This is a genomic window from Roseateles asaccharophilus (assembly GCF_004362405.1).
Taxonomy (GTDB): domain Bacteria; phylum Pseudomonadota; class Gammaproteobacteria; order Burkholderiales; family Burkholderiaceae_C; genus Kinneretia; species Kinneretia asaccharophila.
On the sequence record NZ_SNXE01000004.1, the window covers coordinates 311593 to 368584 of the forward strand.

A 56992-nucleotide genomic window follows, 5' to 3' on the forward strand; every position below is an offset into this window, starting at 1 on the left:
ACCAGCTCGTGGCGATCGGGGTCAAGCAGGCGAAGGTCTTGGAGGAATTGGGAAACGCGATCGGTGGGCATCATCCGAGTGACTCGTGTGGGCTGGGCTGGAAGCGGATACCGCGGTTCAACAGCGCTGTGGGGTCTGGCATCAGCATCGGCATGTCCGCCTAGGGCTGAGCGAAGGAGCGGGCCAGACCGCCCCGCTGCCCCTGGCCTGGGCTCTGTGACTCAGCCCCTCCTCTCCACCAACTCCCGCACCGCCCTCGGCAGCCAGCTCCGCAGCCGGGCGCTGAGGCGGGCCTCGTGGCGCTGCCAGAGGATGCCCAGGCCCACCAGGCCCAGGCCGATGAGGGTGAGCACAAAGGGGAACATCAGGCTGTCGCGGAATATCGCGTGGGCCAGATGGCCCAGATAGCCGGCGGCGCCCAGGGCGCCGAACACGGCGAACACGCGGCGCGAGAGCATGGCGCCCACGGCGATCATCGCGAGGTTGATGCACAGATAGAAGAACTTGCTCAGCTCGCTGTCGGACTGCTGCAGCGACAGACCGCCCCAGAATGCGATCACGCCGAACAGATAGAGCCAGAAGGCGTAGTCGCGCGTCTGGTGGCGGCTGCGCACATCCACCCAGAAGGCCAGCAAGACGATCAGCAGGCCGAACCACAGGGAGACGAGCTTGCGCAGCTCCCCGCTCTGGTCCTGCGCCTGGAAAACAAAGGGCGTGAGGTCCATGCTCAGGTACCAGAGCGTCACGGCCACCGGCATCAGCAGAAAGGGCAGACGGTAGCGCCACAGCAGCACGGCCCCGCTGGCCAGGGTGGCCAATTCCATGAGCACCCAGCGCCAGTCCACCCGGGTGTGGTAATCGCGATAAGCCTGGTGCCGCCCCTCATCGGCCCACCAGCCCAGGCCCACCTGCAGGCCGTAAACCAGCAAGGGCGTGAGCACCACCACAAAGGTGGCGGTGATGCCGGCCGGGATCTGCAGCTGGCGGCGAGCCAGCAAATACTCGGTCAGCGCCAGTCCCGCCACCCCGTAGGCCAGGGCGATGCCAAACAGGCCCCAGCCGCCAAAGCGCTCCCAGCCCAGATTCATGAACAGGCTCATCGCGCCAATCGCGATCATGCCGCCCAGGTAGTAGAGGATGTGCGTGGCGCGAAAGCCGGGTCGCTCATGGGCCTGGCGGCGCTCATGCTCGGCCAAGAAGTCCCACAGCGGCTGCACCTGCTGCGCGCTGATCAGGCCTTGCTCGCTCGCCTGCTGCAGCAGGCCGCGGTGGATACGCATGGTGGGCTGAGGTTCCTGGAGTGAGGCGTGAAGCGCAGTGAAACAAGCGTGGTACGGGCGGCCATGCGGAGCGTGTGCTGGGGCGATTGGAGTGGGCCAGCCCGGCCCGGTCAATCACACCGGCGGGGGTGGCGTGCCGGCAAGCGCTCGCGAATGCAGGCATGATGCGCCTGCCATCCCGGGGGCGGACAGCCGATCCGTCAGCCCCTTTTCCGCTTGACTCAGCGCCCCGCACACCGCCATGACAAGACCTGCCCCCGCCCCCATCGACTGGCACGCCCGTGCCGCCGCCCTCCAGCCCGATGGCCGCGCCTTCATTGCCGGCGAGCGGCGCGAGGCCGCGGACGGCCAGGGCTTTGACAAGCATTCCCCCATCGACGGGCGCTGGCTGGCCCGGGTGGCACGCGGGCAGGCGGCGGATATTGACGCGGCCGTGGCCAGCGCGCGCCAGGCCTTCGAGCAGGGGCGCTGGGCGGCCAAGCCGCCGGCCGTGCGCAAGAAGATCCTGCTGCGCTTTGCCGAGCTGATGCTGGCGGCCAAGGAGGAGTTGGCCCTGCTGGAAACCCTGGACATGGGCAAGCCCATCCAGTACGCCCTGGGGGTGGACGTGCCGGCGGCGGCGCGCTGCATCGCCTGGTATGCCGAGGCCATCGACAAGGTCTATGACGAGATCGCGCCCACCGCGGCCAATGCCCTGGCCCTGATCCAGCGCGAGCCCATGGGTGTGGTGGGCGTGATCGTGCCCTGGAACTACCCCATGATCATGGCCGCCTGGAAGCTGGGCCCGGCCCTGGCCTGCGGCAACTCGGTGGTGCTCAAGCCCAGCGAGAAGTCGCCGCTCACGGCCCTGCGCCTGGCCGAGCTGGCCCTGCAGGCCGGTCTGCCCGAGGGTGTGTTCAATGTGGTGCCGGGCTATGGCCACGAGGCCGGCGAGGCCCTGGCCCTGCATATGGAGGTGGACGCCATCGGCTTCACCGGCTCCACCCGCACCGGGCGGCGCATGCTGGAGTACGCGGGCCGCTCCAACCTCAAGCGGGTCTATAACGAGCTGGGCGGCAAGTCGGCCTTTGTGGTGTTCGACGATGTGGACGATCTGGAGCGCGCCGCCCGCGCCGCGGCGGGCAGCATGTTCTTCAACGCCGGCCAGAGCTGCAATGCGCCCTCGCGGGTGCTGGTGCACGAGAGCCAGGTCGAGCGCTTTGTGGAGCTGGTGGCGGCCCAGGCCGTGCGCCACCAGCCGGGCGACCCCTTGGACGCGCAAACCAGCCAGGGCGCCATCGTGGACCGCCAGCAGCTGGACACGGTGCTGGGCTATATCGAGGCGGGCCGTGCCGAGGGCGCCCAGGCCCGCGTGGGCGGCCGCCAGGTGCGCCAGGACAGCGGCGGCTTCTTCGTCGAGCCCACGGTGTTTGTGGGCGCGCGGCCGGAGATGAAGATCGTGCGCGAGGAGATCTTCGGCCCGGTGATGAGCGTGCTGAGCTTCAAGACCGAGGCCGAGGCCCTGGCCCTGGCCAATGCCAGCCCCTATGGCCTGGCCGCCAGCGTCTGGAGCCGGCATATCGACCGCGCCCACCGCGTGGCCCGCGCCCTGCGCGCCGGCACCGTGCATGTGAACCAGTACGACGAGGACGATCTCACCGTGCCCTTCGGCGGCTACAAGCAAAGCGGCAACGGACGCGACAAGTCCCTGCACGCGCTGGAGAAGTACACCGAGCTCAAGACCACCTGGATCCGCATCAATCCGGCGGCGGCCTGATCGATGGAGGCGCCCGCGTCTACGAGTTCGTCGGCCAGCGCCGGCCACGCCACCAGCCACGCCGCCGTGCCCTGGCTGGCCTATGGCAGCCTGGCCCTGAGCACCAGCCTGGTGGGCAGCTATGTGGGCCTGTCCAAGCTGCTGCTGGCGGTGTTTCCGGTGTTTTTGCTGGCCTGGCTGCGCTTTGGCATGGCGGCCGTGCTGATGCTGCCCTGGCTGCGCCGCGCACCGGGCGAGCCGCCGCTGGACGGCCGCACGCGCCGCCTGCTCTTTCTGGAATCCTTCATCGGCAACTTCCTCTTCTCCATCTGCCTGCTCTTCGGCCTGCAGCGCAGCTCGGCCCTGGTGGCCGGGGTCATCATGGCCGGCATCCCGGCCGCGGTGGCGGCCCTGAGCTGGCTGGTGCTGGGCGAGCGCATCGCGCGGCGCGTGCTGCTGGGCATTGCCTGCTCGGTGCTGGGCATTGCCCTGGTGGCCGTGGCGCGCGAGCCGGCGGGCGCAGCAAGCGCAGGCGGTGGTGCCTCCCTGCTGGGCGTGGCCCTGCTGCTGGCGGCCGTGCTCTGCGAGGCCTGCTATGTGGTGATCGGCAAGCAGCTCACCGCCCAGGTCTCGGCCAAGCGCATCAGCAGCCTGATCAATCTCTGGGGCCTGGCCCTGGTCACGCCCCTGGGCCTGTGGCAGGCCCTGAGCTATGACTTCAGCCGCCCGTCCGTGGGGGACTGGGGCCTGCTGCTCTTCTACGCCGCGGCGGCCAGCATGATCACGGTCTGGCTCTGGATGAGCGGCCTGGCCCGCGTGCCCGCCGCCCAGGCCGGGGTCTTCATGGTCTTCCTGCCGGTGGCCACGGGCCTGGTGGGCCTGGTCTTTCTGGGTGAGCGCCTGAGCCTGGTGCAGGCCCTGGCCTATGGCCTGGCCCTGCTGGGTGTGCTGCTGGCCACGCTGCCCACAGGCCGTCTGCATGCCCCCGACAGGCCGCCCGGGCATGAAGCCTTGAGATAAGACCCCGCTCAAAAGCTATGGCCCGCCGCACGGGTCGCCCCTTGGCCATGACCTACCATGGCCGCCGCATCTCCCCTGATCCATCACCATGAGCAGCCGCCCCGATACGCCCGCCCTCCCCGCCTTTTTGCGCATCCACCAATACGCCGGCCTCAAGCCCGGGCCGCGCCTGCTGGTCACGGCCGCCGTGCATGGCAACGAGGTCTGCGGCGTGGCCGCCATCCAGCGCGTGATGGCCGAGCTGGACAGCGGCGCCCTGCAGCTGCGCGGCGGCACGCTGAGCTTCATCCCCATCGTCAACCCCCTGGCCCACCAGCTGGGCCGGCGCGAGGGCGATCGCAACCTCAACCGCAATCTGCGCCCGCCCGTCGTGCCGCAGGACTTCGAGGACCGCATCGCCGGCCCGCTGTGCCGCTGGCTGGCAGACCACGAGGTGCTGCTGGACCTGCACAGCTTCCAGGGCCAGGGCAAGCCTTTCGCCATGCTGGGCCCGCGCAACAACCGCGGCGAGCTGGAGCCCTTTGCCCATGAGCAGGCCGAAGGGCTGCTGGCCGCCTGTGTGGGCACGGAACGCATCGTGGAGGGCTGGCTCTCCACCTATGCCCTGGGCCTGCAGCGCCGGGCCGAGCGAGCGGGCGACGGCAGTCGGCGCGCCACGCTGCAGCAAGACCCGCATTACGGCGTGGGCACCACCGAGTACATGCGCTCGCGCGGCGGCTACGGCATCACCCTGGAATGCGGCCAGCATGCCGATCCCGAGGCGCCGGAGTTCGCCTACAAGGCCATCCTGCGGGTTCTGGTGCTGCTGGGCATGGTGGACGCAGAGGTGGTGGCGCCCCGCCCCGCCAGCGCACCCGAGCTGCTGCAGCTCTACGAGGTGGTGGACCGCGAGCACGAAGGCGACCGCTTCGAGCGCGCCTGGGCCAGCTTCGATCCGGTGATCAAGGGCCAGCGCATCGGCACCCGCCACGATGGCACGCCCGTGCTGGCCCCGGCCGATGGACGCATCGTCTTCCCGGCCGTGAATGCCCAGCCCGGCAGTGAGTGGTTCTACCTGGCGCGGGCAAGCACGCGCCAGCTGGGCTAGATTGCAGGCCTTATGAAGATCGATTTCGTCTCCGACGTCTCCTGCCCCTGGTGCGCCATCGGCCTCAAGTCCCTGGAGCAGGCCCTGGCCCGCATGCCGGAGCTTCAGGTGCAGCTGCACTTCCAGCCCTTCGAGCTCAACCCCGGCATGGCACCCGAGGGCGAGGACATCGACGAACACCTGGCCCGCAAATACGGCCTGCCGCCGGCCCAGCTGGCCGCCAACCGCGAGCGCATCCGCGAGCGCGGTGCGGCCCTGGGCTTTGACTTTGTGCAGGGCGCGCGCAGCCGCATCTACAACACCTTCGACGCTCACCGCCTGCTGCACTGGGCCGGCGAGCAGAGCGCGCGCGCCCAGCGCGATCTCAAGCTCTCGCTGTTCACGGCCTATTTCACCGAGGGCCGCGACCCCAGCGACCATGCCCTGCTGCTGGAGCGCGCCGTGGCCGTGGGGCTGGACGCCGAGCAGGCCCGCGCCGTGCTGGCCTCCGAGCGCTATGCCGACGCCGTGCGCGAGGCCGAGGCCTTCTACCAGTCGCATGGCATCAGCTCGGTACCGGCCGTCATCATCAACGAGCGGCATCTGATCTCCGGCGGCCAGCCGCCCGAGGTCTTCGAGCAGGCCCTGCGCCAGATTGCGGCCGAATCCGGCCGCTGAGCCGGACTGCTGCCATTTCGGCAGGGCCCGCCGCGCGGGGCTGAGCGACAATGACGCTCAACCGTTTCGCACACACTCATCGCGCCCCGGTCCTGCCGGGGCGCTTGCATTTCCGACGACGCATCCGATGTTCAAGAACCTGACGATTTACCGCGTGGGCGCAAGCTGGCAGCCCAGCCGCCAAGAAGTCGAGGAGGCCCTGGCCAAGGGCCAGTTCCAGCCCTGCGGCGCCACCGAACCCCTGTCCCTGGGCTGGGTGCCGCCGCGCGGCATCGAGCACGGCCCCCTGGTCGAGGTGATCGACGGCCATCTGCACCTCAAGCTGCAAGTGGAGTCGCGCGTGCTGCCCGGCTCGGTGGTCAAGGAGCGGGTGGACGAGATTGCCGCCCAGATCGAGGAGCAGACCGGTCGCAAGCCCGGCAAGAAGGCGCTCAAGGACCTCAAGGAGCAGGCCACCCAGGAGCTGCTGCCCCTGTGCTTCAAGAAGCGCAGCAGCATCCGCATCTGGATCGCGCCCGAGCAGCGCCTCCTGATGATCGACGCCTCCAGCCCCGCGCGCTGCGAGGAGGTGGTGAGCCTCCTGATCAAGACGCTTGAAGGCCTGACCCTGCACCTGATTCAGAGCGCCGAGGCGCCCGCCACCTGCATGGCCGCCTGGCTGATGGACGGCGTGGCACCCGAGGGCTTCACCATCGACCGCGAGTGCGAGCTCAAGAGCGAGGACGAGATGAAGTCCGTGGTGCGCTATGCCCGCCACGCGCTGGACATCGACGAGGTGCGGCAGCACCTGGAAGCCGGCAAGCGCCCCACCCGCCTGGCCATGAGCTACAAGGACCGCGTGTCCTTCCTGCTCACCGACACGCTGCAGATCAAGAAGATCAGCTTTCTGGACCTGGTGTTCGAGGGCCATGACAAGCCCGAGAAGGACGAGCAGTTCGACGCCGACGCCACCATCGCCGCGGGCGAGCTGGGCGAGTTGATTCCGGCCCTGATCGAAGGCCTGGGCGGCGAGCACGACTTCCTGGGCTCGGCCCCCAGCGGCTTCGTGGCCGACAGCCAGTTGGTGGCGCCCGACAAGACCGTGCTGGACCTGGACCAGACACCTGCGGCCGTGACGGCCGCCGTAGCCGCCGCGGCCGCTGCCGCCGGCCCGGACGACAAGGCGCCCTGGGACTGATCAGCCCTTGGGCTTGGCCGCGGAGACCGCCGCGGCGGCGGCTGCCGCTGCCGCTGCTTCCCGCAGCTTGTCCTTCTTGCTCTTGCGGGTCAGGCTCTTAACACCGCCCGCGCCGGGTTCTTGCACCGGCTGCTCCTTAGGCTCGAAGCCCGCGATCTGCTCGCGCGGCACGCGCTGGCCTTGGCGCTTCTCGATCAGGCGGAAATGCGCCTCGGCCGCCGCCGTCACAAAGCTCAGCGCCACGCCGCGCGCGCCCGCCCGGCCGGTGCGGCCGATGCGGTGGGTGTAGTCGGCCGGGGAGCGCGGCAGGTCGTAGTTCAGCACCGCCGGCAGCTCCGGAATATCCAGGCCGCGGGCCGCCACATCGGTGGCCACCAGCACCTGCACCGTGCCGGCCTTCAGGGCCGCCAGCACCTCGCGCCGCGTGCCCTGGCTCAGCTCGCCATGCAGGGCCGCGGCCTTGATGCCGGCCTTCCAGAGCTTGTCCGAGACCAGCTCGGTGGCGTACTGCGTGGCCACGAAGACCAGCAGGCGCGACCAGCCCTCGGTCTGCAGCAGATGGCGCAGCAAGGGCGTGCGCTGAGCCTCGTCCACGCGGATGGCGCGCTGCAGGATGTCCGGCGGCGCCTCGGCCGGCGCCTCCACACGCAGGGGCTCGCGCAGCAGACCGTCTGCCAGACCCTGCACCGCCGCCGGGAAGGTGGCGGAGAAGAAGAGGTTCTGGCGCCGCGCCGGCAGCAGGGCCAGGATGCGCTGCAGCTCCTCGGCAAAGCCCATGTCCAGCAGGCGGTCGGCCTCGTCCAGCACCAGCAGCTCCAGGGCCTCGAAGCCGAGGGCATTGTGGGCATGCAGGTCCAGCAGGCGGCCCGGCGTGGCCACCATCACATCGCAGCCACCGCGCAGGCCCATGAGCTGCGGATTGATGGAGACGCCGCCAAAGGCCACCGCGATCTTCAGCCGCCCCGGCAGCAGGCGCGCGAGATCGCGCAGGGCCTCGGCGGTCTGCGCCGCCAGCTCGCGCGTGGGCGCCAGCACCAGGGCCTTGAGGCGCCGGCCCTCGCCCCCTTGCAGCACCCGCTGCAAGAGCGGCAGGCCGAAGGCCAGGGTCTTGCCCGAGCCGGTGGCGGCCTGGCCCAGCAGGTCGCGGCCGGCGAGTGCCGGGGAAATGGCTGCCGCCTGGATGGGGGTCGGGTCTTGATAGTCCAGCTCGGCCAGGGCCTTGAACAATGCGGGGTGTAGGCCCAGGGCGTCGAAAGACATGGGTGGCGGTGTTCCGGTCAGGTGAGGAAAGATGGATGAAGGGGCGGCGGCGCTCAGGCGCCGAAGAGACTGGCCTGCTCGCCGCCGAGCTGGCCGGTGGCACGTGCCTCGATCAGCAGCAGGCGCTGCTTGGTGGCCAGGCCGCCGTGGGCGGAGAAGCCGCCCCTGGCACGGCTGCCGCTGCTGGGCAGCACGCGGTGGCAGGGCACGATGGGGGCGAAAGGATTGTGGCCCTCGGCCTGGCCCACAGCGCGCGCCGCGCCGGGCTGGCCCAGGCGCGCGGCGATCTCGCCATAGCTGAGGGTCTGGCCCAGGGGAATGCGCCGGGTCAGGGCCAGCACCTGGCGGTGGAACTCGGGCAGCGCGCTGTCGTCCAGCTCCAGCTCCAGCAAGACCTCGGCATCGCGGCCCTGCCCCGCCAGCAAGGCACGCACACCGGCCATGGCCCGCTGGATCAGGGCCGGCAGCTCGGGCTCCAGCGGCAGCTCGCGTGCGGCGGGGAAGCGGGCACGCATGCGGTCGCGGGTGGCGCCGGCGTTCTCCTCGGGCAGCTGCGAGCCGATGAGCGCCAGACGTTCGTTCCAGGCGATGCCGCAGCAGCCCAGCGCGGTCTCGTAGCAGTGGAAGAACTGGCGCGGCGGCATGTGCTGCTGGGCCTCAGGCGTTCAGGGCCGCGGCATGGCGGGCCTGGTGCTCGTCCACATGGCGGGCCACGCCCGCACGGGCCTCGGTGGCCAGGGCCGCAACCTCGGTGGGGCTCAGGCTCTTGAGCTTGTGGTCGGACCAGATCTGGCGCCAGCGGCGCGAGCCGGCCGCGCCATTCCACAAGCCCAGGGCATGGCGCATGGCCGTGGCCCAGGAGCGCCCAATTGCTTGCTGGGCGCTCAGATACTCGACCCAGGCGGCTTCCACCGCCTCGCGGCCGGCCTGGGCGGTGGCCGGATCGGCCTGGCCGAAGAAGCGCGAGTCCCACTGCGCCATCTGCCAGGGCTCGTGATAGGCCTGGCGGCCCACCATCACGCCGTCCACATGCTGGAGCTGCTCGGCGATCTCGGCATCGGTCTTGAGGCCGCCATTGATCACGATGGTGAGCTGCGGAAACTCGCGCTTGAGCCGATGCACCAGCTCATAGCGCAGCGGCGGGATCTCGCGGTTGTCCTTGGGGGACAGGCCTTGCAGCCAGGCATTGCGGGCATGAACGATGAAGACCTCGCAGCCCGCCTCGGCGATGGTGCCCACGAAGTCGCGCACAAAGTCGTAGCTCTCGATCTTGTCGATGCCGATGCGGTGCTTCACCGTCACCGGGATGCTCACCGCATCGCGCATGGCCTTCACGCCATCGGCCACCAGCCGGGGCTCGGCCATCAGGCAGGCGCCAAAGGCGCCGCGCTGCACCCGCTCGCTGGGGCAGCCGCAGTTCAGATTGACCTCGTCATAGCCCCAGCGCTCGGCCAGCTTGGCGCAGGCGGCCAGATCCTCGGGCTCGCTGCCGCCCAGCTGCAGGGCCACGGGATGCTCTTCGGCATTGAAGTCCAGATGCCGGCCCTGGTCGCCATGCAGCAGGGCGCCGGTGGTCACCATCTCGGTGTACAGGCGCGTGTGCCGGGTCAGCAGGCGGTGGAAGTAGCGGCAATGGCGGTCGGTCCAGTCGAGCATGGGCGCGACGGACAGGCGCCAGGGACTGGGCGCCGCGGCCGGCGCATCGGGGATCAGGGGGCTGGAATTCATGGGGCGGGAACTGGCGGCGGGCGCTCACCACGAGCGCCCGCCAGCCCCGATTGTCCCAGTTCCGGCGGTCGCCGGCTCAGAACAGCTGCAGACCCCAGTCCCAGGCGCGCTGCGCGGCCTCGGTGATCACATGGCCCATGGTGGCGGTGAAGACCAGGGCCCCCGAACCGACCACGGCCGAGGCCAGCAGGGCCAGGCCGTCGCGGAACATCCAGCCCAGGCTGAGCAGCACCAGGCTCAGGCTGGGCAGCACATTGCCCAGCGGCAGGGGCAACATGATGATCAGGCCCATGGCCGCGATCCAGGCGCCCCAGCCCAGGCGGGTGCGGCGGTGGCTCAGGAAGAGCCAGCGCGCGCGCAGACAGCGGTCGGCCAGGCCATAGGTCCAGGCCAGCATGCGCAGGCAGCGCGCCGACCACACCGGTCCCAGGCGAAACTCGGCCAGACGCCGCGGCAGACGGGTCTGCACATGGTCGCGGTGCCAGCGCCAGCCCAGCAGCAGGATGACGAGGCTGAGCAAGGTGCCGATGCCGGCCACGGGCGTGACACTCAGCAAGGCCATCATCAGCAGCAGCACCGCGGCCGAGGCCTGGCCGTGCAGGGCCAGCAGATCGTCCAGGCTCAACACCGGAGGCGCCTCGGCCTCCCCGTGATCCAGCAGGGCTTGACGAAAGGCCTCGGCCAGACTGGCCGCGGCCCCCTCATCCGAGAAGGACATGACTCAGCGCGCGCTTGCGGTGGTGGACGGGATGGAGCGCAGCAGACGCAGGCCCAGCAGGGTGAGGAAGAACAGGGCCATCACGCCCATGAACCACAGCACCCACAGCAAGGGCGTCAACCAGCCCAGGGCCGTGCCCAGCCAAGGCAGGCCGGACTGCCCCAGATCCAGCATCCACTTCAGACTCTCCTGCAGCGCGCGCAGCGTGGCCTCGTCCACCCAGGGGGCCAGCCAGGGCGGCATCTGCCAGGCGGCCGCGGCCTCGCCCATGCGTGCCGCCTCACCGCTGGCCAGGGCATGGCTGGCCCAGTCCAGCAAGGCGCCCACCAGCCCCAGCCCGCCGCTCCACAGCAGGGCCAGCACAAGGAACAAACTCCAGGCGCCCCAGCGCCAGCTTGAGCTCAGGGCCATGATCAAGCCCTCCGCAGCGAGGATTGGGGAGCGGAGAAGCAGATGCTTCGGTGTGATGTCTTGTACATGTGCAGTGCCTGTGAGGTCTTGAAGATGGCCGCGCCAGCAGGGGCGCGTTCGCAGCCGTGAGCTTACGCGGGCCTTCAATCCCAAAAAACAAGACAAATCAAGCCATGGACTTCGGAAAAACCGATGAAACGCAAGCGCAGCGCGCGGGCCCGCAACAGGGCTGAAGCGCCCCGGCAGGCCCGACATGCGCTGCGGCCGTGATGCAGCTCAGACAAGCGCGCGCAGCGGGTGCTGGTCGGCGCTCCAGGGGCTCTCGAAGAAGGCCTGCACCATGGCGGGCGTCACGTCCTCGATGCGAGCCGGGTTCCAGCGCGGCGCGTGGTCCTTGTCCACGGCCAGGGCGCGTATGCCTTCCACCGTCTCGGAGGCGGCGCCGGGGCGCAGCGTGAAGCAGCGGTGCACCAGGTCGCGCTCCATGCGCAGGTCTTCGGCCAGGCTGAGCCGGCGCGCGCGGCGCAGCTGCTCCAGGGTCACGGCCATCATCAGGGGCGAGCGCTTCTTCAGCGCGGCCAGGGTCTCGCGGGCCCAGGCATCGTCGGCCTCGACCGCCGCCAGGGATGTCATGATCTCGGCCACGCTGGGCTTGGAGAAATGCTGGTCGATGCGGGCACGCAGATCCAGGTAGTCCGGCGCGGGCGCCAGGTCGGCGCGCTGCATCACCTCGGCCACCACATGCTCGGCACTGGGTTGATCGCCCTGGCGGAAGGCTGCAATGAGGGCCGGCAGCTCGCTGCTCTTGACGAAGACATCGCCCAGACCCAGGGCAATGGCATCGCCCGCGCCGATGGGCTGGCCGGTCAGGGCCAGCCATTCGCCGGCATGGCCGGGACATTGGCCCAGGAACCAGCCGCCGCCCACATCGGGGAAGAGGCCGATATGGGTCTCGGGCATGGCCAGCTTGCTGTGCTCGGTCAGCACCCGCAGCTTGGAGCCCTGGCTGATGCCCATGCCCCCACCCATCACCACGCCATCCATCAGGGCCACATAGGGCTTGGGATAGTTGTGGATGAGGTGGTTGAGCGCGTATTCCTCGGTAAAGAAAGCCTCCAGCGCGGCACTGGCCTCGGGCGTGCCCGCGGTGGCGCTTTGGTGGAAGAAGCGGATATCGCCGCCGGCGCAGAAGGCCGCCGGCTTGCCCTCGCGACCGGCACCCAGCACCACCACGGCCTGGATGGCCGGGCTGGCGGCCCAGTGCTTGAGCAGCGCGGTGATGTCGCGGATCATGGCCAGCGACAGGGCATTGAGCGCGTTGGCGCGATTCAGGGTGATCAGGCCCAGGCAGCCATTGACCTCGGCCAGGATCTGGCCGTCGGACTGCAGGGCGGGAATCAGGGCGGCGGAACTCATGCCAACTCCATCAGACTTCTTGTTGTGTTTACCGACCGGCCCGCAGGCCGAGCAATTCATTGCCCACCAGGGCGGCCAGCACCATAGCACCTCCGAGCAAGGCGGCGGAAGACGGGGCTTCCCCCGCACCGAGCCAGGCCCAGAGTACCCCGAAGATCACCTCCAGCAGGCCCAGCAGGGCGATCTCCGGCGCGGGCAGTACGCGGCTGAGCTGCACCACGATCAGGCAGGGCAAGGCGAGCTGGAACACGCCCAGCCCGGCCAGCAGGCCCAGATCGTGCCAGCCCGCTTGCAAGGGCCAGGCCAGGGGCAGGGTCAGCAGGGCCGAAATCAGGGCGCCCAGCAGCACGGCCAGCAACATATCTGGCCCGCCGCTGCCCTCGCCGGCTTCGCTGCGGCGGTGGCTGTGCTGCAAGAGGGTCCAGTTGGTGGCAGCGGCCAGCGGCACCGCAAAGGCGATGAGCATGCCGCCCAGGGCCTGGGCACCGCCTTGCATCTCGTGGCCGAACATCCAGGCAATGCCCGCACTGCCCAGGCCGATGGCGGCCCAGGTCCGCAGCGGCAGGCGGTGCTGCAGGAAGAGGCGTGCAAACAGAGCCGTGAGCAGCGGACCCAGGGACATGGTGACCAGCACATTGGCCACTGAGGTCTTGGTCAACGCCACCATGAAGGCCGTGAACATGATGGCCCAGCACAGGCCGGAGACCCAGACCGCACGCCCCGCGCCCAGCAGCTGGCGCCACAGGGCCGGCCCCCGCAAAAAGCCCAGGGCCAGCAAGAGGGCCAGGGCATTGAAGGCGCTGCGCCAGAAGGTCACCTCGAAGCTGCGGGCCGCCTCCAGATGGCGCGACACCACCCCGGCTGTGCTCCACAGCAGGGTGACCGCAATCATCAGCAAAACCGCGCGACTGTGCTTCATGGATGGCAGAGCGCCCCCGAGATCGGGGGCGCTGGAGAGTGGATTCAGACCAGCGGCGCGTCCTTGCGAAAGCGCGCGGGCCAGGGCTGCTCAGCCCGAACGTTCATCAGCCGCCGCGAGCCGCGCGCTTGCGCTCGTTCTCGGACAGATGACGCTTGCGCAGGCGCACGCTCTTGGGCGTGATCTCGACCAGCTCGTCGTCGTCGATGAAGTCCACACCGTACTCCAGCGTCAGCTCGATGGGCGGGGTGATCTTGATCGCGTCTTCCTTGCCGCTGACGCGGAAGTTGGTCAGCTGCTTGGTGCGGGTGGCGTTGACGACCAGGTCGTTGTCGCGGCTGTGGATGCCCACGATCATGCCCTCGTACACCGGGTCGTTCGGCTTGACGAACATGCGGCCGCGGTCGTCCAGCTTGCCCAGGGCGTAGGTGAAGATCTCGCCGTCGTCCATGGAGATCAGCACGCCGTTCTTGCGGCCGCCGATATCACCCTTGAAGGGCTCGTAGCCGTCGAAGATGGAGGAGATCAGGCCCGAACCGCGGGTCAGGTTCATGAACTCGTTGGAGAAACCGATCAGGCCACGGGCCGGAATGCGGTACTCCAGGCGCACGCGACCATGGCCGTCCGGCTCCATGTTCAGCATCTCGCCCTTGCGCAGACCCAGGGCCTGCATCACGCCGCCCTGGTGCTCTTCTTCCACGTCGGCGGTGACCAGCTCCATGGGCTCGCACTTGACGCCATCGATCTCCTGGAACATCACGCGCGGCTTGGACACGGCCAGCTCGTAGCCTTCACGGCGCATGTTCTCCAGCAGGATGGTCAGGTGCAGTTCGCCACGGCCGCAGACCTCGAAGACGCCGTCTTCATCGGTCTCCTTCACGCGCAGGGCCACGTTGTGCTGCAGTTCCTTCTGCAGGCGGTCCCAGATCTGGCGGCTGGTGACGAACTTGCCTTCGCGGCCGGCCAGGGGGCTGGTGTTGACGCAGAAGTTCATGGTCAGGGTGGGCTCGTCCACCTTGAGCATGGGCAGGGGCTGGGGATTGGCCGGGTCGGTCACGGTCACGCCGATGCCGATGTCCTCGATGCCGTTGATCAGCACGATGTCGCCGGGGCCGGCCTGGGTGGTCTGCATGCGATCCAGACCCTGGAAGGTCAGCACCTGGTTGATGCGGCCGTTGACGGCCTTGCCGCCCGGGCCTTCCATCACAACCACCTGCATGCCGGGCTTGATGGTGCCCTGGCTGATGCGGCCCACGCCGATGCGGCCCACGAAGGTGGAGAAGTCCAGGGCCGAGATCTGCAGCTGCAGCGGCGCGGCCGGGTCACCCTTTTGCGAAGGCACATGCTTCAGGATGGTGTTGAACAGGGCCGACATATCGGGGCCCCACTGCTCGCCCGGCGCACCCTCTTCCAGCGAGGTCCAGCCATTGATGCCCGAGGCGTAGACCACGGGGAAGTCCAGCTGCTCGTCGGTGGCGCCCAGCTTGTCGAACAGGTCGAAGGCGGCGTTGATCACGGCATCGGGCTTGGCACCCGGTTTGTCCACCTTGTTCACCACCACGATGGGGCGCAGGCCCAGGGCCAGGGCCTTCTTGGTGACGAAGCGGGTCTGGGGCATGGGGCCCTCTTGCGCATCGATCAGCAGCACCACGCCGTCCACCATGGACAGGGCACGCTCGACCTCGCCGCCGAAGTCCGCGTGGCCCGGGGTGTCGACGATATTGATGTGCGTGCCTTCCCAGCTGACCGCGCAGTTCTTGGCCAGGATGGTGATGCCGCGCTCGCGCTCGATGGCGTTGTTGTCCATCACGGTGTCGACGACCTTCTCGTGGTCGGCGAAGGTGCCGCTCTGACGCAGGAGCTGGTCCACCATGGTGGTCTTGCCATGGTCAACGTGGGCGATGATGGCGATGTTGCGAATCTGCTTACTCATGGGGGCTCTTCTCAAAAATCTTGGCGGTACATCAGGCGCTCAGCAGGGACTGCACTTCCTGCGGGCTGAGCAGGCGGCCGGGAATCAATTCGCCGGCTTGGATCGACGCGCTGCCCAGCAGGGCCCGGGCTTGGGGTCCGTAGACCCGCACATGCGGCGCGTCGGCGGCTGAAACGCGGCGCCGCATGCCGTTGAGGAACTTGGCGGTGTCGTCTGCGTCCAGACGCAGCGACGGCCATTCCTCCAGCAGGCAGTCCGGGGGGCGCAGCATGGACTCGCGCTCCGTCTCGCTCATGGCAGCCAGGGCGTCCAGGCTGATGGCATCGCGCAGCTGCACGGGGCCGCTGGCGGTGCGGCGCAGCGCCGAGAGATGCGCACCGCAGCCCAGATGCTCGCCCAGGTCCTCGGCCAGGGTGCGGATGTAAGTGCCCTTGGAGCAGCGCACGGCGATCTTCAAGACCTCATGCTGCCAATCCAGGATGTCGATCGCGTGAATCCTCACGCGACGTGCGGCCCGCTCGATCACCTGACCGGCGCGGGCATATTCGTACAGCGCCTTGCCCTCGTGCTTGAGCGCCGAGTGCATGGGCGGCACCTGCTCGATCTCGCCGGTGAAGGCGGTGCAAGCGGCTTCAATCTGCGCGCGCGTCAGCGACACCGGGCGTTCGCGCAGGATCTGCCCTTCGGCGTCGCCCGTGCTGCTGGTCTGGCCCAGGCGCAGGGTGGCCTCGTAGGCCTTGTCGGCGTCCAGGCTGACTTGGCTGAACTTGGTGGCTGCGCCAAAGCACAGGGGCAAGAGGCCCGTGGCCAGGGGGTCCAAGGTGCCGGTGTGGCCGGCCTTCTCGGCGCGCAGCAGCCACTTCACCTTCTGCAGCGCATCGTTGCTGGACAGGCCCAGGGGCTTGTCCAGCAGCAGCACGCCATGCACCGGCCGGCGCTGGATGCGCTGGCGCGGCGGGCGGGCCTCGGCGGTGGCAGGGGTGGCGGACGTGGCGTGCATGGCCGGGTGCTTTTCAGTCCTCGCGGCCTTCGTCCGAGGCCTCGTCGGCCGCGCGGTTGGCATTGGCCTTGCTGATCAACGCATTCATCTCGGCGGCACGCTCGGTGGTGCGGTCGAAGTGGAAATGCAAGGTCGGCACGGTGTGGATGGCCAGGCGCTTGAACAGGCCGTTGCGCAGAAAGCCGGCGGCCTCGTTCAGCGCTTCTTCCGTTTCCTGGGGCGAGCCCACCAGCACCGAGAAGAAGACCTTGGCATGCGCATAGTCGGGCGTGACCTCGACCGCACTGATCGTGGCCATGCCGATGCGCGGATCCTTGAGTTCGCGGATCAACTCGGCCAGATCGCGCTGGATCTGGTCGGCGACGCGGAAACCGCGGTTGGGGATTGCTCTCTTATGACGCATGGTGTTTCAAAGCTCCAAATGCAAACCCCGCCTGAACTGCTAGGCGGGGTTTTGACCAAGCAGCGCCCCGCCTGAGGACCGCCCCGATATTGCGGGCGGAGCCCCAGGGCCGCGAGGCGGACCTTGTCAGGTCCTGGGGCAGGAGCGAAGCGAGCGGGGGCCTTACAGGGTCCGAGCCACTTCCTTGATTTCGAAGAATTCCAGCTGATCGCCTTCCTTGATGTCGCTGTAGTTCTTCAGCTTGATACCGCACTCGAAGCCTTCCTTGACTTCCTTCACATCGTCCTTCTCGCGGCGGACCGATTCGACCTCGCCGGTGTAGACCACGATGTTGTCGCGCAGCAGACGGAACTTGGCGTTGCGACGCACCAGACCCGAGGTGACCATGGAACCGGCCACCGTGCCGATCTTGGAGGCCACGAAGACCACGCGGATCTCGGCCGTACCCAGGGCTTCCTCGCGCTGCTCGGGCGCCAGCATGCCGCCCATCGCCGCCTTCACCTCATCCACGGCGTCGTAGATGATGTTGTAGTAGCGCAGGTCCACACCATTGTGCTCGGCCAGCTTGCGCGCACCGGCATCGGCGCGGGTGTTGAAGCCGATGATGATGGCCTTGGAGGCGATCGCCAGGTTGACGTCCGACTCGCTGATGCCACCGACCGCGGCGTGCACGATCTGCACCTTGACTTCCTCGGTCGAGAGCTTGAGCAGCGAGGATGCCAGCGCTTCCTGCGAACCCTGCACGTCGGCCTTGATGATCAGCGGCAGGCTCTGCACATCGCCCGATCCCATGTTCTCGAACATGTTCTCCAGCTTGGCGGCCTGCTGCTTGGCCAGCTTGACGTCGCGGTACTTGCCCTGACGGAAGGTGGCCACTTCACGGGCGCGGCGCTCATCGGCCAAGACCATGAATTCGTCGCCAGCCTGCGGCACTTCGGTCAGACCCTGGATCTCCACCGGGATGGAGGGGCCAGCCTCGGTACAGGGCTTGCCATCTTCGTCCAGCATGGCGCGCACTCGGCCGAAGGTCGAACCGGCCAGCACCACGTCGCCGCGCTTGAGGGTACCGGTCTGCACCAGCACCGTGGCCACGGGGCCGCGGCCCTTGTCCAGCTTGGCTTCGATGACCAGGCCCTTGGCCATGGAGTCCTTGGGCGCGGTCAGTTCCAGCACCTCGGCCTGCAGCAGCACCTGCTCCAGCAACTCGTCGATGCCCTGACCCGTCTTGGACGACACGCCCACGAAGGGAGAGTCACCGCCGAATTCTTCCGGCACCACCTGTTCGGCCACCAGCTCGCTCTTGACCCGGTCCAGATTGGCGTCGGGCTTGTCAATCTTGGTGACGGCCACCACGATGGGCACACCGGCCGCCTTGGCGTGGTGCACGGCTTCCTTGGTCTGGGGCATGACGCCGTCATCGGCCGCACAGACCAGGATGACGATGTCGGTGGCCTTGGCACCGCGGGCACGCATGGCCGTGAAGGCCTCGTGACCCGGGGTGTCCAGGAAGGTGATCATGCCGCGCGGCGTGTCCACATGGTATGCACCGATGTGCTGCGTGATGCCGCCGGCTTCGCCCGCGGCCACACGGCTGCGACGGATGTAGTCCAGCAGCGAGGTCTTGCCGTGGTCGACGTGACCCATGACGGTGACGACCGGGGCGCGCGGCAGCAGCTCGTGTTCCTGCTCGGCAGCGGCGCCCTCTTCTTCCAGGAAGGCGTCCGGATCGTCCAGCTTGGCGGCAAAAGCCTTGTGGCCCATTTCCTCGACCACGATCATGGCCGTTTCCTGGTCCAGCTGCTGGTTGATGGTGACCATCTGACCCAGCTGCATCAGCTTCTTGATGACCTCGGAGGCCTTGACCGACATCTTGTGGGCCAGGTCCGCCACCGAGATGGTCTCGGGCACATGGACTTCCTGGATCACCGGATCGGTGGGCGCCACGAAGTTGGAGGCGGCTCCATGGCGGTCACCACGGTCGCCGCGACGGCCCGCGCCACCCTTGGGCGCGCGCCAGCCCGGCTGGCCGCGACCGGCCGGCGCACCAGCGCCGATGGTCTTGAGGCCACGCTTCTTGGCGGCGTCATCGGCCCAGCTGGACGACAGCTTCTCGGACTTGACGGACTTCTTGTCGCCCGGCTTGGCGGCCGTGCCACCTGCCGGAGCGGCGGTCGTGCCGGTACCCGGCTTCTTGTGAATGGTGCCCTGGATGGCCGGAGTTGCCGCCGGCTTGGGTTCCTCGGGCTTCTTGGCCACCAGCACCTTCTTCGGTGCATTCATCATCGCGCGGATGGCGGCAGCCTCGGCCTCGGCGGCCTTGCGGCGGCGCTCCAGATCGGCCTGCTTCTGCTTTTCCTCGGCGCTCACGTCAACGGCCTTAACCACGCGCAGGGCGGGCTTGGGTGCTTCCACGGGCGCCGCGGGCTTGGCCGCTTCCACAGGAGCGGGCGCCGGCGCGGGGGCCGCAACGGGCGCAGGGGCCGGAGCCGCCACGGCAGGCGCCGGACGGGTCGCAGCCTTGTTCAGCGCAGCGGCAGCAGCGCGCGCAGCCTCGCGGGCTGCGGCTTCCGCAGCCACCTTGGCAGCGGCGGCTTCTTCGGCGGCACGGGCCTCGGCGGCCAGGCGCTCCTGGCGACGCTGCTCCTCGGCGGCCTTGGCAGCAGCCTCGGCGGCTTCACGTTCGCGAACGCGGGCGGCCAGCTCTTCCTCTTGCTTGCGCAGCGCTTCGGCCTGGGCCTGAGCCTCTTCTTCGCGACGCTGCAGCTCAGCCTCTTCCGCGGCTTGGGCAGCGGCCTCATCGAGACCGCTGTCCTCGCGCTTGACGAAGGTGCGGGTCTTCTTGACCTGGACCTGCACGGTGCGGGTCTTGCCGCTGGAGTCGGCCTGCTTGATCTCGCTGGTCGACGTGCGCTTGAGCGTGATCTTCTTGCGATCGGCGCTATTCGCAGTGCCATGCGCGGTGCGCAGGTAATCCAGCAGACGTTCTTTGTCGGCTTCGTTCAGGGCGTCTTCAGCAGACGCCTTCTTGACGCCCGCGGCTTGCAGCTGCTCAAGCAGCGTGCTTGCAGGCCTTTGTAGCTCTGCAGCGAACTGGGCGACGGTGGTCACAGCCATTGTGGGGATCCTTCAGAATGCTTTCGATGCGACGCGAGTGTGTGGCTGAGCCTTGCTTCAGGCGTTGAACCAGTGCTCGCGGGCCTTCATGATCAGGGCGCGCGCTGCGGCTTCTTCCAGGCCGGCGAGCTCCACGAGCTCGTCGACGGCCAGGTCGGCCAGGTCGTCACGGGTATGGATGTCGCCGTCGGCGAGCTTGGCCACAAGCTCCGGCGTCATGCCCTCGAGGTCGCGCAGATCCTGCGACACCTCTTCGACCTTTTCTTCGCGGGCGATTTCCATGGTCAACAGCGCATCCTTGGCCCGGGTGCGCAGCTCGTTGACCGTGTCCTCGTCGAAGGCCTCGATCTCCAGCATTTCCTGCATCGGCACATAGGCCACTTCTTCCAGGCTGGTGAATCCTTCGGCGATCAGGATGTCGGCCACCTCGGCGTCCACGTCCAGCTTTTCAACGAAAAGCTTGCGAACGACTTCGGTTTCCTGCTCCTGCTTGGCGGCCGATTCCTCGGCCGACATGATGTTGATGCGCCAGCCGGTGAGCTCGGAGGCCAGGCGCACATTCTGGCCGCCGCGGCCGATGGCGATGGCGAGGTTTTCCTCATCCACCACCACGTCCATGGCATGCCGTTCTTCGTCCACCACGATGGACTGAACATTGGCCGGTGCCAGGGCACCGATCACGAATTGGGCCGGGTCCTCGGACCACAGCACGATGTCCACGCGCTCGCCGGCCAGCTCGTTGGTCACGGCATTGACGCGCGAACCGCGCACGCCGACGCAGGTGCCGATGGGATCGACACGCTTGTCATGCGAGAGCACGGCGATCTTGGCGCGGCTGCCCGGGTCACGGGCGCAGCTCTTGATCTCCAGCAGGCCCTGCTCAATCTCAGGCACTTCCTGGGCGAACAGCTCCTTCATGAACTCCGGGCTGGAGCGCGAGAGCATGATCTGCGGGCCACGCTGGGTGGGGTCCACGCCCAGGATCACGGCACGCACGCGGTCGCCGGTGCGCAGGTTTTCCTTGGGGATCAGCTCATTGCGCTTGAGGCGGCCTTCGATGCGGCCCGACTCGGCAATGATGTCGCCCTTGTCCAGGCGCTTGACCGTGCCCACGAAGATCTTCTCGCCGCGCGAGAGGAAATCGTTGAGCAGCTGCTCGCGCTCGGCGTCGCGGATCTTTTGCAGGATCACCTGCTTGGCGGCCTGAGCTCCAATGCGACCGATGGGCACGGACTCCACCGACTCCTCGATGTGGTCGTCCACCTCGATGTCGGCAATCTGTTCCTGGGCTTCGAAGAGCAGGATCTCGGCGTCGGCATTCTGCAGGCCCGCCTCGTTGGGCACCACATGCCAGCGACGGAAGGTCTCGTACTCGCCAGTATCGCGGTCAATCGCCACGCGGATGTCGACCTCCCCGCCATACAACTTCTTGGTGGCCGAGGCCAGCGCAGCTTCCACCGCACCGAACACGACATCGCGCTCCACGCTCTTCTCGCGCGAAATCGCATCCACCAGCATCAACAGTTCGCGGTTCATTGATCGAGACCTCCGTCAACCTTGTCATCCTTGCCAGCGGCAGCAGGCGACTCCTCATCGTCCTGCTGCTGCCTGGCCTTGGCATTGCTCTGCTTCTTCTTTTTCGAGGCAGCCTTCTTGCCATCGGCCTTGTTCGTCTTGTCCTGGGATTCGCCCGCAGCGGGCTTGCTCTTGCGACCCTTAAAATCGATCGCGGGCACCAGCTTGGCGCTGCGCACCTCGTCCAGACTGAAATCCAGCGCCTGATCCTGCTTGCCGTCGTTGAACACGAGGCGCCAGCCGGCAGCCTCGCCCTCGGCCGCATCCAGCGCCTGCAGCTCACCGCTGTAGCGCTTGCGCCCCTGGAAGGCGAGTTTCAGAGTGATTTCAATCTGCTCGCCCGTGAAGCGGGCGTAGTCGGCCGCCTTGTTCAGGGGGCGGTCCAGCCCTGGAGAGGAAACCTCCAGGCGCTGATAGTCGGCATTCTCGACCTCCAGCACATACTGCAGCTGGCGGGTCACCTTCTCGCAGTCGTCCACCGAAATTACCTCACCGGCCAGGGCCTGGTCCGCCAGCTTATCGATATAGACGCGCAGCAAGCCACCGGCACTGCGTTCGCAGTCCACCAGGTCATAGCCCAGGCCGATCACGGTCTTTTCAACAGCGGCTTGCCAACTCATGCGGGGTATTTCTTCGGATTCCGAGCTCAAAAAGGTCAAAAAAGATCAAGCAAAAAAAATGGGCTGGATGAATCCGCCCACCGTCTTCGCCGCACTGATCGCTGCTTGCAGCTTTTTCAGCGAAGCCAGGATTGTACTATGCAAGCACCATGCCGGCAAGAGACTGTGCTTGCAGGACATAAAGCTCGTGCGAAAATCCGCGACCGCATTTTAACGACCAGATAGGAGCCACCATGGGTTTTCTCGCCGGCAAGCGCTTGCTGATCACGGGCGTGCTGTCCAACCGCTCGATTGCCTACGGCATTGCCCGCGCCTGCCACCGCGAGGGGGCCGAACTGGCCTTCAGCTATCAGGGCGAACGTTTCAAGGACCGCATCACGGAGTTTGCGGCCGAGTTTGGCTCCAAGCTGGTGTTTGACTGCGACGTCAGCGATGACGCGCAGATCGAGCGCCTGTTCGCCCAGCTGGGCGAAGCCTGGCCGGAGTTTGACGGTTTTGTGCACTCCATCGGCTTTGCGCCGCGCGAGGCGATTGCCGGCGACTTCCTGGAGGGCCTGACGCGCGAAAACTTCCGCATCGCCCACGATATCTCGGCCTACAGCTTCCCCGCCATGGCCAAGGCCGCGGCGCCGCGCCTGCGCGCAGGCTCCTCCCTGCTGACCCTGTCCTATCTGGGCGCCGAGCGCTATGTGCCCAACTACAACACCATGGGCCTGGCCAAGGCCTCGCTGGAAGCCAGCGTGCGCTACCTGGCCTATTCCCTGGGCGCCAAGGGTGTACGCGTGAACGGCATCTCGGCCGGCCCGATCAAGACCCTGGCCGCCTCGGGCATCAAGGACTTCGGCAAGCTGCTCAACGCCTTTGCCGCCAGCGCGCCGATCCGCCGCAATGTGACCATTGACGATGTGGGCAATACCGCCGCCTTCCTGTTCTCGGACCTGGCCGGCGGCATCAGCTCCGAAGTGATCTATGTGGATGGCGGCTTCAGCCACGTGGCCCTGGCCGACGAAGCCTCTTGAGTTCCAGGCACACAAGACAAAGGGGCCCCGCAGGGCCCCTTTTTTCATGGCGGCGCGCCCCGCGGGGCGCAGCCAACGGCCTTATTTGGTCACGCAGTCCACGAAGTAGCGGGTCTGGCCATCCTCGCCCTGCTCGGCCACCAGACCGTGCACATCGGTGGCAAAGCCCGGGAACTTGGCATTGAAGTCGCGGGTGAACTTCAGGTAGTCCACGATCTTCTTGTTGAAGCGCTCGCCCGGGATCAGCAGGGGAATGCCCGGCGGGTAAGGCGTCAGCAGCGAGGTGGTGACGCGGCCTTCGAGCTTGTCGATGGCCACACGCTCGGTCTTGCGCTGGGCGATGTGGGCATAGGCATCGCTGGGCTTCATGGCCGGCTCCAGATCCGAGAGGTAGACCTCGGTGGTCAGGCGGGCGATATCGCCCTGGGCATAGGCCTCGTGGATGCTCTGGCACAGATCGCGCAGGCCCATGCGCTCATAGCGCGGCTGGGCGGCCACGAACTCCGGCATGATGCGCCACAGCGGCGCGTTCTTGTCGTAGTCGTCCTTGAACTGCTGCAGCGCGGTCAGCAGGGTGTTCCAGCGGCCCTTGGTGATGCCGATGGTGAACATGATGAAGAAGCTGTACAGGCCCGTCTTCTCCACCACCACGCCGTGCTCGGCCAGGAACTTGGTGACGATGCTGGCCGGGATGCCGGTCTTGGCGAACTTGCCGCTCATGTCCAGGCCGGGCGTGATGATGGTGGACTTGATCGGGTCCAGCATATTGAAGCCGGCCTCGATGGAGCCGAAGCCGTGCCACTTCTCATTGGCCTTGAGCATCCAGTCGGCGGGCTTGCCCACACCCTCGGCGGCCAGCGGACGATCCGGCCCCCAGACCTTGAACCACCAGTCGGACTTGCCGTAGTCCTTTTCCACCTTGCGCATGGCGCGGCGGAAGTCCAGGGCCTCGGCCAGGCTCTCCTCCACCAGGGCGGTGCCGCCGGGCGGCTCCATCATGGCGGCGGCCACATCACAGCTCGCGATGATGCTGTACTGCGGGCTGGTCGAGGTGTGCATCAGATAGGCCTCGTTGAACAGATGCTTGTCCAGCTTCACGTTCTGGGAGTCTTGCACCAGCACCTGCGAGGCCTGGCTCAGACCGGCCAGCAGCTTGTGGGTGGACTGGGTGGCATAGACCATGGCCGTCTTGGGGCGGGGACGGTTCTTGCCCATGGCATGGTAAGAGCCATAGAAGGTGTGGAAAGCCGCATGCGGCAGCCAGGCCTCGTCAAAGTGCAGGGTGTCGATCCAGCCGTCGAGCTTGCTCTTGATGGTCTCGGTGTTGTAGAGCACGCCGTCGTAGGTCGACTGCGTCAGCGTCATGATGCGCGGCTTGATCTTCTTGACATCCACTCCCTTGAGCAGCGGGTTCTTGGCGATCTTCTTCTTGATGCTCTCCGGCGAGAACTCGCTCTCGGGGATGGGGCCGATGATGCCGTAGTGGTTGCGCGTGGGCGTCATGAAGACCGGCACCGCACCGGTCATGATGATGCTATGCAGGATGCTCTTGTGGCAGTTGCGGTCCACCACCACCACATCGCCCGGCGCCACCGTATGGTGCCAGACCATCTTGTTGGAGGTGCTGGTGCCGTTGGTGACGAAGAAGCAGTGGTCGGCATTGAAGATACGCGCGGCATTCTTCTCGGAAGCGGCCACCGGGCCGGTGTGGTCCAGCAGCTGACCCAGCTCTTCCACCGCATTGCAGACGTCGGCGCGCAGCATGTTCTCGCCGAAGAACTGGTGGAACATCTGGCCCACCGGGCTCTTCAGGAAGGCCACACCGCCGGAGTGACCCGGGCAGTGCCAGCTGTAGGAACCGTCCTGGGCATAGTCCATCAAGGCCTTGAAGAAGGGCGGCGCCAGACCGTCGAGGTAGCTCTTGGCCTCACGGATGATGTGGCGGGCCACGAACTCCGGCGTGTCCTCGAACATGTGGATGAAGCCATGCAGCTCACGCAGCACATCGTTGGGCAGGTGCTGGGAGGTGCGCGTCTCGCCATAGACGTAGATGGGAATGTCCGCGTTCTTGAAGCGGATCTCCTCGATGAACTTGCGCAGATTCAGCACGGCCGGATCCAGCTCCGGACCCGGCGTGAACTCCTCATCGTCGATGGACAGGATGAAGGCGCTGGCGCGGCTTTGCTGTTGGGCGAACTGGCTGAGATCCCCGTAGCTGGTCACCCCCAGCACCTCGAAGCCCTCTTTCTGGATGGCGTCCGCCAGGGCACGAATGCCCAAACCCGAGGTGTTCTCGGAGCGATAGTCCTCGTCGATGATGACGATGGGGAAGCGAAAGCGCAGCATGCAGGGCCTCCGGGGGCAAAAGGGACAGCAGAAAAATGAAGGCGCGAAGTGTAGGGCCAAGCGCCGGCAGCCAGCGGTTTTCTGTCCGCATCATTCTGCTTTGTCGCACAAACAGGACGGCTACACTGGGTCGACACAATAAAGGGAGGCCGCATGGAGCTCTGGAATGGTTCAACCCTCTGGTGGGTCATCGCGGGCACGCTGGTGGCGCTGGAGTTGGCTACAGGGACCTTTTACCTGCTGATGCTGGCCTTGGGTGCCGCCGCCGGCGCCCTGGCCGCCCATCTGGGTCTGGGACTTGCGGCCCAGATCAGCACCGCCGCCCTGGTGGGCGGCTTGGCCGTCCTGTTCTGGCACCGGCGCCGTGCCAGCCAGCCGCAGACGCCCAGCAGCAGCAATCCCGATGTGAACCTGGATGTGGGTCAGCAGGTGCAGGTCACGCACTGGCTGGCAGACGGTCGCACCACAGTGCGCTACCGCGGCGCCGAATGGCAGGCCCGCTTCGATGGCAGCGGCAGTCCGACACCCGGCCTGCACACCATACGCGCCGTTGAAGGCAGCTGCCTGGTGCTCGCACCCTGAGCCCCGATTGACAAGCACATTCAAGGAGGAAACCCGCCATGGAAATCGCCCTGATCCTGTTGGTGATCGCCGCCATCTTCATCGTGCGCGCCATCAAGGTCGTGCCCCAGCAGAACGCCTGGATCGTCGAGCGCCTGGGCAAGTACCACGCCACGCTCACGCCCGGCCTCAACATCCTGGTGCCCTTTGTCGACCGCCTGGCCTACAAGCACTCGCTCAAGGAGATTCCGCTGGATGTGCCCAGCCAGGTCTGCATCACCAAGGACAACACCCAGCTGACCGTTGACGGCATCCTCTACTTCCAGGTCACCGACGCGATGCGCGCCAGCTACGGCTCCAGCAACTACATCGTGGCCATCACCCAGCTGGCCCAGACCACGCTGCGCAGCGTGATCGGCCGCATGGAGCTGGACCGCACCTTTGAGGAGCGGGACATCATCAACAGCTCGGTGGTCCAGGCCCTGGACGAGGCCGCGCTCAACTGGGGCGTGAAGGTGCTGCGCTATGAGATCAAGGACCTGACACCGCCGCCGGCCATCCTGCACTCCATGCAGGCGCAGATCACGGCCGAGCGCGAAAAGCGCGCCCTGATTGCGGCCTCCGAGGGCCGGCGCCAGGAACAGATCAATATCGCCACCGGCGAGCGCGAAGCGGCCATCGCCCGCTCCGAAGGCGAGAAACAGGCCGAGATCAACAAGGCCCAGGGCGAGGCCGCCGCCATCGGCGCGGTGGCCGAAGCCACCGCCGAGGCCATCCGCAAGATCGCCGCCGCCATCGAGCAGCCCGGCGGCCAGCAGGCCGTGCAGCTCAAGGTGGCGGAGAAGGCCGTGGACGCCTACGCCCAACTGGCCCAGAAGAACAACACCATGATCGTGCCGGGCCATATGGGCGAGGTCAGCGGCCTGATCGGCACGGCCATGGCCCTGATGAAGGGCCACAAGCCGGGCTGAAGGGGTGCAGCGCGGGCTTCGCAAGCGAACCCAGAAATTTTCGATGCAACTCCTCTACCCGAACAAAAAACTGCGTTATGATGGCGGGCTTCGGAGAGGTGGATGAGCGGTTTAAGTCGCACGCCTGGAAAGCGTGTGTGGGTTAATAGCCCACCGCGGGTTCGAATCCCGCCCTCTCCGCCAAGACACTAGAAAACACGGGCCCTCTGGGCCCGTTTTTCATTTCCGGCGCGTCGTGGGTCAACGGGTAACCGTCCAAGTTCAGACATGCAGCGCCTGGCCCAAGGCCCGCAGACACGCCTCCTGCACCGCCTCGCCCAAGGTCGGGTGGGCATGGATGGTGTGGGCCACGTCCTCAAGCCGCGCGCCCATTTCCAGACTCAGGCCAAAGGCCGCCGCCAGCTCGGACACCGCCGCACCCACGGCCTGCCAGCCCAGGATCAGGTGGTTGTCCGCCCGGGCCAGCACACGCACAAAGCCCTCGGGAGACTCCAGCGAAAGCGCTCGGCCATTGGCAGCAAAGGGAAACTGCGCTTGCAAGAGCTTGAAGCCCTGCGCCGCCGCCAAGGCCTGCGCGCTGGCCGGCGTATGGCCGGCCAGCACGATCTCGGGATCGGTAAAACACACGGCCGGTATGCTGACCGGCTCGAAGCGGCGCTTCTTGCCGGCGATCAGTTCCGCCACCATCTCGCCCTGGGCCATGGCCCGGTGCGCCAGCAAAGGCTCGCCGACCAGGTCCCCGATGGCCCAGACATCCTTCATAGAGGTGCGGCAATGTGCATCCACCTTCACCGCCCGACCGGCCATGTCCAGCATCAGGCGCTCCAGCCCCCAGCCCTCAATCCGCGGGCGACGTCCCACAGCGACCAGAATCTTGTCCGCGGACAACTCGACAAGCTGGCCCTGAGGGTCGCGGACGCTGAGCGCCGTGCCATCGGCGTTCAGCCCCTCCACCCTGTGCGACAGCAGGGTCTTGATGCCCAGGCGGGCCAGGGACTGGGCCACCGGCCGCACCAGCTCGGCGTCATAGGCCGGCAGGATGCAATCTTGTGCCTCCACCACCGTGACCTGAGCCCCGAGCTTGCGCCAGGCCGTGCCCAATTCGAGGCCGATATAGCCAGCGCCCACCACCACCAGCTCGCGCGGCACTTCGGCAAAGCTCAGGGCTTCGGTGGACGAGACCACCCTGCCCTGGCCGGCGCCAAAGGGCAGAGAGGGCAAGGCCAGCTCCTGCGAACCGGCGGCCAGCAGCAGATGTGCGCATTGAATGCGTTGCGGGGCCTGATCCGAGGCAGCGGTGCGGATCTCCACCGTCTTGCCATCGACGATCTCGGCCCAGGCCTGTATGAGCTGGACCCCATGCTTCTTGAGCAAGGCAGCAACGCCTGTGGTGAGCTTGCTCACGATGCCGGCTTTCCAGGCCAGGGTGGTGGCCAGGTCCAGCGTGATCTCGCCGCTGCGTATGCCCAGCACCGAGCGCCCCTGGGCCTGTTCGGCGGCCTGGGCATAGGCATCGGCCGCATGAATCAGAGCCTTGCTGGGAATGCAGCCGATATTGAGGCAGGTTCCGCCCAACTGGGCGCCCTCGATCAAGGTGGTCTGGATGCCGAGCTGGGCCGCACGCAAAGCGGCCACATAGCCACCGGGACCGCCACCGATGATGAGCAACTGGGTTTGCGAGTAGACGGGAGGCATCTGAGACTCACTCGATGAACAGGGTCGCGGGAGTTTCCAGCAAGGCGCGCAGGCGCTGCACGAAGAGCGCTGCATCCATGCCGTCGACCACGCGGTGGTCGAAGCTGGCACTGAGGTTCATCAGCAGACGCGGAACCACACGCCCGTCACGGTCGAACATGGGCCGCTCCACCATGCGGTTCACGCCTACGATGCCGACCTCCGGATGATTGATGACGGGCGTCGTGACAATGCCGCCCAGGGCCCCCAGGCTGGTGATGGTGATGGTCGAGCCCCCGAGTTCCTCGCGGCTGGCCTTGCCCTTGCGCGCTGCATCGGCCAGGCGGGCGATCTCGCCGGCACAGGCCCAGGGGTCCAGGGTCTCGGCATGGCGGATGACGGGCACCAGCAGTCCGGCCTCGGTCTGCGTGGCCATGCCGAGATGGACCGCGCCATAGCGGGTGAGCACCTGGGCCTCATCGTCAAAGCGCGCATTGACCTGCGGAAACTCGCGCACCGCGATGACGACGGCCCGCGCCAGAAAGGGCAGCAGGGTGAGCTTAGCGCGCCGCGCGGCGTGCTCGGCGTTAAGCCGCTGGCGCAGCGCCTCCAGCTCGGTCACATCCACCTCCTCCACATAGGTGAAGTGCGGAATCTGGCGCTTGGCCTGCTGCATCTTCTGCGCGATCTTGCGACGCAGGCCAATGACAGGCACGGCCTGCTCATCCAGGCGCAGGGCGTAGCGACTGTCCACCTCGCGGCCCGCCGCGCTGGCGGCGCCGCCACTGGCGGCAAAGGCCTCGAGGTCATCCTGAGTAATGCGGCCAGCCGGCCCCGTGCCGGGCACGAACTGGAGCTCGATGCCCAGATCCCAGGCGCGTCGGCGTACGGCGGGCGAGGCGATCGGCTTCTCGTCGGCCGCACGGCGCGGCGCCACAAGCGGGCGGGCCGCCGCCGATGCCGGGCCGGCTGCCGACTTCGGGGCCGCAGCCTGCGCACTGTCCACTCGAGCTGCGGCGGTCGCAGCGATTGCAGGGGCCACCGCCGGTGCGGCCTCAGATCGCTGGACGGGGGCGGCGTCGCCGCCCGATCTCACATTGCCCGCCCCCTCCACCTCCAGGCGAATCAGCTCCGCGCCCACCGCCATCACCTGTCCTACCGTCCCGCCATGCGAGACCACGGTGCCCGCCACCGGTGATGGAATCTCCACCGTGGCCTTGTCCGTCATCACATCGGCCAGGATCTGATCCTCGGCCACCGCCTCACCGGGCTGCACGCGCCAGGCCACCAGCTCCACCTCGGCAATGCCCTCGCCGATATCGGGCATCTTGATCACATAGGCTGCCATGGCTCAGGCCTCCATCACGCGCTTGAGGGCCGCCGCGACGCGGGCGGGGCCGGGGAAGTAGGCCCACTCCTGAGCATGTGGGTAAGGCGTGTCCCAGCCCGTGACCCGCTCGATCGGCGCCTCCAGGTGATAGAAGCAATGCTCCTGGACCAGGGCTGAGAGTTCGGCGCCAAAGCCGCTGGTCCGCGTGGCCTCGTGCACGATCACGCAGCGACCGGTCTTCTTGACCGAGGCGACCACGGTGTCTAGATCCAGGGGCCAGATGCTGCGCAGATCGATGATCTCGGCATCCACGTCCGCCTCGGCCGCCGCGGCTGCACTGACCCAAACCATGGTGCCATAGGCCAGCACGGTAACCGCCGAGCCAGGCCGGAACAAGGCGGCACTGGTCAGGGGCACGGTGTAGTAGCCCTCGGGCACTTCGCCCATGGGGTGCTTGCTCCAGGGCACGACGGGCTTGTCGTGATGCCCGTCAAAAGGCCCGTTATAGAGCCGCTTGGGCTCCAGAAAAATCACCGGGTCGTCATTCTCGATGGCCGCAATCAGCAGGCCCTTGGCGTCATAGGGATTGCTGGGCATGACGGTGCGCAGGCCGCAGACATGGGTGAAGATGGCTTCGGGGCTCTGGCTGTGCGTCTGCCCACCATAGATGCCGCCGCCACAGGGCATGCGTATGGTCAGGGGCGCGGTGAAGTCACCCGCCGAGCGGTAGCGCAGGCGCGCAGCCTCGCTGACGATCTGATCGATGGCCGGGTACACATAGTCGGCGAACTGGATCTCCACCACCGGCCGCAGGCCGTAGGCACCCATGCCAACCGCGGCCCCCACGATGCCGCTCTCGGAAATGGGCGCATCGAATACCCGCGATTTGCCGTACTTGGCCTGCAGGCCCTCGGTGCAGCGGAACACGCCGCCGAAGTAGCCCACATCCTCACCAAAGACCACCACATTCGGGTCCCGCTCCATCATCACATCCATGGCCGAGCGCAGAGCCTGGATCATGGTCATGGGCTTGCTGGCCCCCTGGGCAGGTGCCTCGACGGTCGGGGCCAGCTTGTCCTGCCGGACGGCTTCATTCATGGCAACTCCCCCGTTTCAGTAACCCAGTTGTTGGCGCTGCTGGCGCAGATGCTCGGGCATGTCCTTGTAGACGCCCTCGAACATGCTGGCCACGCTGGGAATATGGCCGTCCAGCAGGGAGCCATAGCGCTCGGCCTCGCGCTGCGCGGCGATCACCTCGGCCTCCAGGGCCTTGAGCGTGGCCTCGTGCTCCTCGTCGCTCCAATGACCCAGCAGGCTCAGGTGTCGGCGCAGGCGCTCGATGGGATCGCCCAGCGGGAAGCGCTCCCAGTCGTCGCCAGGCCGGTACTTGCTCGGGTCGTCCGAGGTCGAGTGCGCCCCGGCCCGATAGGTGACCCATTCGATCAGGGTCGGCCCCAGGCCGCGTCGGGCGCGCTCGGCCGCCCACAGCGAAGCGGCATGAACGGCCAGAAAGTCATTGCCATCCACACGCAGGGAGGCAATGCCTGACCCCACACCGCGCGCCGCGAAAGTGGTGTGCTCGCCACCCGCAATCGCCTGGAAGGTCGAGATGGCCCACTGGTTGTTCACCACATTGAGGATGACGGGTGCCCGGTAGACATGGGCGAAGGTCAGTGCCGTCGCAAAGTCCGACTCGGCCGTGGAGCCATCACCAATCCAGGCCGAGGCAATCTTGGTGTCGCCCTTGATCGCACTGGCCATGGCCCAACCCACGGCCTGGATGTACTGGGTGGCCAGATTGCCCGAAATGCTGAAGAAGCCGGCCCGCTTGTAGGAGTACATCACCGGCAACTGGCGTCCCTGGATGGGATCCTTCTCGTTGCTCAGCAGCTGGCAGATCATCTCGACCATGGAGACATCGTCACGGCTGAGCAGCAGCCCCTGCTGGCGATAGGTCGGGAAGTTCATATCCCCCTGCTGCAAGGCCATGCCATGGGCCACGGCAATGGCTTCCTCGCCCAGAGCCTGCATGTAGAAGCTCAGCTTCTTCTGACGTTGCGCGATCAACATGCGGGCATCGAAGACCCGCACCTTCATCATGGCCTTGAGCCCGCGTCGCATGAAGTCGGGCGCCAGCTGCGGATCCCAGGGGCCTTTGGCGCTGCCGTCCTCATCCAGCACACGCACCAGCTGATAGGCAAGATCCTGGGTGTCGACGGGCAGCACATCCACATCAGGCCGCCGTGTCGCACCGGCCGGGGAGATATGCAGATAGGAAAAATCGGTGGCGCAACCCGGACGCCCGCTGGGCTCGGGAATATGCAGGCGCAAGGGGGGGTACTTGCTCATAGGGGCACAGCTCCTGGCGTCCCGGGTAGGGCGCACGCAATCGACGGCACTCGCGCGCAACCGGCTGCGGATAAGCGCCGGTCACGCACCCCTGGGCACAAGCCGGGCTCGGGTTGGAATCCGGCTTCGGCCCATGGCTCAGCGTAACCGAGTCCCTTGCAGCGCCAAGAGTGTTTGCCCCAAGCCCCCACCGGGCGCCGATGCGCCGAGGACGCTCAAAACCCCTTGCGGCCCTCAGGCCGAGAAGGCCTCAGGCACATCGGTCGGCACAAAGACTCGCACGCTGTCGCCACCCGCCGCCTTGGCCTCGGCGCAGGCCAGCGTGGCGGCGGCCAGCACCGAGTCCACGGTTTCCAGGCTGGGCTGTAGCTGCACCACACCCAGGCAGGCCCTGACCCGGGTGCGATGCAGGCCCCAGCGCAGACGGAAGGCGGCAATGGCGGAACGGATCTTCTCGGCCACGATGGCGGCATAGTGCTGGTCGCAATCGGGTAGGAGCACGGCAAAGCAGTCCTTCTCGATACGCGCCACCAGATCCGAGGCCCGAACCTTGGACAGCATCACCTGCCCCAGCGCACACAGGAAGTGATCGGCGACGTCGGGGCCCATGCCCTGAATCACATCGGTGAATCGATCTACATCCAGCCAGAGCACGGAAACCGGCTCGTGCCGACGACTGCCCACATGCTCGGACAGGCGCCGCTCGAACTCGCGGCGATTGGCCAGCTCGGTCAGCGGATCGTGCTTGGCCGTCCAGGTGGGCTGCATGCGCTGCTGCCGGGCGGCCGTCACATCATGAACAATCCACATAGCCTCGCCCGCCGGCGCCTCCCAATGGACCGGCGATGCCTGCAGGCGCCCCCAGAAACGGCTGCCATCGCGGCGCACGTACTCCACCTCTTCGTCCAGCGGGCGGCCCGCCGCGAAGGCGGCGCCCAGCCGCTCCTGCAAGCTCTGATAGGCGGCATCCGAAACATGGACGCTGCGGCAAGCCTGCCCGCCGAGATCGGTGTCGTCGCCATGCCCGAACAGATGGTTGAACTGTTCGCTGACCAGCTCAAAGCGAGCCCCTTGCGTAAAACCCACGGCCAGGGGCGAACGCACCATCAGGGCACGCAGGCGCGCGGCGATCACATCGTGGGACTCGGTGGCTTCACTCGCGGTGGTAGCCGGGGGCTGGGTTTGCATCCGCATCTCCTTGGGCTGGCAGCAGCACTATTGCAGGTGTAGCGCGTTTGCGGGCTGCCGAAAACCCCGAAAACAGGTCTTCACCGCATTTATTTGTTTCACGGTCTTGAGCCGACACATGGCGGCCGCGCCGCTGCCTACAATGCCCCGGCATCCATTCCTGGACCGCGATGACCCAAGCACCGCCTGGCGGCTTGCCCGATCTATTGCATCCCAATCGCCGCAGCCTGGTGATGGGCTTGGCGGCATTGCCCTGGGCCGCCAGCGCGAGCAAGCCCGACAAGCTGCGCCTGGTCGCCACCGAATTCCCGCCCTACACATCGGCGAGCCTCGAGGGAGGCGGCATTGCCGCGCAAGTCACGCGGGCGGCCCTGCAGCGCCTGGGCTGGGAGATGGAGCTGTCCTCCCGCCCCTGGGTTCGTGCTCTGGCGGAACTGCAGCAAGCCAGCTGGGATGGCGTCGTGGGCCTGTGGCACAACAAGGAGCGTGAACGCTACTTGGCCTACACGCGCCCCCTGGGCATCAGCAATCGCATCGGTTTCATGGCCCGTGCGGGCACGGCGATCCAGGTTCATGATCTGTCCCGCTTGCAAGGGCTCACCATCGGCACCGTGCGGGACTACGTGAACCCGCCAGTCTTCGAGCGCGCTCGCCTGCGCCGTGACGAGGCCGTGGACGATCTGGGCAATCTACGCAAGCTGCTGGCCGGGCGCATCGACCTGGCCTTGGTGGACAAGGGGGTGGCCATGCATCTGCTGCAGACCCGGCTGCGTGATGCCGCTGCGGCGCTGGTCTGGCTCGAACCCGCCCTGGCCGAGCTGCCCCTGCATACGGCCCTGGTGCGCCAACACCCGCAGCACAGCCAGCGCCTCGCCGATCTCAACCGCAGCCTGCAGGAACTGCACAGCAGCGGCGCCTTGGCCCAGCTGCTGCAGCGCCACGCGCACCTGCTGTAGCCGCAAGCCGCGCGTGGCGTTCAGCGTTCCGGCGCAATCTGCTCCGCGTACTCGTACAGCGCACCCAGGATGTCCTGGCCGCGCTCGTCGTCCTCGGCCAGGTTCTCGCTGAGGGCGTCGATGCGCTCGAAGAAGGCACTCAGGGTCTGGGCACCGCCCTCCCCGTCCAGCAAGCGCGCGGCGCGGTGGGCCTGCCAGCGCTCGCGCTCCTGGGCATTCAGGGTCTCGGGGTGGTTGCGGGCGCGCCAGCGGAACACCAGCTCGTCCAGACGGGCATCGGCAAAGGCCAGACGGCCCTGGGCCGCACGCTGGCCCAGTTGCTCGGGCGGCAGCTCGCGCACGCGCTGCAGGGCGCGGCGGTCGTCGTTGCTCAGGAAGCCGCCGTAGAGATCCTCGTCCACATCCAGGGACGGCAGGGGCTCGCGCTGGAAGACCTCGGCCCAGAGCCCGGCCAGGGCGGCGCCGCGCTCGGCCAGGGTCTGGGCGTGGGCCAGGCCCTGGGCCATGTCCAGCCCCCAGCGCTCGGCCATGGCCGGCGAGAGGGTCTTGAGGTTGCCGATCACCACCGGCGACTTGTTGATGTGGATGGTCTTGATGGGCAGGCGGCTCACGCCCTCGGGCAGGGCATCCTGCTTGCTGAACATGCGCAGGCGGATGCTGGCCGCATCCAGGCCGAAGAGCTCCTGCGGATCCACCGACAGGTCCCAGACGATCAGCTCGTTCTTGTTGGTCGGATGCGGAGCCAGGGGCCAGACCAGGGCGATGCAGCCGCGCTCCGGGCCATACATGCCCGAGACATGCAAAAAGGGCTTGCCCATGCCGATCTCGGCCTGCACGGCTTCCTTCTTGCGCAGCTTCAGGCAGAACTCGAAGAGCTTGGGCTGCTTCTCGCGCAGCAGCCGGGCCAGGGCGATGGTGGCGCGCACGTCCGAGAGCGCATCGTGCGCCGCCTCGTGGCTCAGGCCATTGGCCGCGGTCAGGTGCTCCAGCTTGAAGCTGGGGCGGCCGTTCTCGTGGCGGGGCCAGTGGATGCCCTCGGGGCGCAGGGCGTAGGCGCAGCGCACCACATCCAGCAGATCCCAGCGGCCGCAGCCGTTCTGCCACTCGCGGGCATAGGGGTCGATCAGATTGCGCCAGAAGAGGTGGCGGGTCACCTCGTCGTCGAAGCGGATGGTGTTGTAACCCAGGCCCACCGTGCCGGGCAGGGACAGGGCCTGCTCGATGGCCGCGGCGAACTCGTGCTCGGGCAGGCCCTGGGCCAGACAGGTCTGGGGCAGGATGCCGGTGAGCAGGCAGGACTCGGGGTCCGGCAGATAGTCATCGGCCGGGCGGCAGTAGATCATCAGGGGCTCGCCGATCTCATTGAGCTCGGCATCGGTGCGCAGGCCGGCAAACTGGGCCGGGCGGTCGCGGCGCGGCACGCGGCCAAAGGTCTCGTAGTCGTGCCAAAAGAAGGAAAACTCTTGCATGGCGGCACGATAACCGATAGCCGGGGGTGCGCAGTGGCCCTGTCAGCCGCCCTGGTCATAATGGCCGCTTCGCCATTGCCCCTGCGACGCTGCTCTTGAACCTCTTTTCCCGCCTGCTGGCCCTGGTGCCCGAGCACCGCCGCGGCATGGTGCGCCGCCTGCTGATCATCGCCGGCGCCGGCTTCGCCGGCCTGGTGCTGCTGCTGGCCACGGCCGCGGTGCTGATCTACCCCACCCTGCCCGACCTCTCCGAGCTGACGGACTACCGGCCCAAGCAACCGCTGCGCGTCTACACGGCCGATGGCGTGCAGATCGGCGAATTCGGCGCCGAGCGCCGCCGCTACCTGCCCCTGGACCAGATCCCCAAGAGCATGCAGGACGCCCTGCTGGCCATCGAGGACACGCAGTTCTACGAGCACGGCGGCCTGTCCTACACCGGCATTGCACGCGCCGCCCTGAGCAATCTCTTCAGCGCGCGCAGCCAGGGCGCCTCCACCATCACCCAGCAGCTGGCGCGCGACTTCTACCTCACCAAGAAAAAGCTCTACAGCCGCAAGTTCATCGAGATGCTGCTCACGCTCAAGATGGAGCGCACCCTGAGCAAGCAGCAGATCCTCGAGATCTATATGAACCAGATCTATCTGGGTCAGAGGGCCTATGGCTTCGAGGCCGCCGCGCGCGTGTACTTCGGCAAGAGCCTGCAGGCGCTCAGCATCGCCGAGACGGCCATGCTGGCCGGCTTGCCCCAGAACCCCATCTATGCCAACCCGGCCAACAACCCCACGCGGGCAGCAAGGCGGCAGCGCGTGGTGCTGCAGCGCATGCACGAGGTGGGCCTGATCGACGCGGCCCAGCTGGAGGCGGCCAAGGCCGAGAAGCTACACATCCGCAGCGCCCAAGACCCGCGCCTGCACGCCGAGTTCGTGGCCGAGATGGTGCGCCAGCAGATCCACGCCCAGTATGGCGACGAGGCCTACACCCTGGGACTGCAGGTCTTCACCACCTTGGAGTCGGGCGAACAGGCCGCGGCCTACCGCGGCCTGCGCCGCAGCCTGATGGAGCATGAGCGCCGCAAGCCCTACCGCGGGCCCGAAGGCCGGATCACCCTGCCCGCCCATGAGCTTGACCGCGATGCAGCCATCGCCAAGGCCTTGTCCGAGCACCCGGACAATGACGATCTGCGCGCTGCCGTGGTCACCGAGGCCTCGCCCACCAAGGTGCTGGCCAGCCTGCAGAGTGGCGAGGACATCAGCATCAGCGGCGAGGGCCTGCGCGCCGCCGCCAGCGCCCTGAGCCCCAAGGCCAAGGCCGAGCTGCGCCTGGCGCCGGGCGCCATCATCCGGGTGCTGCGTGGCGTGCCCAGCAAGACCGATCCCAAGGGGGCCTGGGTCATCACCCAGCTGCCCGAGGCCGAGGGCGCCCTGGTGGCCCTGGAGCCCGGCAGCGGCCGGGTGCGCGCCCTGGTGGGCGGCTTCGACTTCGCCAAGAACCAGTTCAACCACGCCACCCAGGCCTGGCGCCAGCCGGGCTCCAGCTTCAAGCCCTTTGTCTACTCGGCGGCGCTGGAACAGGGCATCACCCCGGCCACCGTGGTGGAAGACGCGCCCATCGTGATCGGCGACTGGGCGCCCAAGAACTCGGACGGGCAGTTCGATGGCCCCATGAGCGTGCGCCAGGCTCTGGCCAAGTCCAAGAACATGGTCACCATCCGCGTGCTGCAGCAGCTGGGCCCGGGCACCGTGCGCGACTGGGCGGCCCGCTTCGGCCTGGATGCCGAGAAGCAGCCCGACAACCTGACCCTGACCCTGGGTGCGGGCGCCGTCACGCCCATGCAGATGGCCAGCGCCTATGCGGTGTTTGCCAATGGCGGCCACCTGCTCAAGGCCAGCCTCATCGCCAAGGTGGTGGACGCGAAAGGCCAGCTGCTTTACGAGGCCACGACCGAGAGTCCCAACGAAGAAAACCGCGTGATCTCCTCCCGCAATGCCTTTGTGACCAGCAGCCTGCTTCAGGAAGTCACGCGCAGCGGAACGGCCGCACGTGCCAGCGCGGCCCTGCGCCGCGGCGATATCTACGGCAAGACCGGCACCACCAATGACGCGGTAGACGCCTGGTTTGCAGGTTTTCACCCCACCCTGGTGGCCGTGGTCTGGATGGGCTATGACCAGCCGCGCAGTCTGGGCGAGCGCGAGTCCGGCGGCGGCCTGGCCCTGCCCGCTTGGGTGGAGCTGATGGCCGAGGCGCTCAAGGGCGTGCCGGTGCGCGAGCTGCCACCGACCGACGGCGTGGTGCCGCAAGCCGGTGACTGGGTCTTCGAAGAGTACGCCGGCGAGGCGGGCATCCCAATGCTGAGCCCGCCCGCCCAGCCCGGCGCAGCGGCCAGCTCGCCCTGAGCTTGCCGGAGCACGTCGAGCCGCAGGATCAGCGCTTGCGGACGACGACCGAGCCGATGGAGTAGCCCGCCCCGAAGGAGCAGATCACCCCGAGATCATCCGTGTTGAGGCCCTGTCGATGGGCATGAAAGGCAATGATGGAGCCGGCGGATGCCGTGTTGGCATACTCATCCAGGATCAGGGGGGCCACCTCGCTGCCGGCCTCAGCCTGCTCGGTGCCGAGCAGCTTCTTGATCACCAGCTGATTCATGCCCAGATTGGCCTGGTGCAGCCAGAAGCGGCGGACCTGGGCAGGACTGAGCCCCAGCTTGTCCAGATGCTGCTCGATATGCGTCGCCGCCAAGGGCACGACTTCCTTGAAGACCTTGCGGCCTTCCTGGCGGAAGGTCTTGTCGCGGGCTGTTGCGGAGCTGTCCTCGGCCCGGTTCATGAAACCGAAGTTGTTGCGGATATTGCTGGAGAACTGGGTCGCCAGCTTGGTGCCCAGCACCTCCCAGGTCTCGGCCGCGGTGGCGGTATCGGCGCGCTCCACGATCAGGGCGGTGCAGACATCACCGAAGATGAAGTGGCAGTCCCGGTCCTTCCACTCCAGATGGGCGGAGGTGATTTCGGGATTCACCACCAGCACGCAACGCGCCGTGCCGGCGCGCACCGCATTCACCGCCTGCTCCAGGGCAAAGGTGGCCGAGGAGCAGGCCACATTCATGTCAAAGCCATAGCCGCCCGCGCCGAGAGCCTGCTGGATCTCGATGGCCATGGCCGGGTAGGCGCGCTGCATATTGGCCGCGGCACACAGGACCGCATCCACATCGGCACCGGTCTTGCCGGCCTGCTTCAAGGCCTGCTGGGCCGCCTCCACCGCGATCTCCGCCATCAGGGAGAGCTGCTCGTCGGGACGCTCCGTGAATCGCGGATACATGCGCGCCGGGTCCAGCACGCCGCTCTTCTCGATCACATAGCGCTGCTTGATGCCGGAAGCCTTCTCGATGAACTCCACGCTGGAATGCGCAAGCGCCGGACGCTCACCTGCGGCAATGGCCTCGGCATGGCGGGCGTTCTCCAGATCCACATAGCGGTTGAAGGCCTCCACCAGCTCGGCGTTGCTGATGGTGTGCGGCGGGCGGTAAAGGCCGGTGCCACTGATGACGACTGCGCTCATGACTCATGCTTTGCTGATGCGGCGGGGGCGCAAGTTTAGCCAGCCCCGGCCGTCCGGGGCAAAGAGGACTTTCCCAGGCCGAGGCACTGGCCCGACAGGAATTGAGCGTAGAATCAATCACCGGGCCCAAATTTTGTCTTCGGCCCGGCGCGTCACGCCTTGACTTCCTTACCGAAGTCAGCCTCCGACGCGATGGCCTCCCCGGCCATCGAGGGCGCCAGCCCTCTTGCCGAAGCAAGTCAAGCGCTCGCAGCCCAGGTGGTGCACTGCATGCAACGCACCCCGTCTATGCGATCTTGAATCATGGAAATCTTCGACTACGACAACATCCTGCTCCTGCCGCGCAAGTGCCGCGTGGAAAGCCGTGCCGAGTGCGACACCTCGGTGCAGTTCGGAGCGCACCGCTTCAAGCTGCCGGTCGTCCCGGCCAATATGAAGACGGTGGTGGATGAGCGCATCACGGAATGGCTGGCCGCCAATGGCTACTTCTATGTGATGCACCGCTTTGATCTGGACAATGTAGCCTATGCGCGCAGCATGCGCGACAAGGGCCTGATCGTCTCGCTGAGCTCCGGCGTCAAGGAGGCCGACTACGCGGTGATCGACCGCCTGGCGGCGGACGGCGTGGGCGCCGACTACATCACCATCGACATCGCCCATGGCCATGCCGACAGCGTGCAGCGCATGATCGCCCACATCAAGCACAAGCTGCCCGAGGCCTTCGTGATCGCCGGCAATGTGGGCACGCCCGAGGGTGTGATCGACCTGGAAAACTGGGGCGCGGACGCCACCAAGGTGGGCATCGGCCCCGGCAAGGTCTGCATCACCCGCCTCAAGACAGGCTTCGGCACCGGCGGCTGGCAGCTCTCGGCCCTGAAATGGTGTGCCCGCGTGGCCACCAAGCCCATCATTGCCGACGGGGGCATCCGCCACCATGGCGATATCGCCAAGAGCGTGCGCTTCGGCGCCAGCATGGTGATGGTCGGTTCGCTGTTTGCCGGCCATGAAGAGTCGCCGGGCAGCACGGTCGAGGTGGACGGCAAGCTCTACAAGGAGTACTACGGCTCGGCCTCGGACTTCAACAAGGGCGAGTACAAGCATGTGGAGGGCAAGCGCATCCTGGAGCCGGTAAAGGGCAAGTTTGCCGACACCTTGCGCGAGATGCGCGAAGACCTGCAGAGCTCCATCTCCTACGCCGGTGGCCGCAGCCTGGCCGACCTGAAGAAGGTGAACTACGTGATCCTGGGCGGCGAAAACGCCGGCGAGCATCTCTTCATGTAAAGCCCAGGGCCAGCCCGGCGTTTCGGCGTCGCCAAAACGCCAGCGAGCACTTTTCATGTAAAGCCGATGGTCCGCCCGGCGTTTCGGCGCAGCCAAAACGCCGGCGAGCATCTCTTCATGTGAGGCGCGCTGAGAAGATCAGCCAGTAAAAAGGGGCCCTGTCGGGCCCCTTTGTCTTCGTCAGGCGTGGCGCGCGCTCAAAGCGTCGGGTAGTCGGTATAACCCTTGGCGCCAGGCGTGTAGAAGGTGGCCTGATCCGGGGCGTTCCAGGCCGCGCCGCGCTCGATGCGGGCGGGCAGATCGGGGTTGGCCAGATAGCCGGTGCCGAAGGCCACGGCGTCCAGCTTGCCCTCGGCCACCGCCTGCGCGCCCTCCTCGGCGGTGTAGCCCATATTGCCGACCAGCAGACCGCGGTACTTCTCGCGCGCCACCGTCATCACATCGGCCTTCTGCACGCCGAAGAAGTCGGCGCGCATCAGGTGCAGATAGGCCAGCTTGAAACGGTTGAGCTCCTCGGCCAGGAAGGCGGTCAGGCCCACGGGGTCGCTGTCCACCATGCTGTTGTAGCTGTTGAGCGGCGACAGGCGCAGGCCCACGCGATCGGAGCCGATGGCGCCGCACACGGCCTCCAGCACTTCAAAGAGGAAGCGGGCGCGCTTGGGCAGCGAGCCGCCATAGGCATCCTGGCGCTGGTTGGCACCATCGCGCAGGAACTGGTCGATGAGATAACCATTGGCGCCGTGAACCTCCACACCGTCAAAGCCGGCCTCGCGGGCCCGACGGGCTGCGTCGGCATAGGCCTGCACCAGGGCCGGGATCTCATCGGCACGCAGGGCGCGGGCCGGCACATTGGGCTGCTTGCCGCTGGGCGTGTGGGTCTCACCCTCGATGGCCAGCGCGCTGGAGGACACGGGCTCCTCACCACCGTTGAGCGCCGGATGCGCGGCACGGCCGGCGTGCCAGATCTGCATGAAGATGCGACCGCCCTGGGCATGCACCGCCTCGGTGGTCAGCTTCCAGGCCTGCAGCTGCGCATCGTTGTAGATACCCGGGTCGGCACCAAAGGCCGAGGTATTGGGCAGGATGGAAGTGCACTCGGTAATGATCAGACCGGCACTGGCCCGCTGGGCGTAGTACTCGGCCATCAGCGCATTGGGCATATGCCCCTCACTGGCGCGGGTGCGGGTCAGCGGCGCCATCAGGGTGCGGTTGGGCAGGGTCAGGGCGCCAAGCTGGATGGGTGTGAGCAGAGCATTCATGGATTGAGCGGAGGAAATGCAATCGCGCTAGTGTGCCCGCGGCGGCAAGCCCGTGTGCAAGACAGGAAGGCCGCGGGCATGCTAAGCCCCGAGGGAGCGCCTGGTGCCACCTACAATCGGGCCCATTCCCTGAGACCTCCACCGCGCCGCGACCGCCGCAGGCGCCTGCCGCCACCATGACCGAACTCGCGAAGTCTTTCGAACCTGCTGCCCTCGAAGCCCATTGGGGCCCGCTGTGGGAATCCAAGGGCCTGTACAAGCCCAGCCTGGATCCGGCGCGCGAATCCTTCTGCATCCAGCTGCCGCCGCCCAATGTGACCGGCACCCTGCATATGGGCCATGCCTTCAACCAGACCATCATGGACTCGTTGACGCGCTACCACCGCATGAAGGGCTGCAACACCCTGTGGGTACCCGGCACCGACCATGCCGGCATCGCCACCCAGATTGTGGTGGAACGCCAGCTGCAGGGCCAGGGTCAGAGCCGTCATGACCTGGGCCGCAAGAACTTCGTCGCCCGCGTCTGGGAATGGAAGCAGCAGAGCGGCAACACCATCACCCAGCAGATGCGCCGCATGGGCGACTCGGTCTCCTGGGAGCACGAGTACTTCACCATGGACGAGAAGCTCTCGGGCGTGGTGACCGAGACCTTTGTGCGCCTCTACGAAGAGGGCCTGATCTACCGCGGCAAGCGCCTGGTGAGCTGGGACCCCATCCTGAAGTCCGCCGTCTCCGACCTGGAGGTGGAGAGCGAGGAGGAAGACGGCTCGCTCTGGCATATCCGCTATCCGCTGGCCGAGGGCACGGAGTCCCTGGTCGTGGCCACCACCCGCCCCGAAACCCTGCTGGGCGACACGGCCGTGATGGTCCATCCCGAGGACGAGCGCTACAAGCATCTGATCGGCCAGCAGGTGAAGCTGCCCGTGACCGGCCGCCTGGTGCCGGTGATTGCCGACGAATACGTGGACAAGGACTTCGGCACCGGCGTGGTCAAGGTGACGCCCGCGCACGATACCAATGACTACCAGGTGGGCCAGCGCCATGGCCTGCCCATGCTGACCATCTTCGATCTGGAAGCCAAGGTCAGCAATGCCGAGGTGGCAGAGATCCCGGCCGAGTACGTCGGCCTGGACCGCTTCGTCGCGCGCAAGAAGATCGTGGCCCAGCTGGAGGCCGAGAACCTGCTGGTCGAGGTCAAGAAGCACAAGCTGATGGTGCCGCGCTGCGCCCGCACCGGCCAGGTGATCGAGCCCATGCTGACCGACCAGTGGTTCGTCGCCATGAGCAAGGCCGGCGCCAATGGCAAGAGCATCGCCGAGGAGGCCATCGAGGCCGTGTCCAGCGGTGAGGTCAAGTTCGTGCCCGAGAACTGGGTCAACACCTACAACCAGTGGATGAAGAACATCCAGGACTGGTGCATCTCGCGCCAGCTCTGGTGGGGCCACCAGATCCCGGCCTGGTACGACGAGGACGGCAATGTCATCGTCGCCCGCAGCGAAGCCGAAGCCCAGGCCAAGGCCCCTGGCAAGACCCTCAAGCGCGACGAGGACGTGCTGGACACCTGGTACTCCTCCGCCCTGGTGCCCTTCTCCACCCTGGGCTGGCCCGCCAAGACCCTGGAGCAGGACCTCTTCCTGCCCTCCTCCGTGCTGGTGACCGGCTACGACATCATCTTCTTCTGGGTCGCCCGGATGATCATGATGACCAAGCATTTCACCGGCCAGGTGCCCTTCAAGCATGTGTACATCCACGGCCTGGTGCTGGATGCGCAGGGCAAGAAGATGAGCAAGTCCGAGGGCAATGTGCTGGACCCGGTGGACCTGATCGACGGCATTGAGCTCGCCCCCCTGCTGGACAAGCGCACCCAGGGTCTGCGCAAGCCCGAGACCGCGCCGAAGGTGCGCAAGGCCACCGAGAAGGAGTTCCCCGAGGGCATCCCCGGCTATGGCGCCGATGCGCTGCGCTTCACCTTCGCGGCCATGGCCACCCTGGGTCGCTCGGTCAATTTCGACAGCAAGCGCTGCGAGGGCTATCGCAACTTCTGCAACAAGCTGTGGAACGCCACGCGCTTCGTGCTGATGAACACCGAGGGCCAGGATTGCGGCCTGGCCCATGAGCCGGGCCACTGCCCGCCGGGCTACAACCACTTCTCGCAGGCCGACCGCTGGATTGCCAGCGAGCTGCAGAAGGTGGAAGCCGCCGTGGCCCAGGGCTTTGCCGACTACCGCCTGGACAATGTGGCAAACGCCATCTACGACTTCGTCTGGAACGAGTACTGTGACTGGTACCTGGAAATCGCCAAGGTGCAGCTGCAGGTGGCCAAGGACGAGGGCAAGGAGGCCGCCGCCCGCGGCACCCGCCGCACCCTGATCCGCGTGCTGGAAACCGTGCTGCGCCTGCTGCATCCGGTGGCACCCTTCATCACCGAGGAGCTGTGGCAGACCGTGGCCCCGGTGGCCGGCCGCAAGACCAGCGACTACCTGGTCACGGCCGCCTACCCCGTGGCCCAGCCCGAGAAGATCGACCCCGCCGCCAGCGCCTGGGTGGAGCAGCTCAAGTCCGTGGTCAGCACCTGCCGCAGCCTGCGCAGCGAGATGGGCCTGAGCCCCTCGGACCGCGTGCCCCTGCTGGTGGGCGGCGATCTGAGCTTCATCCGCGAAGCCGCGGCCGCGCTCAAGGTGCTGGCCAAGCTGGAGAAGGTGGAGCTGATCGAGGACGAGGCCGCCTTCAACCAGGCCAGCGCCATGTCGCCGGTGCTGGTGCATGGGGCGGCGCGCCTGGCACTCAAGGTGGAGATCGATGTGGAGGCGGAGAAGGCCCGTCTGTCCAAGGAGCTCGCCCGCCTGGAGGGCGAAGTGGCCAAGGCCACGGCCAAGCTCTCCAACGAGAGCTTTGTGGCCCGCGCCCCGGCCGCCGTCGTGGAGCAGGAGCGCCAGCGCATTGCCGACTTCGGCAACACCGTGACGCGCTTGCGCGCGCAGCTCAGTCAGTTGCTGGGCCGCTGAGGCCAGTCCTCATACGCTGCTTAGCGCCAGCGAGACGAGGCCAAGGCAGGCTCGGGCAGATCGGCTGGATAGGTCGCCCGAAAGTCCGCCGCGGCCGGTGGCGGCACGGTCAGCAGCTCGTCCATGCGGCGTGCCACACCCCAGGCTGCGCGCACCCGCGACTCACGGGTCGTGCTTGCCAGGCGCGGCGTGACCTGCACGCCCTCCAGGCCATGCAGGGGCCGGCCAGGCTCCAGCAGCCCCGGTTCCAGACTGTCGAACCAGGCGGCCAGAACACGCCCGCTGCTCATGGCATCGGCCAGGGCCTGCTCATCAAACACGGCCGAGTGCGCAATGCTCACCAGCACCTGCCCCGGCTTGGCAAAGCCCAGTACGCGCTCGCCGATCAGGCCGCGGTAGCGCAGGAAATAGGCCAGCTGCACGCTGACCCCATCGCTTTGCTCCATGAGCTCGCGCAGGGGCAATGGCTCGATGCCCCACTGTGCCCACAGGGGCTCGCTCTGGTGCAGGCTGGGGTCATAGCCCACCACCCGCGTGCCGAAAGCCGGCAAGAGCTGAGCCAGCATGCGTGCCGCCGGGCTCATGCCGATCAGGCCCACGGTGGCACAGCCCAGCTCCCGGCCCACCAGCATGCCGTCGCTGCTAAGCACCGGCACCCGGCGCAGCAAGGCCAGCAAGGCGCCCACCACAAACTCGGCCTCGGCACTGGCGGTGGCGGTCAGGCTTCGAACGACCTCAACCCGCGCTGCACGGCAGGCATCGACATCGATGTTCTCGGGGCCGGCACTCATGCGCGCCACCACCCGCAGCCGGGGTGCCTGACGCAGCAGCTGGCCATCCAGCGGCACATGGGGCGGCAGCACCAGCCCCTGGACATGGGCCAGTGCGGCGCGCAGAGCTTGCGGATTGCTCGCCAGCTCAGGGGCGTAATGCACGGCATGGCGCTCCGCCAGCCACTGCACCACCTCCGCCTCCAGCGGCTCAACAATCAACAGGCTCATGCTTCACAGCCTTGCAATCCTTAAAAAAGACACTCTTGCACCATGACACAATGGCCGCGGTCAAAAGGAGAGTGTACGGAAATGATGGTCAACAAAGCGATCTTCCCGGTAGCAGGCCTGGGCACCCGATTCCTGCCGGCCACCAAGGCCCAGCCCAAGGAAATGCTGCCGGTGGTGGACAAGCCGCTGATCCAGTACGCCGTCGAGGAAGCCTATGCCGCCGGCGTGCGCGAGATGATCTTTGTGACGGGCCGGCACAAGCGCCCGATCGAGGACCACTTTGACATGACCTTCGAGCTCGAGGTAGCCCTCGAACAGGCGGGTAAGCGTGAGTTGCTGGAGGTGGTTCGCAGCGTCAAGCCCGACGATATGGAGTGCATCTATGTGCGTCAGGCCCAGGCCCTGGGTCTCGGTCATGCCGTGCTCTGCGCCCAGCGTCTGGTGGGCAACGAGCCCTTTGCCGTGCTGCTGGCCGATGACCTGATGGTGGGCCCACAAGGGGGTCAGGGCGTGCTCAAGCAGATGGTGGAGCAGTTCAGGGAATGGCGCGCCTCCATCCTGGCGGTGCAGGAAGTGCCGGCCGAGCACACCAAGCGCTACGGCATCGTGGCCGGCAACGCCGTCAACGAGCAGCTCGTGGACGTGAGCCGCATCGTCGAGAAACCGGATCCCGAGGTCGCGCCATCGCGCCTGGGCGTGGCCGGCCGCTACATCCTGACGCCGGGCGTCTTCCACGAGATTGCCAACCAGCCCCGCGGCGTGGGCGGTGAGATCCAGCTGACCGATGGCATTGCCGGCCTGCTGCGCCGCGAGAAGGTCTTCGCCTACCGCTACGAGGGCAAGCGCTACGACTGCGGCAGCAAGGAAGGCTTTCTGCAGGCCAATGTGGAACTGGCCCTGGCTCACCCGCAGCTGGGCCCGGGCTTCCGGGACTACCTGCAGAAGCTGGATATCTGAGGGGCCAGGCCCCAAAGCGCAAAGGCCACCCGAGGGTGGCCTTTTTCATGCACGGGGCGCGGCTGCGCTCAGCGGCGCTTGAGCACGTGGATGAACTCGTCGCCCTGGCTGCTCTGCTCCACCAGCTCATTGCCGGTCTGGCGGGCAAAGGCCTGGAAGTCACGGGTGGAGCCGGGATCGGTGGCCACCACCTTGAGCAGCTGGCCACTTTCCATCTCGGCCAGCGCCTTCTTGGCCTTGAGGATGGGCAGCGGACAGTTCAGACCGCGGGTATCGAGTTCCTTGTGAATGTCCATGTTCATGCGTTCTCCGAGCTGGCGATTCTAGGTGGGCACGTGTCGCCGCCTCAGGCGGGAAACACCCCGGTGGACAGGTAGCGGTCGCCGCGGTCGCAGACCACGAAAACGATGGTGGCGTTCTCCACCTGGCGAGCCAGCTGCAGCGCCACCCAGCAGGCGCCCGCGGCCGAGATGCCACCGAACAGGCCTTCCTCGCGCGCCAGGCGGCGGGCCATGTCCTCGGCGTCGGACTGGCTCACATAGACCAGCTCGTCCACGGCGGCCGGCTTGTAGATCTTGGGCAGATAGGCCTCGGGCCATTTGCGGATGCCCGGGATGCGCGAGCCTTCCGAAGGCTGGGCCCCGACGATGCGGACCTCGGGGTTCTTTTCCTTGAGAAAGCGCGAGGTGCCGGTGATGGTGCCGGTGGTGCCCATGGCGCTCACGAAGTGGGTGACGCGACCCTCGGTATCGCGCCAGATCTCAGGCCCGGTGGTCTCATAGTGAACCCGCGGGTTGTCCTCGTTGGCAAACTGGTCCAGCACACGACCCTTGCCCTCGGCCTGCATCTTCTCGGCCAGATCGCGGGCATATTCCATGCCGCCGGAGCGCGGGGTCAGGATGAGCTCGGCGCCAAAGGCCTTCATGGTCTGGGCCCGCTCGATGGACAGGTCCTCCGGCATGATCAGCACCATGCGGTAGCCCCGTATGGCCGCGGCCATGGCCAGGGCAATGCCGGTATTGCCCGAGGTGGCCTCGATCAAGGTGTCGCCCGGCTTGATATCACCCCGCTCCTCGGCACGGCGGATCATGCTGATGGCGGGCCGGTCTTTCACCGAACCGGCGGGGTTGTTGCCCTCCAGCTTGGCCAGGATCACATTGCCGCGGGAGGCAAGCTCTGACCCCAGGCGCTGCAGGCGCACCAAGGGCGTGTTGCCGATCACATCCTCAAGGGTCGGGTAGGCTTTGCTGTTCATGCGGCGATTGTCGCAGCCCGCGCCACTGATTGCATGGCATAATCTGAGGCTCTCACATGCAGTGTGTCGAGCCGAGATGCCCGGGTGGCGAAATCGGTAGACGCAGGGGACTCAAAATCCCCCGCCGCAAGGTGTGCCGGTTCGAGTCCGGCCCCGGGCACCAAGCTTCTTGGGCTTGATCACTGCGCGCTGGACAAGGCGCTCATGCGCCCGCCAACAAGCCCCGCTGGTCGGGGCTTTTTTGCGTCCGCAACTCGCGCCGTGGCACGCCGCGACACCCGTTCGTCAGGGCGGCCCTGCTTCAGCGCATACACTCAGCCGCTGAGCCGCGAGCCCTGCGGCCGCAACCACCTTCACGAAGCGCCCTGCCCCGCCATGCCCCATCTGCCTCCGGTGACCAAAGCCTTCATGCTGGCCTGCGTGGGCCTGTTCTGCGCCTTCATCCTACTGCCGGGCCTGGAACCCCTGTTCATGCTCTGGCCCCTGCAGAGCGGCCGCTTCCTGCCCTGGCAGCCGGTGAGCTACGCCTTCCTGCATGGCGACATGCTGCACCTGTTCTTCAATATGCTGGGCCTGTGGATGTTCGGCTCGGAGCTGGAGCGGGTCTGGGGCACCAAGCGCTATCTGCAGATGCTGGCCGCCAGCATCCTCAGCGCGGCCGCGGTGCAGTTGATCTTCACCCTGCTGATCGGCGCCTACACGCCGACGGTGGGCGCCTCGGGCGCGATGTTCGGCCTGCTGCTGTCCTTCGGCATGCTGTTCCCGGACCGCATCATCATGCCCCTGTTCCCGCCCATTCCCATGAAGGCCAAGTACTTCGTGGCCATCTTCGGCGCGCTGGAGCTGCTGATGGGCCTGACCGGCCGCAGCGGCATTGCCCACTTCGCCCATCTGGGCGGCATGCTGGGCGCCTATCTGTTGATCCGCTACTGGCGCAGCGCGCGCCGTCGCTGAAGCCCTGGTGCCGCCGCGGCGGGCTCAGGCCAGCAGGCCCTGGGCCGGCTGCGGATAGCGCAGCCGCAGGCGCAGCTCGGCCTTGAGCCGGCGGTTCACCAGCCGGCGCGACTCGCTCCAGAAGCTCAGCTGCAGCGGCGACATCTGTTCGGCCGCCTGCGCCCGCGTGATGCGCGGCGGCGGCGGCAGCTCGCAGAGCCGAGCCGCCAGCTCGAAGTACTCGCCCATCAGGAGCTCGCTGTCGTCATTGGCATGGACCACGCGCTGCGGGCGGCCACGCCACAGCGCCGCCAGGCAGGCGCGCGCCAGATCATCGGCATGCACATGGTTGGTGTAGACATCGTCCTCGGCCACCAGCACCGGCGTGCCGCGCAGCAGACGCTCGCGCGGATGGCCGCCGGCACGGTCGCCGGCATAGATGCCCGGCACGCGCAGGATGCTGACCCGGCAGCCGAAGTTCGCGCCAAACCAGCGCAGGCGCTGCTCGGCATCCACGCGCCGCGCGGCGCGGTCGGTGGCCGGAGCCACGGGCCGGGTCTCGTCAAAGCGCGCCCCGCCCGCATCGCCATACACGCCGGTGGTGCTGGTATAGACCAGGGCCTGCGGCGCCCGGTCGCGCGCCAAAGCGCGCAGCAGATTGAGCGTGCGCCGGTCCTCCCGACCCTGGTTCTGCGGTGGCGCCAGATGCAGCACCCGGTCGGCCAGACCGGCGAGACGTGCCAGGGTCTCGGGTCGGTCCAGATCGCCCCATAGCGGCGTGGCGCCGGCCGCACGCAGAACCTCGAAGCGCGCCGGGCTAGAGCTCAGCGCAAACACCGGCAAGCGCCCGCCCAGCTGCCTCAGCACCCGCAGGCCCACATCGCCGCAACCGATGATCAGGAGACGGGGGGGCGAGAGGCGCAGGCTCATGGGCAAGGGCAGGGCGAAGACTTTACGGGCTCGGGCAAAATAGAGGCCGAGTGTACGGCCCGCTCCCCCTCGATGCGGGCCGTGTTTTTTGTCCTAGCGCCAGGCAACAAGAGCCCAGATCACCATGAATTTCCAGGTCACCGTCCAACCCAGCGGCCGTGTCTTTGAAGTGGAACGAGAGGAGACCCTCTTGGGTGCCGCCATCCGACAAGGCGTGGGCCTGCCCTATGGCTGCAAGGATGGCGCCTGCGGCTCCTGCAAGAGCCGTCTGCTCGAGGGCCGGGTGATCCATGGCGCCCACCAGCCCAAGACCCTGACGCCCGAGGAAGAAGCCGCCGGCTTCGTCCTCACCTGCTGCGCCACGCCGCAGACCGACTGCTCGCTCGAAGCCCGCACCGTGCCCGGCGCCGGCGAGTTCCCCGTGCTCAAGCTGCCCAGCCGGGTGCTGAGCCTGACAAAGCCCGCGGCCGATGTGGCCGTGCTGCGCCTGCAGCTGCCGGCCAATCAGAACTTCCAGTTCCACGCCGGCCAGTATGTGGAGTTCATCCTGCGCGACGGCGCGCGCCGCAGCTATTCCATGGCCAACGCGCCCCACAATCTGGGCACGCCGGCCGCGATCGAGCTGCACATCCGCCACATGCCCGGCGGCAAATTCACCGACCATGTGTTCGGCGCGATGAAGGAGAAGGACATCCTGCGCATGGAAGGCCCCTTCGGCAGCTTCTTCCTGCGCGAGGACAGCGACAAGCCCATCGTGCTGCTAGCCAGCGGCACGGGCTTTGCGCCCATCAAGGCCATCATCGAACGCATCGAACATCTGGGCCTGAGCCGCCCGGTCACGCTGTACTGGGGCTGCCGCAGCCAGGCCGACCTCTATCTGCACGACTGGGCCCTGCAAGCCGCGGCCCGCCTGCCCCAGCTGCGCTATGTGCCGGTGCTCTCCGAGCCCAAGGCCGAGGACGGCTGGACCGGTCGCACGGGCTTTGTGCACCAGGCGGTGATGCAGGACTTCCCCGATCTCTCCGGCCACCAGGTCTATGCCTGCGGCGCCCCCATCATGGTGGAATCGGCCCAGCGCGATTTCGTGGCGACCTGCCAGCTGCCCGCCGAGGAGTTCTACGCCGACGCCTTCACCTCCGAAGCGGACAAGCACTGATGTTTGAGCCACCCTACGCCGCCGCCGACCGGTTCGAGAGCCAGCTCCGCGAGCTGGGCCATGTGGTGATCTCGCCCGCCACCGTGCAGCGGGCCTTCGGCGTCACGGCGGCCGAACTCGCCGCGCTGCAGCCCTTCTGGAGCGAGCTGCCGCCGGACGGCTATCTGCGCGATGGCGGCCGCTACCGTTTTCGCCGCCACAGCTGCTTCGTGGCCGAGGGGCAGCAATTGCGCCAGGTCGAGCATCGCGCCCACTGGCAGCCGCTTGACTACAACGCCCTGCACGGCGGCATCGAGCGCTGGTTCGAGCCCATGCGGCCCGAGGCCGTGGCCCTGCCCGCCTGGCAACGTCTGCTGACGGGCCTGGCCCGGGTGGCCTCGGCCCTCAAGGGCGAGCAGCCCTGGTTCATCGAGGCCCACCAGTTCCGCATCGACACCACGGACGGCATCGGCCGCCCCACCCCCGAGGGCGCCCACCGCGACGGCGTGGACTTCGTGGCGGTCTTCATGATCGAGCGCGCAGGCATCAAGGGCGGTGAGTCCCGCGTCTTCGAGGCCCGCGGCCCCCAGGGCCAGCGCTTCACCATGACCGCGCCCTGGACCCTGCTGCTGCTGGACGATGAGCGCATGATCCACGAGACCACGCCCATCCAGCCCGCGGCCGAACACGGCCACCGGGACACCCTGGTCCTGACCCTGCGCGCGGGTGGTTTCCAAGGCCCCTGAGGGCTTGCAGCGGCGCCGCCCGCCTGCGGCGACCTCTTGATGCAAAGCGGGCATGGCCCCATGCCCAGGTGGCTGGCCGGGGCGCAACGCGCACGGCTACACTCCCGCCCGGCCGCGCCACAAGCGCGGCTTGCGGCGACCTCCGTTTCCCGCGGCGGCGCCTCCCTCATTCCTGCATCACGAGTGCCCTGCTCCATGAACGCGATCACCCACGATCTCGCGCGCGCCCTGGCGTCCGCCCCCGCTTCCTCCCTGCCCAGCTCGCTCTTCGGCCTGCCCGACCAGGCACCGCACGAGAAGGTACTGCTGGCCGCCGACGCCCAGACCGGCCTGCGTGCCATCCTCGCCGTGCACAGCACCGCCCGCGGCCCGGCCTTCGGCGGCTGCCGCTTCTGGAGCTATGACAACGAGCTGGCCGCGCTGAACGATGCGCTGCGCCTCTCACAGGGCATGAGCCTCAAGAACGCCCTGGCCGATCTGCCCTTCGGCGGCGGCAAGGCCGTGATCATCAAGCCGCAGGGTGAGTTTGACCGCGCCGCGCTCTTCGCCGCCTTCGGCCGCGCCGTGCAGTCCCTGGCCGGCGACTACATCACCGCCGAGGACGTGGGCACCACCACGGCCGATATGCGCGGCATGCTGGCCCACACCCAGTTCGTCAGCGGCATCCCGCGCGACGGTGGCGCCTTCGGTGGCGACCCCAGCCCCAAGACGGCCTATGGCGTCTTCGTCTCCATCGACGAGGGCGTGAAGCGCGTGCTGGGCCGCAGCTCGCTGGAGGGCGTGCGCGTGGCCATCCAGGGTCTGGGCGCGGTGGGCTGGCATCTGGCCGAGTACCTGCACCAGGCCGGCGCCCAGCTGATCGTGGCCGATATCGACGCTGCCAAGGTGGAGCGCGCCCAGGCCCAGTTCGGCGCCCAGGCCGTGGCCATCGACGCCATCATCGCGGCCGACGCGGACGTGCTGGCCCCCTGCGCCCTAGGTGCCACGCTCAGCGCCACCAGCGTGCCCACCATCAGCGCCAAGCTGGTGGCCGGCGCCGCCAACAACCAGCTGGCCACCGCCGCCGAGGGTGATGCCCTGCAGGCCCGCGGCATCACCTACCTGCCCGACTACCTGGTGAATGCCGGCGGCATCATCTCGGTAGCCCGCGAGTACCGCGGCGAGGGCGAGGAAGGCCGCGTGATGGCCGAGGTGGGCCGCATCCGCGAACGCGTGGCCGAGTTGCTGGAGCGCGTGCGCAGCGAGCAGTCCACCCCGGCTCGCGTGGCCGATGCCTGGGCCCGCAGCAAGCTGGTCAAGCCCGCCGCGTGAACTGTGGCGCACGCCGGATGCTTCCGGCGTGCGCACTGCGAAACAGCGGCGCTTCGCTGGGGCTGCGGGCTGCTAGGCTTGAGGCATGAAGACCTCATCCACGCACAAGACCCGCCGCCTGCTGACGCTCAGCGCCCTGAGTCTGGCCACCGGCCTGAGCTTGCTGGCGGGCGCTCCCGCCCAAGCCCAGGGCAACAAGCCCATCCGTCTGGTCGTGCCCTATGCGCCGGGCGGCCCGCTGGACATCGTGGCCCGGGCCTTGGCCGAGCGCGTCAAAGACAAGCTGGGCGTGGTCATCATCGAGAACAAGGCCGGTGCCGGCGGCAATATCGGTGCCGATCTGGTGGCCAAGGCCGCGCCCGATGGTCAGACCCTGGTGATGGGCGCCGTGGCCACCCATGCCATCAATCCCTGGCTCTTCAGCAAGATCCCCTACGACCCCATCCGCGACTTCACGCCCATCACCCTGGTGGCCCGTGTGCCCAATGTGCTGGTGATGAACACCGAGACTGCTCAGCGCCTGAAGATCGAGAGCGTGGCCGACCTCGTGGCCTACGCCAAGAAGAACCCCGGCAAGCTCAACTACGGCTCCGGCGGCAACGGCAGCGCAGGCCATCTGGCCGGTGAGATGTTCAAGGCCCAGGCCGGGGTCTTCATGACCCACATCCCCTACTCCGGCGGCAACCCTGCCCAGCTGGCCCTGGTCTCCGGTCAGGTGGACCTGAACTTCGACAACCTGGCCAGTGCCTCGGCCAATATCAAGTCGGGCAAGCTCAAGGCGCTCGCCGTGACCACGGCCAAGCGCAGCCCAGCACAGCCGGAGACCCCGGCCATTGCTGAAAGCCCGGCCGCCCTGGGCCTGTCGAAGTTCGACATCAACACCTGGTTCGGCATCTTCGGGCCGGCCAAGCTGGCCCCCGAAACGGTCAAGACCTTGAACGCCGCCTTTGTCGAGGCCCTGAACTCGCCCGAGATGAAGAGCCGCATGGCCGCCCTGATGGCCGAGCCTGCGCCCAGCACGCCGGAGCAGTTCGGCGCCTTCGTCAAGAGCGAGCTGGCCAAGTACGAGGGCGTGGTCAAGCGCTCGGGCGCCAAGCTGGACTGAACTCCCGGGGGGCCCGACCACGGCTCCCGACACCAGCGCCGCCCAAGACCCCTAGCGCGGCATGGGGTTTTCTCCGCCTACGGCCCGGCTTTGCCGCTAGGCTTGCTCCTGTCGTCACGGCCCTGCATCGGGACGGACGACGCCCGGACTGCATATCCGGCGTGTCTCACAAGGGAGCAAAAGATGAAGAAGTTATCGGACCTGCGGGTGGGCTCGCGTCTGGGCCTTGCTTTTTCCATCGTGTTCGCGTTGATGCTGGTGATACTGGCAACGGCGCTCACCATTTTGCGCGGGGTCAGCGCCACCATGGACCAAGTGGTGGACGATCGATACGCCCAGATCGCCATGAGCAATCAGATCAAGGCGGTCGGCGATCGAGGGGCGCTCACGCTGTCCCGTATCTTGATGGCCAGCACAGCGGAGCGGCAAAAGCGCTATATGGATGAGTACGCACTCATTCGAGCGGAGAACACTGAGAACTTTGCCCGCTTCGAGAAGCTCTTGCACACCGCAGAGTCCAAGGCCATGTTCGCGGAACAGTCGGAGGCCAGAAAGGCCTACGGCACCGTCGTGCGCAAAGTCTTCGATCTCATCAGTGCAGGGCAGCGCGACGCCGCGATGCTGGTGTTCCAGGACGAAATCCCGGCACCCCAGGCACGCTACTACGCCCTGATAGACAAGATGGTCACGTATCAGGCCGAGGCCATGATCCGCGACGTTGCAGAGGCCGAGGCAGCGTCGAAAGCGGCCGTGCTACGCATGCTGCTGGCTTCCGCCGCAGCTCTCATCTTGGGCGGCCTGACCGCATACCTGATCACCCGGTCCATCACCGATCCGATTCGATACGCCACCGAGTTGGCCGAGACCGTCGCTGCAGGGCAGTTGAGCTATACCAAGCGTGCGGTGGGACACGACGAGGTCGGCCGCTTGGTAGGGGCCTTGCAGCACATGGTGGACAGTCTGCACCGGATTGTTTCGCAGGTGCGCCAGGGGGCCGACACCATCGTGAACGCCGCTCGCGACGTCACGACGGGCAATTCAGATCTGTCCGCTCGCACCGAGCAACAAGCAAGCGCCCTGCAGCAGACAGCTGCCGCCATGGAACAACTCACCGCCTCCGTCCGCCTGAGCGCAGACAACGCCGGCGAGGCCAATCGCTGTGCTCAGTCAGCCTCCGAGGTGGCTGGCAAAGGCGGTCAGGTGGTCAGCCAGGTGGTTGAGACCATGAACTCCATCTCGGCATCTTCCAAGCGCATCGTCGAGATCATCGGTGTGATCGACGGCATTGCCTTTCAGACCAATATCCTGGCACTCAACGCCGCAGTAGAAGCCGCTCGTGCTGGCGAGCAGGGGCGTGGTTTTGCCGTGGTCGCCGCCGAGGTGCGCAGTCTCGCGCAGCGCAGTGCGGTCGCGGCCAAGGAGATCAAGTCCCTGATCGATGACTCGGTCAGCCAGGTCGACAACGGCAGCCGCATGGTCGAGCAGGCTGGCGCCACCATGGGCCAGGTCGTGACCAGTATCAAGCGCGTCAGCGAGGTGGTGGCTGAGATCACCGCTTCCAGCCGCGAGCAGAGCAGCGGCATCGAGCAGGTGAACGAGGCCATCATCCAGATGGACGACACCACGCAGAAGAATGCCGCCATGGTTGAGCAAAGCACGGCCAGTGCTCGGGCACTGCAGGACCAAGCCGATCGGCTGACCGACACGGTGCGTACCTTCAGCCTCTAGGCGCATGGCCCGCGGGCCCGGCGCCGGCGGCCCGCGCCGGCCCCGCCTGGGCGCTGCGCGGGCCGTCAGGAGTTGTTCATGAGCACAGAACGTCTGCCCCCTGCGGCAGCAAACCTGGCACTGGGGGCTTCCTTGCCCTTGCCCGGCCCCCACAGCCCCGGCGTGGACGCCAGGGTGCTGGCCTTCATCGAGGCCTACCGCCAGCATGGCCACCGCTGCGCGCCGCTGGACCCGCTGGGTCTGGCCCCTCGCGCCGAGCCCGGCGACTGGCTGGCGCCGGAGCGCTTCGGCTTGGCGCCGCAGGAGGCCGTCGGCAGCACGGCGCCGCTGAGCGTGGCCCAGCTCCAGGCGCGCCTGCATGCGGTCTACTGCGGCCCGCTGAGCCTGGACTGCAGCGCGGTGCGCGACGATGGCCGCCGCCAGTGGTTGCACCAGCAGTTCGAGGCAGAGGCCCCGGCCTGCAGCGAGACGCAACTGGTGGCCCTGCAAGCCCGCTGGCAGCAGGCCCAGGACTGGGAGCGGCACATGGGCCAGCGCCAGCCGCAGGCCAAGCGTTTCTCGCTAGAGGGCTGCGAGGCCCTGCTGCCCCTGGTGGACGCCCTGCTGGCCGAGGCAGCCCAGCGCGGGCTCAACGAGATCTTCATGGGCATGCCGCACCGCGGCCGCGTCAATCTGCTCGTGAACCTGCTGGGCATGAAGCCGGCCCAGGTTTTCGACTACTTCGAAGCTCAGCCCCGGCAGCCCGAACTGCAGCGCGATCTGGTCTATCACCTGGGCCTGCGCAGCCGCATCAGCACGCCCCAGGGCGCGATCTGGCTCAACCTGGCCCACAACCCCTCGCATCTGCAGAGCATCTACCCCGTGGTGCTGGGCATGAC

Annotated in this window: 47 protein-coding genes, 2 tRNA genes and 1 pseudogene (2 of these 50 running past the window's edge); 22 read left to right on the top strand and 28 right to left on the bottom strand. The window is 67.3% G+C overall.

The genetic code is table 11. The annotated features are described in order from the left end of the window. On the bottom strand, positions 1–74 hold the start of the coding sequence (locus DFR39_RS11630) for a DUF1801 domain-containing protein (RefSeq protein ID WP_246030802.1). It extends 298 nt beyond the left edge of the window; only the first 74 of its 372 coding nucleotides appear in the window; it begins with the start codon at positions 72–74; its stop codon lies off the left edge, out of view. Positions 75–221: 147 nt separating this feature from the next. Continuing rightward, positions 222–1280: a DUF2157 domain-containing protein gene (locus DFR39_RS11635; protein WP_133603716.1), complete on the bottom strand. Its 1059-nt coding sequence runs from the start codon at positions 1278–1280 to the stop codon at positions 222–224. Positions 1281–1521: 241 nt separating this feature from the next. Between DFR39_RS11635 and DFR39_RS11640 the strand changes: the two genes are divergently transcribed. The 5 genes from DFR39_RS11640 (at position 1522) to DFR39_RS11660 (ending at position 6956) form a co-directional block, all read left to right on the top strand. Next, positions 1522–3036 carry an aldehyde dehydrogenase gene (locus DFR39_RS11640; protein WP_133603717.1) on the top strand — a complete coding sequence of 505 codons (1515 nt, stop codon included), beginning with the start codon at positions 1522–1524 and terminating at the stop codon, positions 3034–3036. A gap of 3 nt (positions 3037–3039) precedes the next feature. Next, positions 3040–4035 carry a DMT family transporter gene (locus DFR39_RS11645; protein WP_133603718.1) on the top strand — a complete coding sequence of 332 codons (996 nt, stop codon included), beginning with the start codon at positions 3040–3042 and terminating at the stop codon, positions 4033–4035. Between the two features lie 88 nt (positions 4036–4123). Then, positions 4124–5122 (top strand): succinylglutamate desuccinylase/aspartoacylase family protein, encoded by a 999-nt coding sequence (locus tag DFR39_RS11650; RefSeq protein ID WP_133603719.1) that lies wholly within the window; start codon positions 4124–4126, stop codon positions 5120–5122. A gap of 12 nt (positions 5123–5134) precedes the next feature. Then, entirely contained in the window at positions 5135–5779 is a 645-nt protein-coding gene (locus DFR39_RS11655) for a DsbA family oxidoreductase (protein ID WP_133603720.1), read from the top strand. A gap of 127 nt (positions 5780–5906) precedes the next feature. After that, positions 5907–6956 (top strand): recombination-associated protein RdgC, encoded by a 1050-nt coding sequence (locus DFR39_RS11660; protein WP_133603721.1) that lies wholly within the window; start codon positions 5907–5909, stop codon positions 6954–6956. Here DFR39_RS11660 and DFR39_RS11665 read toward each other — a convergent pair whose 3' ends face one another. The 13 genes and pseudogenes from DFR39_RS11665 to rimP form a co-directional block, all read right to left on the bottom strand. Continuing rightward, complete coding sequence (locus DFR39_RS11665; protein WP_133603722.1) at positions 6957–8216, bottom strand: DEAD/DEAH box helicase; 1260 nt, start codon at positions 8214–8216, stop codon at positions 6957–6959. A 53-nt stretch (positions 8217–8269) separates the two neighbouring features. Then, a complete protein-coding gene (locus DFR39_RS11670) occupies positions 8270–8860 on the bottom strand; it encodes a methylated-DNA--[protein]-cysteine S-methyltransferase (RefSeq protein ID WP_133603723.1) in 591 nt (196 codons plus the stop codon). A gap of 13 nt (positions 8861–8873) precedes the next feature. Next, positions 8874–9944, bottom strand: a complete 1071-nt coding sequence (dusA, locus tag DFR39_RS11675) for a tRNA dihydrouridine(20/20a) synthase DusA (RefSeq protein ID WP_133603724.1) — start codon at positions 9942–9944, stop codon at positions 8874–8876. A 76-nt stretch (positions 9945–10020) separates the two neighbouring features. Next, complete coding sequence (locus DFR39_RS11680; protein ID WP_133603725.1) at positions 10021–10662, bottom strand: exopolysaccharide biosynthesis protein; 642 nt, start codon at positions 10660–10662, stop codon at positions 10021–10023. A gap of 3 nt (positions 10663–10665) precedes the next feature. Further along, complete coding sequence (locus DFR39_RS11685; protein ID WP_133603726.1) at positions 10666–11073, bottom strand: hypothetical protein; 408 nt, start codon at positions 11071–11073, stop codon at positions 10666–10668. A gap of 276 nt (positions 11074–11349) precedes the next feature. Further along, entirely contained in the window at positions 11350–12489 is a 1140-nt protein-coding gene (locus tag DFR39_RS11690) for an enoyl-CoA hydratase/isomerase family protein (RefSeq protein ID WP_133603727.1), read from the bottom strand. 28 nt (positions 12490–12517) lie between these two features. Next, the gene (locus tag DFR39_RS11695; RefSeq protein WP_133603728.1) at positions 12518–13408 is read right to left on the bottom strand and encodes a DMT family transporter; all 891 of its coding nucleotides are present in this window, start codon (positions 13406–13408) and stop codon (positions 12518–12520) included. A 106-nt stretch (positions 13409–13514) separates the two neighbouring features. Beyond that, on the bottom strand, positions 13515–15341 hold the full coding sequence (gene typA, locus DFR39_RS11700; RefSeq protein ID WP_133603729.1) for a translational GTPase TypA: 1827 nt from the start codon (positions 15339–15341) through the stop codon (positions 13515–13517). A 31-nt stretch (positions 15342–15372) separates the two neighbouring features. Then, the gene (truB, locus tag DFR39_RS11705) at positions 15373–16341 is read right to left on the bottom strand and encodes a tRNA pseudouridine(55) synthase TruB (protein WP_133603730.1); all 969 of its coding nucleotides are present in this window, start codon (positions 16339–16341) and stop codon (positions 15373–15375) included. Between the two features lie 13 nt (positions 16342–16354). Continuing rightward, on the bottom strand, positions 16355–16744 hold the full coding sequence (rbfA, locus tag DFR39_RS11710; RefSeq protein WP_133603731.1) for a 30S ribosome-binding factor RbfA: 390 nt from the start codon (positions 16742–16744) through the stop codon (positions 16355–16357). 162 nt (positions 16745–16906) lie between these two features. Then, positions 16907–19858, bottom strand: a complete 2952-nt coding sequence (gene infB / locus DFR39_RS11715; protein ID WP_133603732.1) for a translation initiation factor IF-2 — start codon at positions 19856–19858, stop codon at positions 16907–16909. Positions 19859–19915: 57 nt separating this feature from the next. Beyond that, positions 19916–21394 (bottom strand): transcription termination factor NusA, encoded by a 1479-nt coding sequence (nusA, locus tag DFR39_RS11720; protein WP_133603733.1) that lies wholly within the window; start codon positions 21392–21394, stop codon positions 19916–19918. A 122-nt stretch (positions 21395–21516) separates the two neighbouring features. After that, positions 21517–22053: pseudogene (gene rimP / locus DFR39_RS11725) on the bottom strand (ribosome maturation factor RimP); the annotation flags it as partial. 233 nt (positions 22054–22286) lie between these two features. Here rimP and fabI point away from each other — a divergent pair. Continuing rightward, a complete protein-coding gene (fabI, locus tag DFR39_RS11730; RefSeq protein WP_133603735.1) occupies positions 22287–23072 on the top strand; it encodes an enoyl-ACP reductase FabI in 786 nt (261 codons plus the stop codon). An 81-nt stretch (positions 23073–23153) separates the two neighbouring features. Here the strand turns inward: fabI and DFR39_RS11735 are convergent, their stop codons facing one another. After that, a complete protein-coding gene (locus DFR39_RS11735) occupies positions 23154–25418 on the bottom strand; it encodes an arginine/lysine/ornithine decarboxylase (protein WP_133603736.1) in 2265 nt (754 codons plus the stop codon). A 153-nt stretch (positions 25419–25571) separates the two neighbouring features. On the opposite strand from DFR39_RS11735, the gene DFR39_RS11740 reads away from it, so the two are divergent. The 3 genes from DFR39_RS11740 to DFR39_RS11750 all read left to right on the top strand — a co-directional run bounded on the left by DFR39_RS11740 (position 25572) and on the right by DFR39_RS11750 (position 27133). Further along, on the top strand, positions 25572–26000 hold the full coding sequence (locus DFR39_RS11740; RefSeq protein WP_133603737.1) for an NfeD family protein: 429 nt from the start codon (positions 25572–25574) through the stop codon (positions 25998–26000). Positions 26001–26038: 38 nt separating this feature from the next. Then, positions 26039–26950, top strand: coding sequence for an SPFH domain-containing protein (locus tag DFR39_RS11745; RefSeq protein ID WP_133603738.1), 912 nt, complete (start codon positions 26039–26041; stop codon positions 26948–26950). Positions 26951–27042: 92 nt separating this feature from the next. After that, a tRNA-Ser gene (locus DFR39_RS11750) sits at positions 27043–27133 on the top strand. 78 nt (positions 27134–27211) lie between these two features. On the opposite strand, the gene lpdA is transcribed toward DFR39_RS11750, so the two are convergent. From lpdA to DFR39_RS11775, 5 genes are all read right to left on the bottom strand, one after another. Next, the gene (lpdA, locus tag DFR39_RS11755) at positions 27212–28645 is read right to left on the bottom strand and encodes a dihydrolipoyl dehydrogenase (RefSeq protein WP_133603739.1); all 1434 of its coding nucleotides are present in this window, start codon (positions 28643–28645) and stop codon (positions 27212–27214) included. A 7-nt stretch (positions 28646–28652) separates the two neighbouring features. Beyond that, positions 28653–29972, bottom strand: coding sequence for a dihydrolipoamide acetyltransferase family protein (locus DFR39_RS11760; RefSeq protein ID WP_133603740.1), 1320 nt, complete (start codon positions 29970–29972; stop codon positions 28653–28655). A gap of 3 nt (positions 29973–29975) precedes the next feature. Beyond that, positions 29976–30980, bottom strand: a complete 1005-nt coding sequence (locus DFR39_RS11765; protein WP_133603791.1) for an alpha-ketoacid dehydrogenase subunit beta — start codon at positions 30978–30980, stop codon at positions 29976–29978. Positions 30981–31067: 87 nt separating this feature from the next. After that, the gene (locus DFR39_RS11770; protein WP_133603741.1) at positions 31068–32303 is read right to left on the bottom strand and encodes a 3-methyl-2-oxobutanoate dehydrogenase (2-methylpropanoyl-transferring) subunit alpha; all 1236 of its coding nucleotides are present in this window, start codon (positions 32301–32303) and stop codon (positions 31068–31070) included. A gap of 234 nt (positions 32304–32537) precedes the next feature. Beyond that, a complete protein-coding gene (locus DFR39_RS11775) occupies positions 32538–33491 on the bottom strand; it encodes a GGDEF domain-containing protein (protein WP_162849503.1) in 954 nt (317 codons plus the stop codon). Between the two features lie 194 nt (positions 33492–33685). Between DFR39_RS11775 and DFR39_RS11780 the strand changes: the two genes are divergently transcribed. After that, positions 33686–34447, top strand: a complete 762-nt coding sequence (locus DFR39_RS11780; protein ID WP_162849504.1) for a substrate-binding periplasmic protein — start codon at positions 33686–33688, stop codon at positions 34445–34447. Between the two features lie 20 nt (positions 34448–34467). Here the strand turns inward: DFR39_RS11780 and sbcB are convergent, their stop codons facing one another. Continuing rightward, positions 34468–35916, bottom strand: a complete 1449-nt coding sequence (gene sbcB / locus DFR39_RS11785; protein ID WP_133603744.1) for an exodeoxyribonuclease I — start codon at positions 35914–35916, stop codon at positions 34468–34470. 95 nt (positions 35917–36011) lie between these two features. Between sbcB and DFR39_RS11790 the strand changes: the two genes are divergently transcribed. Next, positions 36012–38309 carry a penicillin-binding protein 1A gene (locus tag DFR39_RS11790; protein ID WP_246030803.1) on the top strand — a complete coding sequence of 766 codons (2298 nt, stop codon included), beginning with the start codon at positions 36012–36014 and terminating at the stop codon, positions 38307–38309. A 28-nt stretch (positions 38310–38337) separates the two neighbouring features. On the opposite strand, the gene DFR39_RS11795 is transcribed toward DFR39_RS11790, so the two are convergent. After that, the gene (locus DFR39_RS11795; protein ID WP_133603745.1) at positions 38338–39468 is read right to left on the bottom strand and encodes a beta-ketoacyl-ACP synthase III; all 1131 of its coding nucleotides are present in this window, start codon (positions 39466–39468) and stop codon (positions 38338–38340) included. A 303-nt stretch (positions 39469–39771) separates the two neighbouring features. Here DFR39_RS11795 and DFR39_RS11800 point away from each other — a divergent pair, with 303 nt between their 5' ends. Beyond that, positions 39772–40749, top strand: a complete 978-nt coding sequence (locus DFR39_RS11800) for a GMP reductase (protein WP_133603746.1) — start codon at positions 39772–39774, stop codon at positions 40747–40749. A 197-nt stretch (positions 40750–40946) separates the two neighbouring features. Here the strand turns inward: DFR39_RS11800 and DFR39_RS11805 are convergent, their stop codons facing one another. Then, on the bottom strand, positions 40947–42008 hold the full coding sequence (locus DFR39_RS11805) for an alkene reductase (protein ID WP_133603747.1): 1062 nt from the start codon (positions 42006–42008) through the stop codon (positions 40947–40949). Positions 42009–42184: 176 nt separating this feature from the next. Here DFR39_RS11805 and DFR39_RS11810 point away from each other — a divergent pair, with 176 nt between their 5' ends. Continuing rightward, entirely contained in the window at positions 42185–45013 is a 2829-nt protein-coding gene (locus DFR39_RS11810) for a valine--tRNA ligase (protein ID WP_133603748.1), read from the top strand. A 20-nt stretch (positions 45014–45033) separates the two neighbouring features. Here DFR39_RS11810 and DFR39_RS11815 read toward each other — a convergent pair whose 3' ends face one another. Continuing rightward, positions 45034–46014 carry an NAD(P)-dependent oxidoreductase gene (locus tag DFR39_RS11815; protein ID WP_133603749.1) on the bottom strand — a complete coding sequence of 327 codons (981 nt, stop codon included), beginning with the start codon at positions 46012–46014 and terminating at the stop codon, positions 45034–45036. Between the two features lie 81 nt (positions 46015–46095). Here DFR39_RS11815 and galU point away from each other — a divergent pair, with 81 nt between their 5' ends. Then, positions 46096–46971, top strand: coding sequence for a UTP--glucose-1-phosphate uridylyltransferase GalU (gene galU / locus DFR39_RS11820; RefSeq protein ID WP_133603750.1), 876 nt, complete (start codon positions 46096–46098; stop codon positions 46969–46971). 68 nt (positions 46972–47039) lie between these two features. Here the strand turns inward: galU and DFR39_RS11825 are convergent, their stop codons facing one another. Further along, a complete protein-coding gene (locus DFR39_RS11825; RefSeq protein WP_133603793.1) occupies positions 47040–47267 on the bottom strand; it encodes a sulfurtransferase TusA family protein in 228 nt (75 codons plus the stop codon). A gap of 50 nt (positions 47268–47317) precedes the next feature. After that, positions 47318–48226, bottom strand: coding sequence for a cysteine synthase CysM (gene cysM, locus DFR39_RS11830; RefSeq protein ID WP_133603751.1), 909 nt, complete (start codon positions 48224–48226; stop codon positions 47318–47320). 78 nt (positions 48227–48304) lie between these two features. On the opposite strand from cysM, the gene DFR39_RS11835 reads away from it, so the two are divergent. Beyond that, positions 48305–48389: transfer RNA gene (locus DFR39_RS11835), tRNA-Leu, on the top strand. A 212-nt stretch (positions 48390–48601) separates the two neighbouring features. After that, on the top strand, positions 48602–49180 hold the full coding sequence (locus DFR39_RS11840) for a rhomboid family intramembrane serine protease (RefSeq protein ID WP_133603752.1): 579 nt from the start codon (positions 48602–48604) through the stop codon (positions 49178–49180). Positions 49181–49204: 24 nt separating this feature from the next. Here the strand turns inward: DFR39_RS11840 and DFR39_RS11845 are convergent, their stop codons facing one another. Beyond that, complete coding sequence (locus DFR39_RS11845; RefSeq protein ID WP_133603753.1) at positions 49205–50089, bottom strand: SDR family oxidoreductase; 885 nt, start codon at positions 50087–50089, stop codon at positions 49205–49207. 124 nt (positions 50090–50213) lie between these two features. On the opposite strand from DFR39_RS11845, the gene DFR39_RS11850 reads away from it, so the two are divergent. The 6 genes from DFR39_RS11850 to DFR39_RS11875 form a co-directional block, all read left to right on the top strand. Then, entirely contained in the window at positions 50214–51245 is a 1032-nt protein-coding gene (locus tag DFR39_RS11850) for a CDP-6-deoxy-delta-3,4-glucoseen reductase (protein WP_133603754.1), read from the top strand. Then, positions 51245–51970, top strand: a complete 726-nt coding sequence (locus DFR39_RS11855) for a 2OG-Fe dioxygenase family protein (RefSeq protein WP_133603755.1) — start codon at positions 51245–51247, stop codon at positions 51968–51970. Before DFR39_RS11850 ends, DFR39_RS11855 begins: the two co-directional genes overlap by 1 nt. Before the next feature lie 195 nt (positions 51971–52165). Beyond that, positions 52166–53281, top strand: coding sequence for a Leu/Phe/Val dehydrogenase (locus DFR39_RS11860; RefSeq protein ID WP_133603756.1), 1116 nt, complete (start codon positions 52166–52168; stop codon positions 53279–53281). A gap of 85 nt (positions 53282–53366) precedes the next feature. Further along, positions 53367–54386 (top strand): Bug family tripartite tricarboxylate transporter substrate binding protein, encoded by a 1020-nt coding sequence (locus DFR39_RS11865; RefSeq protein WP_133603757.1) that lies wholly within the window; start codon positions 53367–53369, stop codon positions 54384–54386. Positions 54387–54569: 183 nt separating this feature from the next. Next, a complete protein-coding gene (locus DFR39_RS20380; RefSeq protein WP_133603758.1) occupies positions 54570–56114 on the top strand; it encodes a methyl-accepting chemotaxis protein in 1545 nt (514 codons plus the stop codon). A 78-nt stretch (positions 56115–56192) separates the two neighbouring features. Continuing rightward, a protein-coding gene (locus tag DFR39_RS11875) for a thiamine pyrophosphate-dependent enzyme (protein ID WP_133603759.1) crosses the window boundary here: on the top strand, positions 56193–56992 show its beginning. Its footprint extends 1735 nt past the window's final position; 800 of the gene's 2535 nt are visible here — the first part of the coding sequence; it begins with the start codon at positions 56193–56195; its stop codon lies off the right edge, out of view.

Excerpts from the sequence above, each read along its gene's own strand:
- DFR39_RS11745 (WP_133603738.1), top strand. The coding sequence starts at position 26,039 with ATGGAAATCGCCCTGATCCTGTTGGTGATCGCCGCCATCTTCATCGTG.
- DFR39_RS11850 (WP_133603754.1), top strand. The coding sequence starts at position 50,214 with ATGAATTTCCAGGTCACCGTCCAACCCAGCGGCCGTGTCTTTGAAGTG.
- DFR39_RS11775 (WP_162849503.1), bottom strand. The coding sequence starts at position 33,491 with ATGCAAACCCAGCCCCCGGCTACCACCGCGAGTGAAGCCACCGAGTCC.
- DFR39_RS11805 (WP_133603747.1), bottom strand. The coding sequence starts at position 42,008 with ATGAATGCTCTGCTCACACCCATCCAGCTTGGCGCCCTGACCCTGCCC.
- nusA (WP_133603733.1), bottom strand. The coding sequence starts at position 21,394 with ATGAACCGCGAACTGTTGATGCTGGTGGATGCGATTTCGCGCGAGAAG.
- DFR39_RS11860 (WP_133603756.1), top strand. The coding sequence starts at position 52,166 with ATGAACGCGATCACCCACGATCTCGCGCGCGCCCTGGCGTCCGCCCCC.
- typA (WP_133603729.1), bottom strand. The coding sequence starts at position 15,341 with ATGAGTAAGCAGATTCGCAACATCGCCATCATCGCCCACGTTGACCAT.
- DFR39_RS11685 (WP_133603726.1), bottom strand. The coding sequence starts at position 11,073 with ATGGCCCTGAGCTCAAGCTGGCGCTGGGGCGCCTGGAGTTTGTTCCTT.
- DFR39_RS11845 (WP_133603753.1), bottom strand. The coding sequence starts at position 50,089 with ATGAGCCTGCGCCTCTCGCCCCCCCGTCTCCTGATCATCGGTTGCGGC.
- DFR39_RS11840 (WP_133603752.1), top strand. The coding sequence starts at position 48,602 with ATGCCCCATCTGCCTCCGGTGACCAAAGCCTTCATGCTGGCCTGCGTG.
- sbcB (WP_133603744.1), bottom strand. The coding sequence starts at position 35,916 with ATGCAAGAGTTTTCCTTCTTTTGGCACGACTACGAGACCTTTGGCCGC.
- truB (WP_133603730.1), bottom strand. The coding sequence starts at position 16,341 with ATGCACGCCACGTCCGCCACCCCTGCCACCGCCGAGGCCCGCCCGCCG.
- DFR39_RS11825 (WP_133603793.1), bottom strand. The coding sequence starts at position 47,267 with ATGGACATTCACAAGGAACTCGATACCCGCGGTCTGAACTGTCCGCTG.
- DFR39_RS11760 (WP_133603740.1), bottom strand. The coding sequence starts at position 29,972 with ATGGCAGCCTATGTGATCAAGATGCCCGATATCGGCGAGGGCATTGCC.
- infB (WP_133603732.1), bottom strand. The coding sequence starts at position 19,858 with ATGGCTGTGACCACCGTCGCCCAGTTCGCTGCAGAGCTACAAAGGCCT.
- DFR39_RS11815 (WP_133603749.1), bottom strand. The coding sequence starts at position 46,014 with ATGAGCCTGTTGATTGTTGAGCCGCTGGAGGCGGAGGTGGTGCAGTGG.
- DFR39_RS11770 (WP_133603741.1), bottom strand. The coding sequence starts at position 32,303 with ATGAGCAAGTACCCCCCCTTGCGCCTGCATATTCCCGAGCCCAGCGGG.
- rbfA (WP_133603731.1), bottom strand. The coding sequence starts at position 16,744 with ATGCGTCATAAGAGAGCAATCCCCAACCGCGGTTTCCGCGTCGCCGAC.
- DFR39_RS11865 (WP_133603757.1), top strand. The coding sequence starts at position 53,367 with ATGAAGACCTCATCCACGCACAAGACCCGCCGCCTGCTGACGCTCAGC.
- DFR39_RS11690 (WP_133603727.1), bottom strand. The coding sequence starts at position 12,489 with ATGAGTTCCGCCGCCCTGATTCCCGCCCTGCAGTCCGACGGCCAGATC.
- dusA (WP_133603724.1), bottom strand. The coding sequence starts at position 9,944 with ATGAATTCCAGCCCCCTGATCCCCGATGCGCCGGCCGCGGCGCCCAGT.
- DFR39_RS11800 (WP_133603746.1), top strand. The coding sequence starts at position 39,772 with ATGGAAATCTTCGACTACGACAACATCCTGCTCCTGCCGCGCAAGTGC.
- lpdA (WP_133603739.1), bottom strand. The coding sequence starts at position 28,645 with ATGCCTCCCGTCTACTCGCAAACCCAGTTGCTCATCATCGGTGGCGGT.
- DFR39_RS11635 (WP_133603716.1), bottom strand. The coding sequence starts at position 1,280 with ATGCGTATCCACCGCGGCCTGCTGCAGCAGGCGAGCGAGCAAGGCCTG.
- DFR39_RS11650 (WP_133603719.1), top strand. The coding sequence starts at position 4,124 with ATGAGCAGCCGCCCCGATACGCCCGCCCTCCCCGCCTTTTTGCGCATC.
- DFR39_RS11670 (WP_133603723.1), bottom strand. The coding sequence starts at position 8,860 with ATGCCGCCGCGCCAGTTCTTCCACTGCTACGAGACCGCGCTGGGCTGC.
- DFR39_RS11735 (WP_133603736.1), bottom strand. The coding sequence starts at position 25,418 with ATGCTGCGCTTTCGCTTCCCCATCGTCATCATCGACGAGGACTATCGC.
- DFR39_RS11695 (WP_133603728.1), bottom strand. The coding sequence starts at position 13,408 with ATGAAGCACAGTCGCGCGGTTTTGCTGATGATTGCGGTCACCCTGCTG.
- DFR39_RS11795 (WP_133603745.1), bottom strand. The coding sequence starts at position 39,468 with ATGAGCGCAGTCGTCATCAGTGGCACCGGCCTTTACCGCCCGCCGCAC.
- DFR39_RS11855 (WP_133603755.1), top strand. The coding sequence starts at position 51,245 with ATGTTTGAGCCACCCTACGCCGCCGCCGACCGGTTCGAGAGCCAGCTC.
- DFR39_RS11765 (WP_133603791.1), bottom strand. The coding sequence starts at position 30,980 with ATGACCATGATCCAGGCTCTGCGCTCGGCCATGGATGTGATGATGGAG.
- DFR39_RS11660 (WP_133603721.1), top strand. The coding sequence starts at position 5,907 with ATGTTCAAGAACCTGACGATTTACCGCGTGGGCGCAAGCTGGCAGCCC.
- DFR39_RS11740 (WP_133603737.1), top strand. The coding sequence starts at position 25,572 with ATGGAGCTCTGGAATGGTTCAACCCTCTGGTGGGTCATCGCGGGCACG.
- DFR39_RS11645 (WP_133603718.1), top strand. The coding sequence starts at position 3,040 with ATGGAGGCGCCCGCGTCTACGAGTTCGTCGGCCAGCGCCGGCCACGCC.
- DFR39_RS11680 (WP_133603725.1), bottom strand. The coding sequence starts at position 10,662 with ATGTCCTTCTCGGATGAGGGGGCCGCGGCCAGTCTGGCCGAGGCCTTT.
- cysM (WP_133603751.1), bottom strand. The coding sequence starts at position 48,226 with ATGAACAGCAAAGCCTACCCGACCCTTGAGGATGTGATCGGCAACACG.
- fabI (WP_133603735.1), top strand. The coding sequence starts at position 22,287 with ATGGGTTTTCTCGCCGGCAAGCGCTTGCTGATCACGGGCGTGCTGTCC.
- DFR39_RS11665 (WP_133603722.1), bottom strand. The coding sequence starts at position 8,216 with ATGTCTTTCGACGCCCTGGGCCTACACCCCGCATTGTTCAAGGCCCTG.
- DFR39_RS11655 (WP_133603720.1), top strand. The coding sequence starts at position 5,135 with ATGAAGATCGATTTCGTCTCCGACGTCTCCTGCCCCTGGTGCGCCATC.
- DFR39_RS20380 (WP_133603758.1), top strand. The coding sequence starts at position 54,570 with ATGAAGAAGTTATCGGACCTGCGGGTGGGCTCGCGTCTGGGCCTTGCT.
- DFR39_RS11810 (WP_133603748.1), top strand. The coding sequence starts at position 42,185 with ATGACCGAACTCGCGAAGTCTTTCGAACCTGCTGCCCTCGAAGCCCAT.
- galU (WP_133603750.1), top strand. The coding sequence starts at position 46,096 with ATGATGGTCAACAAAGCGATCTTCCCGGTAGCAGGCCTGGGCACCCGA.
- DFR39_RS11640 (WP_133603717.1), top strand. The coding sequence starts at position 1,522 with ATGACAAGACCTGCCCCCGCCCCCATCGACTGGCACGCCCGTGCCGCC.